Source organism: Actinomyces sp. 432 (genome assembly GCF_009930875.1).
In the GTDB taxonomy this organism is placed as follows: Bacteria; Actinomycetota; Actinomycetes; order Actinomycetales; family Actinomycetaceae; genus Actinomyces.
Map to the genome: position 1 here is coordinate 115343 of NZ_CP025249.1, position 57671 is coordinate 173013.

General features: G+C 68.7%; 50 protein-coding genes, 1 tRNA gene, 3 pseudogenes and 1 riboswitch (1 of these 55 cut by a window edge). Of the genes and pseudogenes, 32 read left to right on the top strand and 22 right to left on the bottom strand.

Features of this window, described 5'->3' with window-relative positions:
- Window positions 1-149 precede the first annotated feature (149 nt).
- Complete coding sequence (locus CWT12_RS00500; protein WP_202616229.1) at window positions 150-1286, bottom strand: YwiC-like family protein; 1137 nt, start codon at window positions 1284-1286, stop codon at window positions 150-152.
- Between the two features lie 621 nt (window positions 1287-1907).
- Here CWT12_RS00500 and CWT12_RS13595 point away from each other — a divergent pair.
- On the top strand, window positions 1908-2453 hold the full coding sequence (locus CWT12_RS13595) for a hypothetical protein (RefSeq protein WP_237564222.1): 546 nt from the start codon (window positions 1908-1910) through the stop codon (window positions 2451-2453).
- Between the two features lie 80 nt (window positions 2454-2533).
- Here the strand turns inward: CWT12_RS13595 and pgm are convergent, their stop codons facing one another.
- Window positions 2534-4213, bottom strand: coding sequence for a phosphoglucomutase (alpha-D-glucose-1,6-bisphosphate-dependent) (gene pgm, locus CWT12_RS00510; RefSeq protein WP_161923273.1), 1680 nt, complete (start codon window positions 4211-4213; stop codon window positions 2534-2536).
- 213 nt (window positions 4214-4426) lie between these two features.
- Here pgm and CWT12_RS00515 point away from each other — a divergent pair, with 213 nt between their 5' ends.
- Window positions 4427-4834 (top strand): Rid family detoxifying hydrolase, encoded by a 408-nt coding sequence (locus tag CWT12_RS00515; RefSeq protein ID WP_161923274.1) that lies wholly within the window; start codon window positions 4427-4429, stop codon window positions 4832-4834.
- Window positions 4835-4919: 85 nt separating this feature from the next.
- Window positions 4920-6362 (top strand): ATP-binding protein, encoded by a 1443-nt coding sequence (locus CWT12_RS00520; protein WP_161925209.1) that lies wholly within the window; start codon window positions 4920-4922, stop codon window positions 6360-6362.
- A gap of 130 nt (window positions 6363-6492) precedes the next feature.
- Here CWT12_RS00520 and CWT12_RS00525 read toward each other — a convergent pair whose 3' ends face one another.
- Window positions 6493-7719: a Gfo/Idh/MocA family protein gene (locus CWT12_RS00525; RefSeq protein WP_202616230.1), complete on the bottom strand. Its 1227-nt coding sequence runs from the start codon at window positions 7717-7719 to the stop codon at window positions 6493-6495.
- A gap of 282 nt (window positions 7720-8001) precedes the next feature.
- Between CWT12_RS00525 and CWT12_RS00530 the strand changes: the two genes are divergently transcribed.
- The 5 genes from CWT12_RS00530 to CWT12_RS00550 all read left to right on the top strand — a co-directional run bounded on the left by CWT12_RS00530 (window position 8002) and on the right by CWT12_RS00550 (window position 14106).
- Window positions 8002-8784: an ATP-binding protein gene (locus CWT12_RS00530; protein ID WP_161923275.1), complete on the top strand. Its 783-nt coding sequence runs from the start codon at window positions 8002-8004 to the stop codon at window positions 8782-8784.
- Window positions 8777-9022: a MarR family transcriptional regulator gene (locus CWT12_RS00535; protein WP_161923276.1), complete on the top strand. Its 246-nt coding sequence runs from the start codon at window positions 8777-8779 to the stop codon at window positions 9020-9022. Before CWT12_RS00530 ends, CWT12_RS00535 begins: the two co-directional genes overlap by 8 nt.
- A 659-nt stretch (window positions 9023-9681) precedes the next feature.
- The gene (locus CWT12_RS00540) at window positions 9682-11328 is read left to right on the top strand and encodes a DUF5129 domain-containing protein (protein WP_161923277.1); all 1647 of its coding nucleotides are present in this window, start codon (window positions 9682-9684) and stop codon (window positions 11326-11328) included.
- Window positions 11329-11369: 41 nt separating this feature from the next.
- On the top strand, window positions 11370-13082 hold the full coding sequence (locus CWT12_RS00545) for a DUF5129 domain-containing protein (RefSeq protein ID WP_161923278.1): 1713 nt from the start codon (window positions 11370-11372) through the stop codon (window positions 13080-13082).
- A 151-nt stretch (window positions 13083-13233) separates the two neighbouring features.
- Window positions 13234-14106: a DUF5926 family protein gene (locus tag CWT12_RS00550; RefSeq protein ID WP_161923279.1), complete on the top strand. Its 873-nt coding sequence runs from the start codon at window positions 13234-13236 to the stop codon at window positions 14104-14106.
- A gap of 145 nt (window positions 14107-14251) precedes the next feature.
- Here CWT12_RS00550 and CWT12_RS00555 read toward each other — a convergent pair whose 3' ends face one another.
- From CWT12_RS00555 to CWT12_RS00565, 3 genes are all read right to left on the bottom strand, one after another.
- Window positions 14252-15235, bottom strand: coding sequence for a fructosamine kinase family protein (locus CWT12_RS00555; protein WP_237564223.1), 984 nt, complete (start codon window positions 15233-15235; stop codon window positions 14252-14254).
- 26 nt (window positions 15236-15261) lie between these two features.
- Window positions 15262-16173, bottom strand: a complete 912-nt coding sequence (locus CWT12_RS00560; protein WP_161923280.1) for a fructose bisphosphate aldolase — start codon at window positions 16171-16173, stop codon at window positions 15262-15264.
- Window positions 16174-16328: 155 nt separating this feature from the next.
- Complete coding sequence (locus CWT12_RS00565; protein WP_161923281.1) at window positions 16329-17063, bottom strand: hypothetical protein; 735 nt, start codon at window positions 17061-17063, stop codon at window positions 16329-16331.
- A 178-nt stretch (window positions 17064-17241) separates the two neighbouring features.
- Between CWT12_RS00565 and CWT12_RS00570 the strand changes: the two genes are divergently transcribed.
- Together CWT12_RS00570 and CWT12_RS14595 are read left to right on the top strand one after the other, a co-directional pair.
- Entirely contained in the window at window positions 17242-17733 is a 492-nt protein-coding gene (locus CWT12_RS00570; protein WP_161923282.1) for a very short patch repair endonuclease, read from the top strand.
- A 466-nt stretch (window positions 17734-18199) separates the two neighbouring features.
- Complete coding sequence (locus CWT12_RS14595; protein WP_442862566.1) at window positions 18200-18862, top strand: HNH endonuclease; 663 nt, start codon at window positions 18200-18202, stop codon at window positions 18860-18862.
- A gap of 3 nt (window positions 18863-18865) precedes the next feature.
- Here the strand turns inward: CWT12_RS14595 and CWT12_RS00580 are convergent, their stop codons facing one another.
- The 4 genes and pseudogenes from CWT12_RS00580 to CWT12_RS00590 all read right to left on the bottom strand — a co-directional run.
- The gene (locus CWT12_RS00580; protein WP_237564224.1) at window positions 18866-19837 is read right to left on the bottom strand and encodes a DNA cytosine methyltransferase; all 972 of its coding nucleotides are present in this window, start codon (window positions 19835-19837) and stop codon (window positions 18866-18868) included.
- A gap of 511 nt (window positions 19838-20348) precedes the next feature.
- Window positions 20349-21794: an MFS transporter gene (locus tag CWT12_RS00585; protein ID WP_161923285.1), complete on the bottom strand. Its 1446-nt coding sequence runs from the start codon at window positions 21792-21794 to the stop codon at window positions 20349-20351.
- Window positions 21794-22558, bottom strand: a complete 765-nt coding sequence (locus CWT12_RS14470; RefSeq protein WP_337247933.1) for a hypothetical protein — start codon at window positions 22556-22558, stop codon at window positions 21794-21796. The genes CWT12_RS00585 and CWT12_RS14470 overlap by 1 nt, the downstream gene beginning before the upstream one ends.
- Window positions 22559-22887: 329 nt before the next feature.
- Window positions 22888-25047 (bottom strand): annotated as a pseudogene (locus CWT12_RS00590) (glycoside hydrolase family 2 TIM barrel-domain containing protein); the annotation flags it as partial.
- A 300-nt stretch (window positions 25048-25347) separates the two neighbouring features.
- Between CWT12_RS00590 and CWT12_RS00595 the strand changes: the two are divergent.
- The 4 genes from CWT12_RS00595 to CWT12_RS00610 all read left to right on the top strand — a co-directional run bounded on the left by CWT12_RS00595 (window position 25348) and on the right by CWT12_RS00610 (window position 30783).
- Entirely contained in the window at window positions 25348-26370 is a 1023-nt protein-coding gene (locus CWT12_RS00595) for a LacI family DNA-binding transcriptional regulator (protein ID WP_161923286.1), read from the top strand.
- Between the two features lie 762 nt (window positions 26371-27132).
- Window positions 27133-28563 (top strand): LssY C-terminal domain-containing protein, encoded by a 1431-nt coding sequence (locus CWT12_RS00600; protein WP_161923287.1) that lies wholly within the window; start codon window positions 27133-27135, stop codon window positions 28561-28563.
- A 408-nt stretch (window positions 28564-28971) separates the two neighbouring features.
- Window positions 28972-29751 (top strand): hypothetical protein, encoded by a 780-nt coding sequence (locus CWT12_RS00605; protein WP_237564225.1) that lies wholly within the window; start codon window positions 28972-28974, stop codon window positions 29749-29751.
- A 483-nt stretch (window positions 29752-30234) separates the two neighbouring features.
- Window positions 30235-30783, top strand: a complete 549-nt coding sequence (locus tag CWT12_RS00610) for a low molecular weight protein-tyrosine-phosphatase (protein ID WP_161925213.1) — start codon at window positions 30235-30237, stop codon at window positions 30781-30783.
- Window positions 30784-30902: 119 nt separating this feature from the next.
- Here CWT12_RS00610 and CWT12_RS13305 read toward each other — a convergent pair.
- A pseudogene (locus CWT12_RS13305) lies at window positions 30903-32108 on the bottom strand (alpha/beta hydrolase).
- 179 nt (window positions 32109-32287) lie between these two features.
- Window positions 32288-32378: riboswitch (SAM riboswitch) on the top strand.
- Window positions 32379-32458: 80 nt separating this feature from the next.
- Between CWT12_RS13305 and CWT12_RS14475 the strand changes: the two are divergent.
- The 4 genes and pseudogenes from CWT12_RS14475 to CWT12_RS00635 form a co-directional block, all read left to right on the top strand.
- Window positions 32459-32907, top strand: a pseudogene (locus tag CWT12_RS14475) (ATP-binding cassette domain-containing protein); the annotation flags it as partial.
- 3 nt (window positions 32908-32910) lie between these two features.
- Complete coding sequence (locus CWT12_RS14480) at window positions 32911-33447, top strand: hypothetical protein (RefSeq protein WP_337247914.1); 537 nt, start codon at window positions 32911-32913, stop codon at window positions 33445-33447.
- A 2-nt stretch (window positions 33448-33449) separates the two neighbouring features.
- Window positions 33450-34172, top strand: coding sequence for a methionine ABC transporter permease (locus tag CWT12_RS00630; RefSeq protein ID WP_237564343.1), 723 nt, complete (start codon window positions 33450-33452; stop codon window positions 34170-34172).
- Between the two features lie 140 nt (window positions 34173-34312).
- Entirely contained in the window at window positions 34313-35164 is an 852-nt protein-coding gene (locus CWT12_RS00635) for a MetQ/NlpA family ABC transporter substrate-binding protein (protein WP_161923289.1), read from the top strand.
- Between the two features lie 465 nt (window positions 35165-35629).
- Here the strand turns inward: CWT12_RS00635 and CWT12_RS00640 are convergent, their stop codons facing one another.
- The 3 genes from CWT12_RS00640 to betT all read right to left on the bottom strand — a co-directional run bounded on the left by CWT12_RS00640 (window position 35630) and on the right by betT (window position 39949).
- Complete coding sequence (locus tag CWT12_RS00640; protein ID WP_161923290.1) at window positions 35630-36997, bottom strand: hypothetical protein; 1368 nt, start codon at window positions 36995-36997, stop codon at window positions 35630-35632.
- Window positions 36998-37097: 100 nt separating this feature from the next.
- Window positions 37098-37736 (bottom strand): uracil phosphoribosyltransferase, encoded by a 639-nt coding sequence (gene upp, locus CWT12_RS00645; RefSeq protein ID WP_147681642.1) that lies wholly within the window; start codon window positions 37734-37736, stop codon window positions 37098-37100.
- An 83-nt stretch (window positions 37737-37819) separates the two neighbouring features.
- Window positions 37820-39949, bottom strand: coding sequence for a choline BCCT transporter BetT (gene betT / locus CWT12_RS00650; RefSeq protein WP_272927758.1), 2130 nt, complete (start codon window positions 39947-39949; stop codon window positions 37820-37822).
- A 381-nt stretch (window positions 39950-40330) separates the two neighbouring features.
- On the opposite strand from betT, the gene CWT12_RS00655 reads away from it, so the two are divergent.
- The 3 genes from CWT12_RS00655 to CWT12_RS00665 all read left to right on the top strand — a co-directional run bounded on the left by CWT12_RS00655 (window position 40331) and on the right by CWT12_RS00665 (window position 41592).
- Window positions 40331-40768 (top strand): nucleoside deaminase, encoded by a 438-nt coding sequence (locus CWT12_RS00655; RefSeq protein ID WP_161925215.1) that lies wholly within the window; start codon window positions 40331-40333, stop codon window positions 40766-40768.
- 103 nt (window positions 40769-40871) lie between these two features.
- Window positions 40872-40960, top strand: a tRNA-Ser gene (locus tag CWT12_RS00660).
- 212 nt (window positions 40961-41172) lie between these two features.
- Entirely contained in the window at window positions 41173-41592 is a 420-nt protein-coding gene (locus tag CWT12_RS00665) for a nuclear transport factor 2 family protein (protein WP_161923291.1), read from the top strand.
- Between the two features lie 156 nt (window positions 41593-41748).
- Here CWT12_RS00665 and CWT12_RS13600 read toward each other — a convergent pair whose 3' ends face one another.
- Window positions 41749-43239, bottom strand: a complete 1491-nt coding sequence (locus tag CWT12_RS13600; protein ID WP_237564226.1) for an ATP-dependent helicase C-terminal domain-containing protein — start codon at window positions 43237-43239, stop codon at window positions 41749-41751.
- Window positions 43240-43283: 44 nt separating this feature from the next.
- On the bottom strand, window positions 43284-44636 hold the full coding sequence (locus tag CWT12_RS13605) for a helicase-related protein (RefSeq protein WP_237564227.1): 1353 nt from the start codon (window positions 44634-44636) through the stop codon (window positions 43284-43286).
- Window positions 44637-45089: 453 nt separating this feature from the next.
- Here CWT12_RS13605 and CWT12_RS00675 point away from each other — a divergent pair, with 453 nt between their 5' ends.
- From CWT12_RS00675 to CWT12_RS00705, 7 genes are all read left to right on the top strand, one after another.
- Window positions 45090-45512, top strand: coding sequence for a hypothetical protein (locus tag CWT12_RS00675; protein WP_161923292.1), 423 nt, complete (start codon window positions 45090-45092; stop codon window positions 45510-45512).
- Window positions 45513-45652: 140 nt separating this feature from the next.
- Window positions 45653-45841 (top strand): helix-turn-helix transcriptional regulator, encoded by a 189-nt coding sequence (locus CWT12_RS00680; protein WP_161923293.1) that lies wholly within the window; start codon window positions 45653-45655, stop codon window positions 45839-45841.
- Window positions 45834-46385: a hypothetical protein gene (locus CWT12_RS00685; RefSeq protein ID WP_161923294.1), complete on the top strand. Its 552-nt coding sequence runs from the start codon at window positions 45834-45836 to the stop codon at window positions 46383-46385. The genes CWT12_RS00680 and CWT12_RS00685 overlap by 8 nt, the downstream gene beginning before the upstream one ends.
- Window positions 46386-46672: 287 nt before the next feature.
- Window positions 46673-47269 (top strand): transposase, encoded by a 597-nt coding sequence (locus CWT12_RS00690; protein WP_161923295.1) that lies wholly within the window; start codon window positions 46673-46675, stop codon window positions 47267-47269.
- A gap of 805 nt (window positions 47270-48074) precedes the next feature.
- The gene (locus CWT12_RS00695; protein WP_161923296.1) at window positions 48075-48899 is read left to right on the top strand and encodes a phosphorylase family protein; all 825 of its coding nucleotides are present in this window, start codon (window positions 48075-48077) and stop codon (window positions 48897-48899) included.
- A 75-nt stretch (window positions 48900-48974) separates the two neighbouring features.
- On the top strand, window positions 48975-49706 hold the full coding sequence (locus CWT12_RS00700) for a glutamine amidotransferase (RefSeq protein ID WP_161923297.1): 732 nt from the start codon (window positions 48975-48977) through the stop codon (window positions 49704-49706).
- A gap of 169 nt (window positions 49707-49875) precedes the next feature.
- Window positions 49876-50562 (top strand): NAD(P)H-binding protein, encoded by a 687-nt coding sequence (locus CWT12_RS00705; protein ID WP_161923298.1) that lies wholly within the window; start codon window positions 49876-49878, stop codon window positions 50560-50562.
- Window positions 50563-50675: 113 nt separating this feature from the next.
- Here the strand turns inward: CWT12_RS00705 and CWT12_RS00710 are convergent, their stop codons facing one another.
- The 6 genes from CWT12_RS00710 to CWT12_RS00735 form a co-directional block, all read right to left on the bottom strand.
- Window positions 50676-51464 carry a Sir2 family NAD-dependent protein deacetylase gene (locus CWT12_RS00710; RefSeq protein WP_161925216.1) on the bottom strand — a complete coding sequence of 263 codons (789 nt, stop codon included), beginning with the start codon at window positions 51462-51464 and terminating at the stop codon, window positions 50676-50678.
- Between the two features lie 69 nt (window positions 51465-51533).
- Window positions 51534-52274, bottom strand: coding sequence for a glutamine amidotransferase (locus CWT12_RS00715; RefSeq protein ID WP_161923299.1), 741 nt, complete (start codon window positions 52272-52274; stop codon window positions 51534-51536).
- Window positions 52275-52403: 129 nt separating this feature from the next.
- Complete coding sequence (locus CWT12_RS00720) at window positions 52404-52751, bottom strand: DUF4190 domain-containing protein (RefSeq protein WP_161923300.1); 348 nt, start codon at window positions 52749-52751, stop codon at window positions 52404-52406.
- Between the two features lie 78 nt (window positions 52752-52829).
- Window positions 52830-53492 carry a LytR C-terminal domain-containing protein gene (locus tag CWT12_RS00725; protein ID WP_161923301.1) on the bottom strand — a complete coding sequence of 221 codons (663 nt, stop codon included), beginning with the start codon at window positions 53490-53492 and terminating at the stop codon, window positions 52830-52832.
- A gap of 92 nt (window positions 53493-53584) precedes the next feature.
- Window positions 53585-54088, bottom strand: a complete 504-nt coding sequence (locus tag CWT12_RS00730) for a hypothetical protein (RefSeq protein ID WP_161923302.1) — start codon at window positions 54086-54088, stop codon at window positions 53585-53587.
- A gap of 71 nt (window positions 54089-54159) precedes the next feature.
- Window positions 54160-55275: a DUF6177 family protein gene (locus tag CWT12_RS00735; RefSeq protein ID WP_161923303.1), complete on the bottom strand. Its 1116-nt coding sequence runs from the start codon at window positions 55273-55275 to the stop codon at window positions 54160-54162.
- A gap of 246 nt (window positions 55276-55521) precedes the next feature.
- On the opposite strand from CWT12_RS00735, the gene CWT12_RS00740 reads away from it, so the two are divergent.
- The 4 genes from CWT12_RS00740 to CWT12_RS00755 all read left to right on the top strand — a co-directional run.
- On the top strand, window positions 55522-55857 hold the full coding sequence (locus CWT12_RS00740) for a hypothetical protein (RefSeq protein ID WP_161923304.1): 336 nt from the start codon (window positions 55522-55524) through the stop codon (window positions 55855-55857).
- Between the two features lie 99 nt (window positions 55858-55956).
- The gene (locus tag CWT12_RS00745) at window positions 55957-56268 is read left to right on the top strand and encodes a pore-forming ESAT-6 family protein (RefSeq protein ID WP_108965449.1); all 312 of its coding nucleotides are present in this window, start codon (window positions 55957-55959) and stop codon (window positions 56266-56268) included.
- A 5-nt stretch (window positions 56269-56273) separates the two neighbouring features.
- Complete coding sequence (locus CWT12_RS00750) at window positions 56274-56645, top strand: DUF6507 family protein (RefSeq protein WP_161923305.1); 372 nt, start codon at window positions 56274-56276, stop codon at window positions 56643-56645.
- 27 nt (window positions 56646-56672) lie between these two features.
- Window positions 56673-57671: the 5' portion of a DNA/RNA non-specific endonuclease gene (locus CWT12_RS00755; protein ID WP_161923306.1), read on the top strand. It continues 1428 nt past the right edge of the window; the window shows 999 of its 2427 coding nt (coding positions 1-999); it begins with the start codon at window positions 56673-56675; its stop codon lies beyond the right edge, outside the window.

A 57671-nucleotide genomic window follows, 5' to 3' on the forward strand; every position in this document is an offset into this window, starting at 1 on the left:
TCCGGCCGTCCGTGGGGATGGCGGTGTTATGGGTCCTAACGGCCCGTATAGTGCAGGCCGCTCCGGCCATTTGTGGGGATGGCTGGAGTCGGGCAGCACCACCACGTCCTGCTCCAGGTTGCCCCTGCCGTCTGCGGGGATGGCGCCCTTCAGTGAATGGCGATAGTCAGCAGGAACAACAGGCAGAAAACGATCTCGGTGATGCCCATGACCCGGGGACGCAGCGGGGCTCGGCGGGCACGCACCAGATGCCACTGCCATAGCGGCACGACCAGGGAGCGCACAGCGAACACCAGCCACAGTGCGGCATGCGCCCACGGCAGCCAGCCGCCACTGGCGAGCCACACCGTGCCGGCGGCGACGAGTGCGTGCCACGCGACCGTGCCCGCCAGTAGCGGCCGGTTGAAGCGCTCGCGGATCATCGACTTGATGTAAGGCACCGTCCCGCAGAAGTAGGCCGCTGTCAGTGCGGTCACCAGCCACATCCATGCCCATCCCGTCAGCTCGCCGTTGGGGGAGGCTCCGGGCAGGCTGGTGGCGTCGGGTCCCGTGCCTAGGAATCCTCCGCGTCCGCCGACTCCGAGCGAGTAGGTGACTGCCGCGATGAGGGAGGCGGCGATCGTGGTAGCCAGTCCCGAGAGGAGTGAACGCTCTCGGCCGCGCCAGGACTCCCGTAGGGCGACTGCGCACAACGGCGCCAACGGCACCGCCCACTGCAACAGGTATGGGGCCACGGATAACGTCACAATGCCAAGCAGAGCGGTCCAGCTGGTGTAAACCGCCAGCGGAGGCAGCGCCAGTGCGCGCCGACGCGGGGAGCGGGCGCGGGCCCACTGTGACCAGGCCCAGTAGGTCAGGTAGGCGCCCAGCCAGGCGGGGATGAACAACAGGTTCACCCAGCTGAACCCGCCCACGACCCAGCCCATGATCGGAGGCAGCAGCAGCATGTAGTGCGCGCCGTGCTGGTTCGGCATCCAGGTACGGCGGCCGGTTTGTGCGCTCGTGCGTGCCGAGGCTGGAGAGCCCGTCCTGGGCGCGCCGGGCCGTGGGGATGCGGCGCCGCTGCGCCCGGCCCGGGTGGACGCTGGGCGCACCGGCTCTCCCGTCGCCAGCAGGAGGTCGTCCTCGGGGCCGGGGCGCGACTGCTGATGCGGAATAGGGCCGCGCGGCCCGCGCCCGCCCGCCGGTGCCGAGCCGACTGCGGCGGAGTCCGTGTCCGCGCCTGGCAGCCCGGAGACGTACTCGATGTGGCGGTCGGAGGGGCCTGAGGGGCGCTGCTGAGTCACGCAGGCAAGCCTAATTGGCCCGGATCTGTCATGGAATGCACCACTTTCGGGTGTGGTGCGTCCTGGGGGTCACGGCGATCGGCGTGATTCTGCGCCTGGGTTCCAGGCTTGTGGGCCGGGGACAGCGTACGCAACGTGAATGTGGTGCATCCAGTGACACCGGGGCCGGTATCTGCGGATGGGGCGGGTTGGCAGGAGCGTCTGACGGGCGGGCGGCTGCTCCGAAGACGGGCCAGGCGGTGCAGGTTTTCCACAGACCACGTCTGTCTGTTGAGTGTTGACGATTATGTTTGACAGTATTTGATTGTGGATTGTGTTGATAGGGAATCTCGTCTCGTGGCTGACCTCAGTCGCTGCGGTGCCGCGCGGCGCGCAAGTGTGTGCCGTGACCGCTCCGACTGGCGCGCCCTCGCGAGGCTGGTTGAGGGAGGCAAGGTCGTTTCCTATCCCCAGGGGGTAGTCGCGTTGCCGTCGACCGATCGGGCGACGGTCGTGGCCAGGCGCGTCGGTGGCTTGCTGACTTGCGGGCACGCGCTTGCGCACTACGGAATTCCCCTGCGCCGAGAGCCAACTGTTGTTCACGTCGCTGTTCGGCGTGGGCGCAGCCATACCCCGTCGGGAGTGGGGCGGGTTGTTGTTCACCGGATTGAGGGGCTGGCGCCGCAGGACCCGCTGAAGCCGCCGGTCGCCGATCCGGAGTCCGTCCTGCTGACGGTGATGCGCTGCGCTGACGAGCTCGATGCGCTGATCGCACTGGATGCCGCTCTGCGAATCGGGCTGGTTGACAAGACCATGCTTTTGACCAGGTTGATGGGCCCGCGTAATGGTCGCCTGAGATCCCTGCTGGGGCGGGCTGATCCTCGGGCTCGTTCCCTCTTGGAGACGATTGCTCGGTACGACCTGCAGGAGGCCGGGCAGGAACCAGAAGTAGCCGCCGATCTCGGCTTCGAGGTGGATCTACTCATGGGGCGCCTGGTCATTGAAACAGACGGGTACGCCTACCACGGCGACCGGGACTCCTGGGAGAACGATCGTCGACGCGACCAGTCGTTGCTGCGGCGGGGTTATGTGCCGCTCAGGCTGACCAGTGCTCAGGTGCTCTCGCGGCAGACCGTACAACTCGTCGAGCCGGTGGCCCGTCGTTTGGGCTGTTGGCGCGAGAACTGAACACGGGGTCCGGCGATGGGACGTCCCATCGCCGGACCCCGGCTGTGTTGTGGCGTGGTGCTGTGCCTACCGCGCGGCGGTCAGCCGCCGAGGGCGGCGGAGACCACCTGCTTGGCCTCCTCCTGGACCTGCGCCAGGTGGTCGGCGCCCTTGAAGGACTCGGCGTAGATCTTGTACACGTCCTCGGTGCCCGAGGGGCGCGCGGCGAACCAGGCGTTGGCGGTAGTGACCTTGAGCCCGCCGATGGGGGCGTCGTTGCCGGGGGCGCGCACCAGGCGGTCGGTGATCGGCTCCCCGGCCAGCTCGGTGGCGGTGACGTCCTGCGGCGACAGCGCGGCCAGCTTGGCCTTCTCCTCCTTGGTGGCGGCGGCGTCGATGCGGGCGTAGGCGGAGGCGCCGAAGCGCTCCACCTGCTCCTCGTGCAGCTGGGAGGGGGTCTTGCCGGTGACGGCGATGATCTCACTGGCCAGCAGGGCCAGGATGATGCCGTCCTTGTCCGTGCTCCACACGGTGCCGTCCTTGCGCAGGAAGGAGGCGCCGGCGCTCTCCTCGCCGCCGAAGCCGACGGAGCCGTCCAGCAGGCCGGGCACGAAGTGCTTGAAGCCGACCGGCACCTCCACCAGCTTGCGGCCCATGGCGGCCACGACTCGGTCGATGAGGCTGGAGGACACCAGTGTCTTGCCGACGGCGGCGTCCACGGGCCAACCGGGCCGGTGCGTGAACAGGTACTCGATGGCAACGGCCAGGTAGTGGTTGGGGTTCATCAGCCCGTCGGGGGTGACGATGCCGTGGCGGTCGGAGTCGGCGTCGTTACCGGTGGCGACGTCGTAGGGGGTGTTGCCGTCGGCGTCGGGGGTCATGGCGTTGCGCAGTGAAGCCATGGCGTTGGGGGAGGAGCAGTCCATGCGGATCTTGCCGTCCCAGTCCAGGGTCATGAAGGACCAGGCAGGGTCGACCTTCGGGTTGACCACGGTCAGGTCCAGCCCGTAGCGCTCGCCGATGGCGCCCCAGTAGTCCACCGAGGCGCCGCCCAGGGGGTCGGCCCCGATGCGCACGCCGGCGTCGCGGATGGCATCCATATCGATGACGTTCTCGAGGTCGGCCACGTAGGTCTCGAGGTAGTCGTGCTTGACGACGTAGTTGCCGTCCAGGGCCTCGGCGATCGGCACGCGCGGCACATCGCGCCAGCCGTCGGCCAGGAGCTCATTGGCGCGCGCGGCGATCCAGCTGGTGGCGTCGGAGTCGGCGGGGCCGCCGTGGGGCGGGTTGTACTTGAAGCCGCCGTCGCGGGGCGGGTTGTGCGAGGGGGTGACGACGATGCCGTCGGCCAGGCCGGGGCCGGTGGTGCGCACGCCGGACTCGGTGCCGGCGCCGTTTGCCAGCAGGATCGAGTGCGAGACGGCGGGGGTGGGCGTGTAGGAGCCGCGGGCGTCGATCGCGGTGGTGACGCCGGCGCCCGAGAGCACCTCGATGGCGGTGCGCCAGGCCGGCTCGGACAGGGCGTGGGTGTCGCGGCCGATGTAGAGCACGCCGTCGGTTCCCTGGGAACGCCGGTACTCGACGATTGCCGCCGTGGTGGCGACGATGTGAGCCTCGTTGAAAGCGGTGTCCAGGGAGGAGCCGCGGTGGCCGGAGGTGCCGAAGACGACCTTCTGGGCCGGGATCGCGGGGTCGGGGACAAGTTCGTAGTAGGCGTTGACGACCTCATCGACGTCAATGAGGTCCTCTGGTTGGGCGGGAAGTCCTGCGCGTTCGTGCATGGGTGCAGTGTGTCACGGACCACGGGGCATGTCCCGGGAATCCCGGAAGTCGGACGTATTGGTCTTGCTGGAGCGGGCAGGGCGGCGGTCCGTGGGGCGGCGCGGGCCCGCCCGGGGCGACCGGCCGCGGCGCGTCATTGGTGCCGGTCTCGGCGTGTTACTGGTGCCGGTCTCGCGGGATGGCGGGCTGTGGCGCGCGGCTAGGATGCCGACATGTCGACCGCTGTACAGACCGCCATTGCCACTACCAGCGCCCCGGCCGCCGTCGGACCCTACTCCCAGGCCGTGTCCACCGGCGCGGGCAGCGGCGCCACCGTCTACATCTCCGGGCAGGTGCCGCTCGACCCGGCCACCGGCAAGCTGGTCGACGGCGGCATCGTGGCCCAGGCCGAGCGGGTGCTGACCAACATCGGCGCAATCCTTCAGGCCGCCGGCCTGGGGTACGAGCACGTCGTCAAGACCACGGTGCTGCTGGCGGACATCGCCGACTTCGCCGCCGTCAACGAGGTCTATGCGCGCTTCTTCACCGGCGCGGTGCTGCCCGCCCGGGCGGCCTTCCAGGTGGCGGCGCTGCCGCTGGGCGCGGGCGTGGAGATCGAGGCCGTCGCGGTGCGCCCCTGAGGGGCGCCGCCGACGCAGCCGCGGCGCCCGCTACTGACAAGCTACTGACAACTACTGTTAATTTCTTTACAGTAGGTCTGTGAAGATGGCTGCGAGAGAGCCGACAGGCAAGATCGACATCGATGCGCTGGCGGTGGCAGAACCGCGGCAGCGCGGGGTGCTGCTCGCTGGTGCGCCGGAGACCCAATGGTTTGAACGCAAGTCGGTGCGCGTCGACGCCAAGCGGCTCGCTGCCGCGCTGATCGGCATGGCCAATGCCGAAGGCGGCATGGTGGCTGTGGGGGTCAGCGAGGGGCGGATTGAAGGTATTGACGGCGAGACCCGCAAGGTCAACCGACTGCGCCGGGTCCCGGTTGATCTCATCGATCCGCCACTCGTGCTCAGGGTGGAGGAGATGCCGGTCGAACGCTCCGACCACACGCAGGACCATGTCCTGGTGTTTCTGGTGGAGCCGAGTCGTCACGCCCATCAACGCACCGACGAGGAGGCCTTCATTCGGGCGGGTGACTCGACCATCACGCTGAGTCGGACAGCCTGGCAGGAACTCGTCTACGACCGTGAGGCCGATGCCTATGAGGCGCAGCCGGCTCCAGTCGGCCTCGAAGGTGTGGACTCGGCTCGTGTAGACGCACTTCGGAAGGTCATTGGCGCGGAAGGGGATGACCTGCACGTACTGCGCGCACGCTCTCTAGTAACTCCCGATGATCGATTGACGGTTGCCGGACTGCTCCTGGTGGGGGTGCACCCGCAGCGTTTCCTCCCGCAGGCACTCGTGCGCGTGCTGCGATACCAGGCCGATGAGACCGGTGTGGGATCACGCCAGACGATGGTTGCCGATGGTGATCGCCGCCTGGAGGGCACGATCCCGGAGATGATTGAAGCCGCCTTCTCCTTGGTCGAGGAGTGGGCTCCACGCCGTCGTGCACTCGGCGTAGATGGCAAATTCGGTCCGGTGGATGTCATTCCTCGCGAGGCGTGGATGGAGGCGATCGTCAACGCAGTCATCCACCGCTCGTACTCGATGGCTGGTGACCACATCCGGGTCTCGATCTTCCCACATCGTATTGAGGTCTCCTCGCCGGGCCGTTTCCCCGGACTGGTCGACCCGTCCCGACCGCTTGAGATCGCCAGATATGCGCGTAACCCGCGTATCGCGCGCGTCTGCTCGGACCTGGGATTCGCTCAGGAACTGGGTGAGGGGATTCGTCGCATGGTGGGGCAGATGCGCCAGGCAGGTCTCGGCGATCCGGTGTACCGGCAGACGTCGACGAGCGTAATAGTGAGTCTGGATGCCGCCTCGCGAATATCGACGACGGTTGCCGACCGGCTTGGCCGGCCCGCGCTCGATGCCATGGCGTTGCTGCGCAGCACCGGGCCGCTCGGTACTGCGGACATTGCTGACGCGATGGGTGTCACCCGCCAAACGGCGTTGAAGCGCCTCAAGGCTCTGGAGGCCGAGGGATTGGTGATGCGCACCGGTAGGTCGCCGCGAGACCCGCGATCTACGTGGGTCATCCCCGGGGCCTGACCAGCAGGTACGTACGGCCGAAGATGTGGATTCCGCAGGTACCCGCTACTGACAAGCTACTGACAACTACTGTTAATTTTTTAACAGTAGTTGTCAGTAGTTGGCGGTCCTGGTCGGTGGACGCCGGCCCTTAGGCCCAGTCCTCGACGTCGGTGGTCACGTCCCGGCCGGAGGCGGCGGCCTGATCGATGGCGCAGGAGAGCAGGTGGTCCTGGCAGGCCTGCGCCAGCGGGTAGGGGGCCGGGCCCTCCTCCCGCACCCAGAGGCCGGTGTCCTGAAGGATGGTGGCGACGGCGAGGTCGTCCTCGCTCATGCGCGTGCCGACCCACGGGTTGCGGTAGAGCACTCGCCCGTCCAGGCTGGCGTGGATCAGGTCGTTGCCCTCGAGGTTCAGGTCGCGCCCGGTGCGCCGGTACTCGATCCGGCTGGTCACCGCCCCGGCGTCGGGCACCCAGCGGGTGACGGCGTCGTCGACGATCTCCCCCAGGGTGCCGCGCACCAGCACGCGGCGGGACAGCAGTGGGTTGTGCCACTGATTAGAGGTGAACTCGTAGACGCCGGTGCGGCCGGAGTCGAAGGCGAGAGTGGCGAGCACCGTCTGGCCGGACTCAACCGCCGGCACGGCGCTCCAGCCGTCGCGGCCGAGCGGCTGGAGGAGCGGTACCGGGAAGCTGCGGGCGGTGACGGTGACGGGGCCGGCGAGCGGGGCGGCGTCGTCGGCGAGGAAGTGCCGCAGCAGGGAGACGGCGTGGTAGCCGTGCGTGGAGGAGACCTGCGCCCAGGCGGGCGTGCCGATGGCGCCGGCGCGGATGGCCGCGAGGCGGGCGGCGTGACCGGGCATGCGCGTGTACTGCTCGGCGACCTGTACCAGGCTGGAGGCGCCGACGTCGTGCCACAGGGAGCGCAGCGAGTCGGGGTCGGGTGCGGGCGGAGTCTCCGCCAGGACGGGGGTGCGGCGGTCCACCAGTTCACGGATGAGGTCCGGCATGGCGGCCCAGCTCGCCGACGGCACGACCAGCTCGGGGGAGCGGGCTCGCAGGCCGTCGAGGGAGTCGGTGGTGGCGACGCCGAACTCCTCGGCCAGGGCCGCGCGAGCCTCGCCGCGGCGCGCCAGGACGCCCACGCACTCCAGCCGCCCGGGGGCCATGGTGGCCAGGCGCAGGAAGAAGCGGGCGCGCCAGCCCGCGCCGACGACGCCGAAGCGCACCGGCCCGCCCGACGGCGGGGCCGGGCTCTGGTCGGGCATGGGGGCGCTGTAGGGGCGGGTCGTCGCGGGCGCGGAGGGGTGGCGCGGGTGGGCGGGCGTACGTGCGGCCGGGACGGGGGCATGGTCGGTGGTGTGGGCGTCGCTGCTCACGGCGGTCTCCTCGGGCTGCAGACTTCATCGTCGAGACGGCAACGACGCTATACCCCGGGCGAGGCGGAGGCAACGGTGCGGCGGTAGGCCTGTGTGTACCCCGTAAGTGCGGTGGCAGTTACCGCGTCGGCGATTCGCCAACACGCCTGGAACCCGTTCGCTGCGCGGGTGCATGACCCACTGCTCTCAGCGACGACTTCACTCAGGTCACTGACGTGCTCACTCTAGAAAAAAAGACTCTCACTGTAGAAAGTGAGGCTCTCACTGACGTGCACTGAGGTCGTGACTGACGAGGAACTTGAGAAACACGTCGTCGCACAGGGCCTGGAACGGGGAAGCTATAAGCGAGTCGGCGACGCGGACAAGCGCCTGACCACGTACGAGGTACACCTCCTGAGGACTCGGAATGTCAACGATCATGCCGATCGCCAGCCTGTTGGCGGGCGGACCTTCGCAGATCTCGATCCGGACCTGGTGAGCCGCACGGTGGAAAGGGTGCGGGCAAGCGGCTCGCGTGCACTCACAGGGCTTGCCCCGGATGATCACGTATCCGCACTGCAGAGGCTTAACGCTCTTACGGTCGACGGCACTCCCACCCTGGCCGGCTATCTGGCTCTCGGTACTTACCCACAACAGGAGTATCCCCAGCTGACCATCGATGTAACCGTTCATCCTGGTACCGCCAAGTCTCAGGACCCCACCGTCAGATTCCTAGACCGCCGTAACTGTGATGGTCCACTGCCGCAGGCAATTGACGATGCCGTACACACCGTCATGCGCAACCTACGCACGCGTCGAATCGTTGAAGGTACCCGTGGCACCGACATTCCCGAGATTCCGGAGGACGTCCTGCGGGAGGCAATTGCCAACGCGGTCATGCACCGCGACTACTCCCACTTCGTTACAGGGCAGCAGGTTGCTGTCAATGTGTATGCCGATCGCGTCGAGGTCATCAACCCTGGCGGCTTCTGGGGTGATCGCACCAAGGAAAACGTCACCGATGGACACTCTGCGTCACGTTCTCGCGAGTCTTGTCGCCGACGGTCTCCTGGTGGGTATGAATGACGGCCCCTATGCGCTCGCCGATCAGACAAGGAGCGTTGAGGCGACGGGAGCTGAGTGGGAGATCCTTGCCGTCCTGAGTGCGGACGAAGCTCTTTCCGTTCGGGATGTAGCAAAGGCTACGGGTAAGACGCTAACTGCGCTTCGGCCGGTGTTGCGGGAACTTGTCGAGCGTGGCTTGGTGGTCGCGACGGCGCCGCCTACGAGCCGCCGCCGTAAGTACCTGCTCGCAGGCATGTGACAGTCGCCCAAAGTGTGAGCTGGCCGGCGGGGCCGGGTTGTCTCTCCCGGTCCCGCCGGCCCGTGGCGTCGAGGGGAGCCTCCCCGGGGTTCCCACATCCCGGGGGCTCGCGCCTCCTTCGCCGGAGCGGAACGGCGCGGGCTCCCATGTACCCGGCCTGTCCTCGGTGGTGGGTCGGTCATCGGGCTCCCCAACCCTCGCGACCCGCACCGTCCGGCGGCAGAACTCATATAACTCTCTCGACCTGAACGGTCACCCCCGGCGGACCTTGGAAAATACGGGGAAGTTGTGTCCGCCCGGGCCGCCCCCGGTGTATGCCCGGTGTATGCCCCGTGGGCCGCGCCCGGTGTATGCCCCGTGGGCCGCCCCGGTGCAGGGCCCGTCGGCCTCCTCGGCGCTGGGCGGGTGTACTGCGAACATTTGCCCTCTGCTACGACGTTTTGCACCCTGGTGTATGGCAAATACCTGCACACCAGGGTGCAAAAGTTCGTAGTAGGCGCTAGGCCTGTCCGCCCGCCGCCTGGCGCCACCTCCCGCCGCCCGCCGCCACCTCCCGCCGCCCGCCGCCACCTCCCGCCGCCCGGCGCGCGGGCAGCGCTCCCCATGTCCCGGCCGTGCCGGTACCGTTACTGTTCTGCAAGAATGCTCCGGAGGTGCACGTGTCCGACCTGATCATCCGCTGGGGTGGCCTGCGCGCCGTTGCCGCCCTCACCGTCAAGTCTCTGCTCATCGTCGTGCTCGGCGTATTCGTGCCGCTGTACGTATTGGACCCTTTCGGCGCCACGTACGCCCCGGCGGTCGAGATCCACGATGAGGCCGACGCGCTCAACGATGACGCGCTCCGCCCCGCCCTGGAGGACATCGGCTTCCGCCGCGACATCCGCCTGGCCGTCTTCACCACCAACGACGTCGACCGCTACGCCGAGTCAGACACCGTCTTCAACGACGCCGTCCTCGACTACGCACTAGAGCACGAGCCGTCGTGGATCTCCACCGCAGACCCCGACGTCTGGGCCGACGGGCTCGTGATTCTCGCCGTCTCGCCCCGGGGCCGCTGGGTCGGTTGTTACTTCGGCGAGGACGTCAAGGTCGACCTGCGCACTCAGCAGAATATCCAGGACGCCGCGAAGGGCTCCTTCCGCATGGCGCGCTGGGAAGCAGGCCTGGAGGCCATGGCACAGCGCACCGCCGACTCGCTCGGCAGGCCGATCGCGTCCACGGAGATGGCGTTGTACGTAGCGTTCATGAGCCTGGCCGCCGCCCTTACGCTGTTGGCGTGGATGTTCTGGTCCCGCCATGAGGCGCGCGACGCCTACAGGCAGGCCCGCCGCCACTTCACGCGGATCACCACCGACTATGACGCCACCCAGATCCGCGCCGGCACCATCCCCGCTGACGACGCCCACGGCGCTCAGGTGCTGGCCCGCTTTGCCTGGTTCGAGGAGCGCTATGCGGGGCTAGTGCGCATGTTCCGCGACTTCGGCTCCCCCCGCGGCGCCCAGTGGTTTATGGGCGGTCGTCGGCGGCATGCCCAGAAGCTGGCCGACAGCGCCACGGAGCTGGACAAGGTCGACGACGTCATCGCCGCCGCATCCGCCTTCCTCACCTTCGGCCCCGGCTGGGACAAGGCTTGGGAGAATGAGAAGGGGCCGGTGCGTGAAGACCTCGCCTCCTACGCAGAACTATGCACCTACGTTGCCGAAAGCACCCGGCTGGCAAACGTGAGCTTCGACGTCGAATCCGACCGCGCCTGGATCCGGAGTCGTGAAGACCGGCTCGCGGCGATGACCTTCGACCTGGTACTGCGCAGGCTCACGCCGTCGGCTGCCCTGAGCGAACTGGACACGATTGCCGCGGATGTGCATCACCGCTGCGAGACCCTAGCCCGGCGTGCCCTGGCGGCGGACACCTCGAGCCTGGGCCGAGAAAGGCTCAGCCGCTACGAAGACGATCGCCGGTCGGGCGTCCACCGCAGCGGCGAGTCCGACTACCAGGGCTGGTGGTCCGCTTCCCTCAGCGGCCGCGTTTACTACAACCCGGCCACCACGATCCGCATCAACTCCAAATCGGTGGGCCTGCGTGCGCCGGGCCTGTCCGCCTCCGGCGTCGGCCCGGTGCCGCGGTTCTCCCGTCCGGTTGCCAACCTGGTGACCGGTTACAGCAGGGCGTCCACCTACACACCCCCTTTCGCGAGCGGGGATGGCTCCTTGGGGTTCTCCGGGTCCGGCTCCTCAAGCCACTTCAGCGGCGGCGGTGGTCACAGTGGCGGCGGCTTCCACGGCTCCGGCTCCTCCTCCCGCTTCTGAGCGAGACCAGCAGTGTGCAGTCAGCAAGACCAGGGGTGCCCGTGTCCAATCTGATCGTCCGCTGGGGCGGCCTGCGCGCCGTCATTTCGCTCGCCGTCAAGTTCTTGATCGTCGTGGCGCTTGGCCTGGTGATCCCGCTGTACCTCGCAGCTCCCTTCGGCGCCACCCACACCCCGGCGGTCGAGATCCACGATGAGGCCGAGATTGTTGACGACGACGCCCTCCGCTCTGCCTTGGAGGGCGTCGGCTTCCGCCGCGACATCCGCCTGGCCATCCTCACCATGGACGACGTCGACACCGAGACCGTCCTCAACAACACCGTGGTCAACAACACTGCCTTCAACGACGCCGTCCTCGCCTACGCCCTAGAGCACGAGCCGTCGTGGATCTCCACCGCGGACCCCGACTACTGGGCCGACGGACTGGTGATCCTCGCAGTGTCCCAGCGGGGCAGGTGGGTCGGCTGCTACTTCGGCGAGGACGTCAAGGTCGGTAAGTACACCGAGGGGAAGATCCAGGACGCCGCCAAGGACTCCTTCCGCACGTCGCAGTGGGGGGCGGGCCTGGAGGCCATGGCCCAGCGCACCGCCGAATCGCTCGGTAAGCCCATCACCTCGGCACGGGTGGCGGTACTCGTGACCTGCCTGAGCATTGCCGCCGCCATCGCCCTGCTGGGGTTGATCTTCCTCTTCCGCCACGTGGCGCGCGACTGCCTGCAGCAGGCCCGGCGGCGCTTCGCCGAGGTAACCGCGGACTACGACGCCACCCAGATCCGGGCAGGCAGCGTCCCCGCCGATAACGCATACGGCGCCCAGGTGCTCGCCCGCTTCGCCTGGTTCGAGGAACGGTACGCGCAGTTGGTGCGTCTGTTCCGCGAGTTCGGCGAGCCCCGTGGCGCCCAGTGGTTCGCCCTGGGCTGCTTAGGGGATGCTGCGGAGTTGGACGACAGGGCTGAGGAACTGGACCGGCTCGACGACTTCATCGCCGCGGCCTCCACCTTCCTCACCCTGGGCCCCGGCTGGGAGGAGGTGTGGGAGAACGAGCAGGGGCCGGTGCGCGAGGACATCGGGTCATATGCCGCTCTGTGCGCCTCCGTCGCCTTCAGTACGTTGCAGGCCAAGGTGAGTTTCGACGTCGCGCCGGACCGTGACCTGGTCCGGGAACGGCGCGACCGGCTGGCGGCCATGACGCGCGAGCTCGCCTCCGGTGCCCTGACGCCGACGGCGGCCCTGGACGAGCTCGACGCGATGGTTGTGGACGTCCACCAACGTTGCGACGACCTGGCTCGGCGGGCGCTGGCGGCGGACACCTCCAGCACGGGTCGCAAGCGGCTGGCCCGCTACGAGAAGGACTACGCGCAGGGCAAGTACGCCGGCGAGGGCGCCGACTATCAGGGCTGGTGGTCCACCTCGGCGCGCAGCGAGCGCCACCACTACGACCTGGCCGCGACCATCCGCATCAACTCCAAGTCGGTGGGCCTGGACGCCCCGGGCCTGTATGACGCGGTTGTGCGCCGGCCGGGTGCCCATGACGTGGGGGCGTACGGCGCGAACTGGCCGTACTCGGAGTCGGGTGCCTCCGGCGTCGGCGCGGTGCCGCTGTTCTCCCGGCCCGTCGACGGCCTGGTTACCGGTTACAGCAATATCGTGTCCCCCTCCTCCGGCTCCTCTTCCGGGTCCTCCTCCGGCGGGTCTGGCTCCTCGAGCGGATTCGGCGGCAGTTTCTCCGGTTCGGGCTCCAGCTCTCACTTCTGAGGCCGACGACGCCGCTGTGAGGCGGTCCGGGGGCGCACGTGGAGCCGGCCGCTTTGGTGCCGGCGCGTTGCCCGCTGCCGGCGGTTGTCGCGGCCCGCCGGGGTCGGTCGCCGACGCCGTGCGGCCGACCGCAGCCGGTAGGCTGGCGCGCATGTCGAAGAAGAACCGCCAGCGGCGTCGCGACGGCGACCGCAAGGCCGCCAAGAAGCAGCAGATCCCCTTCGTGGCCCGCCCCTTCGCCGGGCTGCCCGCCGAGCCGGACCTGGTGGCGATGATGCAGATCATTCCCGCCGCCTCCATGACGGTCCGCCTGGACGCCGACCACGGTGGCCAGGAGGTGCAGCTGGTAACCCTCCTGCCCGAGCTGGCCCGCTCCCTCAAGCGCGCCGACGGCGAGGTGCTCGTGGCCATGCAGACCACGGTCCGCTCCGGGGACGCCAGTCGTGACGTTGCCGCCGCCCTGCTGGAGGCCCTCGACCTCGAGCCCGGAACCGGCCTGTCGCCCAGTGGCCTGCCCGAGCCGGGCGAGCGCCTGCAGGACATCCTCGACCCCGGCTACACCCCCAGCATCGACGTGCGCGAGTCCTTCGACTTCTGGCTCACCGCCGAACAGGCCGAAGAGCCCGAGGCGCTCCGGATTGTGGAGGACGCCAAGGAGGGGATCGCTCCCACCGTGCCGGTGCCCGGCGTCGAGCACGCCTACTGGTGCCGCATGAACGGCAAGGAGTTCGTCCGCTGGGTGCGCGGCGAGGACGAGGACGCCTTCTTCAACGCCTTCGCCCGCATCCATGCCGCCCGGGAGTCCGACCTGGAGGAGGGCGCCCGCTTCCTCGGCGCCTTCCGCGCCTGCGGCCTGGCCATCCCCGTGTGGGAGCTCGTGCCCGGCACCGAGGCCGAGGAACTCACCGCGCCCATGCAGGCCATGGCGCAGCGGCTTGAGGCTGCCCTCGCCGATGACGCCCCGCTCGACGCCGAGGCCCGCCGCGCCAAGGCGGGCATCATCTCCCGCCAGGTGAACCTGTAGGGCGACGAGCAGCCGGCGTCCCGCCGCCCGGACACCCCGCGTGAAGGCCGACCGCGGCGGCCGACGCCGCTGACGCGCCTGCAGCGGCGCGCCCAGAGCCGCGGCGACCGCGGGTCGGCTTTCGCGGCGCTGCCCGGCGTCGGTCTCAGGCGTAGCGGCGGGCGACCGCCACCGCCTGGGGCCCGTAGCCGCCCCCGAACAGGAACACGTGGATCATCAGCAGGTGCAGCTGGTGCAGTCCCACGCGCTCGCGCCAGCCGTCCGCCAGCGGGGACGCCTCGTTGTAGCCCGCCACGATTCGCTCCAAATACGGCTGGCCGAACACGCCCAGCGCGGCCAAGTCCGTCTCCGCATGCGCGCCCTGGGCGAGCGGATCGATGAGCACCCCGACGACACCGTCGGCGCCCACGTCGCTGTGCCGCTTGCGGCCGGTGTGCGCGTCCGCCGAGACGGGACGCGCTTGCCGGGGTGTGGCGTGCCCGTGCTCGGCGCCGTCTCGCTGCGGCCCGCGCCCGGCGGCGGGCGGCGCCCAGGCGGCCACCTCCGCCGTCGGCACCCACAGGACATTGCCGGTCCACAGGTCCCCATGCGTGCGCGCCACGGCGACGGCGGCGCCCCGCGCGGCTGCGGCGCGGCGGGTGAGCTCGGGCTGGTCGGAGTCGAAGTCGCCGTCGGCCAGGCGCTCGCAGACACGCTCCAGGAGGGCGGCGTCGGCGGCGGAAAGCGTGCCCGCATCCCGACCCGGGCGGATATAGGGGGCGATGCGGTCCGCTGCGTAGAACTCGCCCCAGCGGCGCGGTGTGCTTGACTCGACCGTGTGCGGACGCAGACGGATGTTGCTGCGCCCCATCTGGGTGCGCCCGTCCCAGCCGGGCGGGGCGCAACCGAAGGCCGGCGCCCCAGCGGCGTGGGTGACGGCCAGTGCCCGCCCGAAGGCCTCGGCCGCAGTCGGCGTGACATGGGAGTCGGTGAGCCGCGGCTCCTCCAGCCAGCCGTCGCCGGCGCGCGCGGGGACCACGCACGCGCCGCCGTCGGCCATCGCCTGGGCGAGCCAGGCCAGCCCCTGCGCCTCCAGGCGCGTGGCGCCGGGCAGATCGTCCTGCTTGCGGAATACGGGTCTGCTACTCACCGGCCCAGCATTCCATGCGGCTGTGCTCAGGTGGTTGAGGCGCGGTAGACCTCTGCGATCGAGGCCTCCAGGGCGGCGTCGAACTCCGCCTGCGTCTGCGAGGCGTCCAGGCCCTCCAGCAGGGCGCGGGAGAAGCTGGCGATCAGGCCACGGTTGCGGGCCAGGCGGCGGTTCGCCTCGGCACGCGTGTAGCCGCCGGAAAGCGCGGCCACGCGGGCGACGCGCGGGTGGTGCATGATGCCGTGGTAGAAGTCCGTGACCGACGGGATGGTCAGCTTCAGCACTACGTCCCGGCCCTCGCGCAGATCGTCCAGGTGGGCGCTGAGCGAGGCGAGCAGGAGCAGCTCGATGCCGGTCTTGTCCGGAGCGTTGATGTCCACCTCCGGCTCGATGATAGGGGTGAGTCCGGCGTCGAGGATCTGGTTGGCGATCTCGAACTGCTGGTCGACTACGGCGGCCACGCCCTGGGTGTCGGCGTGCAGGATGACCGAGCGCATCTTGGTTCCGAAGGCGTGCTTGTCCACGGCCTTGGCCAGGGTCTCGTCCAGGCGCGGGATCGGCTTCATGACACGGGCACCGTGGGACTCAGCCTCCAGGCCCTTGTCCACCTTCAGGAAGGGGACGATGCCCTTGACGTCCCACAGGTAGTCGGCGGTGGGGCGGCCCTCGACCTCGGAATCCAGGGTGCGTTCGAACAGGATGGTGGCGAGGACCCGCTCGGAGGTGAAGGCGGGGCTGGTCATGACGCGGGTGCGCATGGTGTGGACCAGCTCGAACATCTCCTCCTCGCTGTTCCAGGAATCGGGCTCGATGCCGTATGCCTTCAGGGCGCGCGGGGTGGAGCCGCCGGACTGGTCTAGGGCGGCGATGAAGCCGGCGCCGTGCCGGATCCGTTCCATTTGTTGGTTGCGTCGTTCAGTGCTCGACTGGGTGGGCATGGCTGGCCTCCTGGCTGGGTGGTGCGGGTGCTCGGGACGACGTTGTCGCGGCGTTGGCGGCTGTGCCAGCTCGGGCATGAACAATTGTATGCGCGAACGGTTCTCATATAAAGAGCGGGCGGGCGCAGCGTTGGTGCCGACGGCGTCGGCACCGCTCAGGCGGCGGCCTGGGCTGAGCGGACACCCGTGACGGGCAGCGCCTCGGCGGCGAAGACCTCCCCGGGCGGCCCAAGCACGCCGTCACGGCCACAGATGCCCAACGTGAACCAAATGGTCTCCACCCCATCGGCCAGTCTGTGGCCGCAGTCCTGCATCTGCTCGCCGCGCGAGCTGCGCACCGAGCTTCGCCACGCCAGGTACTCGGCCGGCTCGCCGTTCGGGCCACCCAGGATATTGAGCTCGTACTCGGGCTGTTCCTGCCGCACGGCGTCGGCGACGTCAGCCCAGGTGTCGGCGTCTGGCCGTGCCTGAGCCGGGCCGCCCGTCGCGCAATCCCAATACGCGTCTAGAGCCGCGACGAGCCGCGGTATGGCCGGATCGGTGTTGATCCGGCTGAGCCAGCGCCTCGCCTCGGGTGCGGGCTCGGAGTGAGCCAGGCTGAGGAAGTCGAATACCGCGTCATGCATCGACAGCAGGTCGGTGCAGGGGCCGGGTGCGTGACCCGTACGCGCTGTCCACTGCCCTTGGGTGTTCAGTGCTTGCAGTCCCAGCGCCAGTTCGTACAAACGGCCGAGTCCCACGGCGAGGGTGGTGGTCACCGAGTCGCGATTCGGTTCCGACAGGCCCCCTTCGCGCAGTACACGCACCCCGGTAGTTAGTAAATCGCGTGCTGTCGCGGATCTAAAGCGGAGCTCGAGGTCTTGCTGGGGCGACAGCGTCGGAGCGGTCATGACGTGAATGTTATGTTCTCGATGCGGGATCGTGGTGAGGCGCGCCGTGGGTGTTGCCGTGGCAAAGTGCCGGGGAACGGCGCGCGGCCTGCCCGGGCGCTAGGCGTTGATGCCCAGGGGCATGGCGGGGGCTACCATGGTGATCAGGCCGACCTGGTCGTGTCGGGAGGAAATCGGTATGGCGGAGGCCAGCAGGGTTGATGTGAGCGGTGCCGGCGGACGGGCTGTTCCCGACGCGTTGCACGTGCCGGAGCCGGACCGCGAACGGCCCACAAGCAGCGCGGTGAGTGCGCGTTACGCTGCGCTGCCCAGCCGCGACACCGCGCCGGAGATAGCGCTGCGCCGCGCGTTGTGGCGAGCCGGATTCAGGTACAGGGTGCAGTATGTAGTTCCGGGGCTGCCGCGGAGGAAGGTGGATATCGCCTTCACCAGGCGAAAGGTGGCGGTCCAGGTTGACGGTTGCTTCTGGCACGGCTGCCCGGAGCACTGCGTCCCGCCGACGAGGAATCCGGAGTGGTGGAAGTGGAAGATCGCCCGCAACCAGGCGCGGGACAGGGATACGGACGAGAAGCTCAGGGTGCTGGGATGGGTCGTCGTGCGCGTGTGGGAGCACGAACCGGTCGACAGTGCGTTCGCACAGGTAGTCGCGCAGCTGGCCGGCCCTGCGTAGGGAGACGGTTCAATTAGGGCGAGGTAGTTAGGCGCCTCGTGCTTGAGGATGCGATGCCGATGCACCGGCTGCGAGGGCGGCCGACCCACAGCGTCTCGCGCTCGAGGATGCGGCCGCTCGGAACTACCACGCGGTGGCCGTCCATGGGCGCCGGAGGTCGCGCGCGGTTGCGGGAGACGTGATCCTCGGGCGCGGGCGCTGTCCTCGGATCGACCAGAGCGGACCGCCAGCCGCACCCCCAACACGAAGAGCCGGTAATTACTTCGGTCCGGGTGGCGAAAGGGGAAGAAGCGCTTACGGGTCCCGTGCACCTGCTGCGGCGGCGTCCCGAGGCGGTAGGATGCTCCGTGTGACCGACGATGGAGCACTTGCCTATCCCCCTGACGCTTATGCCAACGACGGCGTGCTGTGGTGGGAACAGCATGATCAGAAGGTCGTTCCTGGGAGCAAAGGGGCCCTGCCGCGTATGGCGGCATGGCTCCGCTGGAATGTTAAGCCCGGGCAGCGCTTTAGTACGCGGGAGTTACGCAGCGTCCTAGGAATTGACCAGGAGCACTTCCAGCGCAGGCAGAGAGAGCTGCGCGAATACGGATGGAGGTACCTGTCGGCCAAGGAGGACCCGTCACTCGGTGAGCAGTGCGAGCTCCTCGAATACGGATGGTGGCCGGGCGAGGGGCCGCGGCCACGTAGGCAGGCCATATCCGCCAAAGTGAGGCGCCAAGTATTCGAACGTGACGGGGGCAGGTGTGTTATATGCGGTCGCGCGGCTGGTGAGTACTACGAGGACGGGTCTAGGGTCGTTCTTACGGCGGGGCACGTAGTAGCGAACGCTCATGGCGGGTCTGCGAGCCTTGACAATCTCCGGACTGAGTGCCGCAAGTGCAATGAGTCTGCGCGCGCCGATACGGGGACCGCGGCAGACCCAAAAGCGATCGTTGAAGCCGTTCGCAGCCTCAAGCGGGCTGACCAGCGCGTGCTTCTGGAATGGATAAGGCGAGGGCAGCGGAGCAGGTCAAACCTTGATCACGTATACGACCGGGTTAGATTGAGTGGGCCTGCGGCAAAGAAAGCAGTGGTGGAGTACCTGCAGGAGCTCGAGAAGCGCGAAGGTGGACGAGAGGCGCGCTGACACCTACCGGGCGCGAGTAGTCGCGTCGGTGGCCGAGAACGCGTTAAAGATGCTGGTGCCGATCGCGCGCGCGACCGGCGGCGGAAACGCGTTGCCGATTTGTCGGCACGCGTTGGTCTTTCTCCCGGTAATCTCCCAGGAGTCGGGGAAGCCCTGGATGCGTGCCATCATTTGGGGAGTGAGGCGAGGGGATCCCTCAAAGTCTGGGCCGGGGGGCTCGTCCGCAATGGTGTTACCTGTTACCCCCATTGCTGCCCATGCCTTGCGCGCGCGTGTTGGTCCAAGGTCTGGGCCGCCGTGCTTCTTTGAGCCACCTACTAGCGTCGGAGCTATTCCGTTGGCTGATGCCGCCCATGCCTCTGCGCCGCGCCATCCGCGCGAGCCCATAAGGTCAACGAGTGTCTCTCCGACCGTTTTTGCGCTCTCTGGGTGCTTGGCCGGCCAGGAAAAATTCTCCCAGTCGTGGTCCTTCAGGGCTACGAGCACGGCGCGCGGCCTAAGCTGGGGCACTCCGTAGTCGGAGGCATTCAGCAGACGCCACTCGCCCACAAAACCCATTGTTGCGAGTCGGGCCAGTATGTGTTCCCGATATGCGCTGAACTTTGGGTCGAGTAGTCCCCGGACGTTCTCGATCATTACCCCTCTTGGGTGAATCTCCTGGACGATGTCGATAGCGCGATCGAACAGGTTGCGCTCGTCCGCGGCGCCAAGTTGCCGACCTGCGACTGAGAACGGCGGGCAGGGCACGCCTCCCGCAAATAGGTCAACCTGGTGCAGGTCCGCGGGTGGCGTCCATGTGTTGAGGTCGTCCTGGATGATGTTCCACTTGGAGCGATTGTGGCGAAGAGTTTTGCAAGCCCAGTCCTCGAGCTCGACCAGGGCTAGGTGCTCGAAGCCTGCCTGCTCGAGGCCGAGTGCCTGGCCGCCCGCACCAGCGCACACCTCGAGCGAGGTGTAGGTGGGACGCTTGTTCAACGCTGTGGCTCCCTGAGCTTGAGAAGTATGTGTCCGCCCGGTTCGAACAACGTGCTTCCCAGTTGTGTTCCCGTGAGAGGTCTTGCGGGATGTTGGGGCTGCGTGCACAGGGGAGTCGAGCGGGAGTGTCGGCGGTGCCGGGGGCGCGATTGCCGCGTAGGTCGTCATGGATGGCTCCTTGTCGTGTCCCGGTGGCTGGCTTGATCATCTGAAGTGTCTCTCGGAAGTCTGACACGAATTCGGGCGAAGCAGGTCTCTAGGACGGGCGACGTCTTCGCCACCCCAATGCCGTGCGGGATCGTGGCGAGGCGCGCTGGGGATCCCGCCTGACTGTGGAAGTAGGGCATTGTGCCGGGACGCCCGAACGTTCCACGACCCCCGTGTGCGTTCCACGACCCCGGGGTGGTCGTGGAACGTACCCCAAGGTCGTGCAGTGTCACCGAGGTCGTGGAATGCGGCCCGGGCGGCGGGCGGACACGCCTGGTGCCCGCCCGCCGACGGCGGCTGCCGACTAGTGCTCCGCCGACTGAACCGGCGCCAGCTTCTCGAGCTCGTGGCGCGCGCGCAACCGGTCGTTGGACCGCTCCACATCCAGGCGCGAGAGCAGGAACAGGATGATGCCGTTCACGATCGCCGGGATCCACAGGTACATGAAGTACAGCATGCTGATGGCCGACTCCGGCTGCACCGGCGCGTTGGCCACGTAACCGCTCATGGCCAGCAGCCAGCCCGCCAGCGCCGTGCCCAGGCCGCCCCCGATCTTCACGCCCAGCGACGTGCAGGAGAACATGAGCCCGTCGATGCGCTTGCCCGAGCGCAGGAAGGTGTTCTCGGAGGCCTCCGCAATCAGCGCGTTGACGGTCCCCTGCAGGGGGCTCATACCGATGGAGGCGACCCCGGAGAACACCAGCATCAGCGGCAGGCTGCCCGCGTAGGCGGCAGCCACCACCCCGAGCCTGCCGGCGACGGCGATGATGTACCCGACGATGTTCACCCGGTACATGCCGCCCACCCGGGAGACCACCCAGGGAGTGGCCAGCAGGCCGGCGATCAGAGGGATATTGATCGCCCAGGCGAACACGCCCAGGAGGTTGGCGTCCCCCAGGATGTACGTCATGAAGTAGATGCCCATGTTCAGCGTCGCGGTGAAGATCTGGGTCATCAGGAAGACCACCAGGATGATCAGGTAGTACTTGTTCTCCAGCAGCAGCTTGAAGGACTCCTTGAACGGCAGCTTCTCGTCGGCCCCGCCGGACGCCGCAGCGTCTGCGGCCGCGGCGCGCTGCGCGTCCTCGGCGGGCATGTCCGAGCGGTCGGCAAGCTCCTCGGGGGACAGCTCCCGCACGGACAGCACCGACAGCGTGTTCACTGCCAAGCCGATAAGCGCGTAGATGATGGCAATGCTGCGCCAGCCCTCGGCGCCGCCGCCCAGCAGCTCCACACCCTTGACCGTGAAGGTCTGGATCAGCAGGCTGGTGCCGAAGGCGAACATGAAGCGGATCGATCCCATCTGCACCCGCTCGGCGCTGTTCTTGGTGATCAGGGCCGTCAGCGAGGAGTAGGCGATGTTGTTGGCCGTGTAGAACACCGAGTTCAGCAGCGTGTAGGCGATGAAGAACCAGGCGTACTTGGCGGTCTCACCCAGGCTGGGCGGGATGGCGAAGACGGCGATGATCATCAGCGCACAGCCGAAGAAGGCCCACAGCATCCAGGGGCGGGCCTTGCCCATCCGGGTGCGGGTGCGGTCCAGCAGGGTGCCGAAGAGGATGTCGGAGAACCCGTCGAAGAACTTCGACAGCATCATGAGCGTGCCGATCACTCCGGGGTTCAGGCCGGCGGTGTCGGTCAGGTAGATCATGACGAACGCGGACAGGAGCGCGTACACCACGTTCCCGGCTACGTCACCAGATCCGTAGCCGACCTTGTTGTACCACTTGAGGTACTTCTTCTCTTGCATCAGTTGACCTCACTGTGAGTCGTACCCGCGAGCGCCGGTTCGCCACGGGTAATGGATGGAAGGAGGAAGAGGTGAATGTCCAGGTCCGCCAGGCGCTGCGGGTCCACCCGGTAGGCCTGCCCCAGGGCGGGTCCGCAGGAGGCGGAGCCGATGCCCGCCATGGCCCGGTCCAGGCACAGCACGGTGGTCTCGCTCGCCCGCAGCTCCACATCGTGGCGGGCGCGGGTGAGCTCCTCCTGGGTGTACCGGGAGGCGTTGAAGGACAGCGGTCCGAGCCCGGCCGCGGTCAGGGAGGCGACGTCGTCGCTGACGGTCACGTAGTCGCAGTCCGCGTGGCTGCCGCCCTCCTGCGGGCGCAGGTAGGGCACGTGCAGGGCGTCGACGTCGGTCTGGAAGGCACCGTGGTAGCTGGCGCGGTGCTTGTCCACGTAGCTCTCGTGCGGGCCGAGCCCGTGGTAGGAGACGGACGTCATGGACGGTGGCAGGAACAGGCGCAGGCCCAGGCGCGGCAGCGGTGGGAATGCCGGGTCGAGCGCGATCCGCGCCTCCAGCTCGATCAGTCCCGTGGGGCTGATGATCCACTTGCCTGCGGCGCGCAGCACCGGCTGTACCGCGGGCGCGCCGACCGACAGCTCCACCAGCAGGACGACGTCGTCGCCCCGCGCCTCGGCCTCCACCCGGTAGGCCCGGGTGGAGGTGCGGTGGTACTGGGCGGTCTCCCACTGCTTGCGTACCTCGGCGTCGTTGTCGGTGGGGCGCGCCAGGTGTTGATCTCCATGGGGCGGGCGAGCAGGTCGCGGCCGCCCACCACCAGCCGGCTGGGCAGGCCGGTGCGGGTGTCGAACTCGTAGTTGAAGGACTCCCCGGCCACCACCAGTGCGGTCGCGTTGGCGGTGCTGACAGTGGGGGCCGGTGCCTTCGCGGGGGCCGACGAGCTCGGCGCGGTGCCCGCCTTCGCCGTCGGGCGCGGACCGGCCATAGCCGACAGCGCCGTCAGTGTCTCCAACACGTGGTGATGGGGCGCCGGATTAGCCAGGGGGACCTCGTCGAAGCCCAGCTCGTGCCCGCGCTCCAGCAGCGGTACCGCGGCCCTGAGCCGGTAGGACACCAGCAGGTGGCAGCGGCCGGACTCGGGCATGCTTGCGCAGCAGGGGATGGTGGCGGTGGTGTGCGGCGGCACCGACTCCGGCAGCGGCAGCTCTCCGGAGTCGACGACGACGCCGTCGCGGCGCACCTCGTAGCGGACCTCCAGGTAGTCGGCCAAGTCGGTGGCGTCCAGGTCGTTGCGCAGCGTGAGTGTGCCGGCGTCGGCGTCGAAGGCGACCACGCGCGCGGGCCGCTGCACGTTCTTCAGCTCCAGCAGCCCGGTGTGGGGCACGCGGTCGGGGGAGACCAGCCCGTCCACGCAGAAGTTGCCGTCGTGCAGGGTCTCGCCGCTGTCGCCCCCATAGAGGTAGACGGGGCGCCCGTCGACGCTCCCGGCGCGGATGGCGTGGTCGCACCACTCCCACACGAAGCCGCCGCACATGCGCGGCTCGGCGAGGATCAGCTCCCAGTACTCCTCTAGGTCGCCTGGACTGTTGCCCATGGAGTGGCAGTACTCCACCAGTAGGAAGGGCCTGTCCGGATCAGACTCCAGGTAGGCGTGCACCTCGTCCAGGCCCGGGTACATGCGCCCGTACAGGTCGATGCCGGAGTAGTCGTAGGTGCGCTTGGAATCGCGGTAGAAGGCGCTCTCGTAGTGGGTGACCCGGGTGGGGTCGGCGGCCTTGATCCAGGCCAGCGCCGCCTCGAAGGTGCACCCGTAGGCGCACTCATTGCCGGCCGACCAGGAGATCACGCAGGGCCGGTTCTTCTCCCGCTCCACCATGGCGCGCACCCGGTCCAGGGTGGGCTCGATCCACTCGGGGTTGTCAGCGATGGGCTCGTTCCAGTGCTCCACCTGGCTCTCCCAGGAGGAGTCGGCCAGCACCCGCACCTGGGTGCCGTGGGACTCCACGTCCGCCTCTGACATGACGAAGAATCCGTAGGCGTCACACAGCTGGTAGAAGCGGGGGTCATTGGGGTAGTGGGCGGTGCGCACTGCGTTGATGTTGTGCTGCTTCATCAGCTTCAGGTCGCGCAGCATGTGCTCGACGCCGACCACCGGCCCGGTCACCGGGTCCGACTCGTGGCGGTTCACCCCGCGCAGGGTCGCGGGGACGCCGTTGACGTACAGGACGCCGCCTGCGGTGGTGACCTCGCGCAGGCCCACCTGCTCGGTGATGGCCTCACCGGGTGCGGTCAGGTGCAGCGTGTACAGGTACGGGTCCTCCGCGCACCAGGGGTGCGGGTCGGTCACGTGCAGCACGGCGGCGTGGGTGAAGGGGGCGGGGCCGGTGTCGGTTGGCCGGTGTCCCTCAGCCCGTGCAGTCCGCTCAGTGCCGTCGCTTCCGGACTCCGGCACCGGCTCGCCGGCGAGGGGCGCCAGCTCGCCGGCGGCGACGACGGCGCCCGCGGCGTCGCGCAGCTCCAGGCGGGTGGTGACGCTCCCTCCGCTGAAGGCTCCGCGGACGGTGACGGTGGCTCCGCCGTCGTCCAGGGTGGTGGTGACGGCGTAGTCGCGCAGGTGGGCGGCCGGCCGGTCCAGCAGGTAGACGTCGCGGAAGATGCCGGAGGTGCGGAACTTGTCCTGGTCCTCCAGGTAGGTGCCGTCGCACCACTTGAGTACGAGCACCGCCAGGCGGTTGGGGCCGGGGAGCAGGTAGCCGGTGACGTCGAACTCGGTGGTGGCGTGGGCCACCTGGCTGTAGCCGAGGTAGCGGCCGTTGAGCCATACGTAGAAGCAGGAGTCGACGCCCTCGAACACCAGGTGGGTGAGCGGGGCCTCGGCCGGTGCGGTGTGCTCGAAGTCCAGCAGGTAGGTGCCGCAGGGGTTGTCCCGTGGGACGAAGGGCGGGTCCAGGGGGATGGGGTAGCGATAGTTCGTGTACTGGTGGTGGTCGTAGCCCAGGTGCTGCCAGCTGGAGGGGACCGGGATGTGGTCCAGGTCCGCGGCGGGGGCCTCGCCCGCCCAGAACTCCTCGGGGACGGCGTAGGGGCCCGGGTAGTAGGCGAAGGCCCATTCACCACTGAGCAGGTGGAAGCGGTCGGATGACTCCCGCTGCCAGGGCGCTGCGTGCGTGGGTGCGCAGGCGGGAATGTAGTAGGCGCGCTGGGGGAGGGCGCCCTCGTGCAGGACGGTGAGGTTCTCGTGGTGCCCGGGAAGGATCATCGCTGACTCTCCTGTGTGCGGCGGCGGGCCGGGCGGCCCGCCTGGTTTGTTGCCCGACGGCGCTGGTGGACGTCGGTGGGGGCGGGGCGCCACGGTGATGGGCGGCCATGCCCTAGCGGCCCGCGTATGTCGACGTTAACATAAGCAGGCGCGGGTTAGGAATACCCGATATCGTAGGTAGTCAGTGTGATCTGACGAATATGTGCGGGAGGATGTGCATTGGCGGTGGCGACGTTATCATTAATCTGTGGGTGGGGTGGGCTCGCGCTTGTGCCCGGGCGGGCTGCTAGGCTCACGAAAATGGACGGGAAGCGACGTGTCAGGGGCGCGCCGTCGGTAGCCGACGTTGCCCGCCTGGCCGGCGTGTCCTCGCAGACCGTCTCGCGCGTTTCAGCCGGCGCGGCCAATGTGCGTCCGGCCACCCGGGACAAGGTCCTGCATGCGATGCAGCAGCTCGGCTACACCCCCAACCGTGCCGCTCAGGCGCTGCGTAGTGGCTCGTTCAAGGCCATCGGCGTGCTCACCCAGCAGATCCTGCGCACCGGCGAGGCGCAGACTACCGACGGCGTGCTGCAGGCCGCCTGGGAGGCCGGGTACACGGTGTCGATGGTGCAGGTGGACCGCCCCCAGTCGGAGGACATGGGCGCGGCGGTGCACCGCTTGGCCGCGCAGGCGGTTGACGGGCTCGTCGTCGTCCAGGCCGGGCGGGCTGGGCGCGAGCACCTGGCGCTGCCGGCCGGCATGCCGGTGGCCGTGTCGGACTCGGCGCTCGTGGGCTACTACCCCTCGGCGTCCGCCGACCAGGTAGGGGGCGTGCGCGCCGCGGTGGGGCACCTGCTCCAGCTGGGGCACCGCACCGTTCACCACATCACCGGGCCGGCCGACTCCCAGTCCGCCCTGATCCGCTCCGCCGCCTGGTCGGCATGCCTGGAGGAGGCCGGGCGGGAGGTGCCCGAGGCCGTGCCTGGTGACTGGCACGCCGCCGCCGGCTATGCCGCCGGGCGGAGACTGGCCGCCGACCCGGAGGTCACGGCGGTCTTCTGCGCCAATGACGAGGTTGCCATCGGACTGGTGCGCGCCCTGCACGAGGAGGGGCGGCGCGTGCCCGAGGACGTGTCCGTGGTCGGCTTTGACGGGCTGGAGCTGGGTGAGTACTGCTTCCCGCCGCTGACGACGATCCGCCAGGACTTCCACCGCGCCGGCGTGGAGATGGTCAACCTGGTCCTGGAGCAGGTCGCCTCCGGGGTGCAGGACGGGACGCGGCGCATCATCATCCCCACCGAGCTGGTGGTGCGTGCCTCCACCGCCCCGCCCGCCCGCTGACCCGCCCCTCGCCGAGGTCGGTTGATATAACCGCCGAGGTCGGTCTTTGTTGCGGCGTCGGCGACGGGGGCGACCTCAATCCCCAGCTGTCGATCGACTTCTTCGGCGGGCATGGAAGAGGTGTTCCCGGACCGGTGTGCGGCTGCGCGATCGGAGATGTGATGCTCCCACGCCGGTGAGGCGAGATCGTGTTCGGGCACCTCGCGTGCATGTCGCCCGGGCCTCTGCGCGTATTACAGGCAAGATAGGGATTATGCGGGTATCGGACCGGGGTGGCGGCCGTTGGCGGTGCATGCCGGTGGCATCGGTGATTCTCAGTGTTTCCGGTGCCGTGCCCGGGCGCGCATGTAGCGCTGCGCGGGGCGGCCCCGGCGTTCGTCTGCGTGCTCCGGGCGACGATTCGTCACTTGGCACCAACGCTTCGGCATTTCCGACGACGGTACGTACCTCTGGGTGCCGAACCGTCACGAGAGGGTACGAATCGTCGATCACAACATACGAACCGTCGCGTCAGATCTACCGCGCACACTAAAGCGCCACCAACTCAACCATCTCGGAATGTCATAAGTGCCGGCCATGGTGTGTCACCCCACCCGGCGGATGAACCGCCGCACTCTCAAACCGGAAGCGCTGCATATCTATATTGCAGGTAACATTGCGGGTAACGTACCCAACAAACACAACGTATACAACGTATGCGCGGCGGGTATCGCGGTATTGAGTCGACTTGTCTGATGTCATAGGTCGTGTACCGTGCGGGCGATGACCAGTGAACAGGATGCCCGCGTGATACCGGCCCGGGTCGCCCGCAGCGGCGACGCCGCGCCCAGGGCGCGCACCCGCCCGCGTCCGGACTCTCCGCCGGTCTACTCAGCCGGGTCGGACAAGGTACTGGCCGCGGGCGCCCGCGAATGGGGCCTCGACGACGTCCTGGACGCCGTCTTCTTCGCCGTCGCCGCGCTGGCCACGCTCTGGCTGGCTTGGCTGCTGCTCGGCTCGGGCACCCGCCTGAGCCCGGGGGCGATCGTCAACATTCTGCTGTTCTGGGCGGTGCTGTCCTACCTGGCTCTGCCCCGCCTGCATCAGATCCTCACCTGGCTGTACGTGCCCGACTACTTCATCGGCCGGACCCGCACCGCTGACGGCCTTCTGGGCGACCCGGTCAACCTCGCCGTGCTCGGTGACGAGGAGGACATCCACGCTGCGATGACGAAGGCAGGCTGGGTGCGCGCCGACCCCATCACGCTGCGATCGTCCTGGGGGATCGTCGTCTCCTCGCTGCTGCGCCGCTCCTACCCGGCGGCCCCGGTCTCCGACCTGCTGCTGTTTGGGCGCAAGCAGGACTTCGCATATCAGAAGGAGGTGGAGGGCAATCCCGCCCAGCGACACCATATCCGCTTCTGGCGCGTGCCCGAGGGATGGGTGATGCCGGGCGGCCGCCGGGTGGATTGGCTGGCCGGCGCGACCTACGACCGCTCCGTGGGGCTGTCCACCCTCACCCTCCAGGTGACGCACAAGATCGATGCCGATATCGACGTCGAACGCGACTACGTGGTCGACGACGTCCGCTGGGCGAATGATGCGGCATTGCTGGAGATATGGCCGGACTTCTTCACTGCCTACCACCACCGCAACGGCGGCGGCGACCGGATCGTCACCGACGGCGACCTGTATGTGCTGGATCTGGATCGTCTGGTTCCCGACTCCGGCGGCGAATTGCAGCAGGCCCGCAGGGCGGAGGCCGAGGTGCGCCGTCGACGCCCGGCGGAGCTGATCGTGGCCATGGGGCTGGTGGTGGCGGTTCTTACCGCTAATGCGCTGAGGCTGTTCGGCGGCGGGACCATTGATGAACTCGTTCGTGAGGTGGACGGTGCCGGCGCCGCCGACGGTCACCGGATCGTCATGACGACGGCGACGGTGACCACCGCCGTCGTCACGCTCGCGATTCTGGGTCTGGCGGTCGCGGTCTGGTTCGGGCATCCCCGCGCCAGGATCGCCCTGATGGTGGTGCTGAGTCTGAACATCGGCTCGGTGATGACCGCGATCTCCGCCGTCGGGGTCAGGCAGGCCGGATGGGGGCTGATCGCCGCCGCGGCGCTGGGAGTGCTGGCGCTGCTGGCGATGACGGCCAGGCCGGTTCCCCGCTGGGAGAGGGCACGTAAGGCCGAGCGGCTGCGGGCACGGGCCGAGTAAGCCGTGAGTGATCTGTGAGGCTCCGGCCGTCTCACATGGTCATGTGCTCGTCGAGCAGGCGGCGTGCAGGTAACAGCCCACGACGAAGGATATGGACGGCAACGCACTCGCGGAGGACCTGAGGGCTTGGATGACCTGCACGAGCCGCGCGGTGAAGCGCTCCGTGCAGGCAGTTCTGCCGAACGCGCAGGGGCCGCGTCGTGACAGCGCCTTTTCGACGTCGGCGCCTTAGGCTGGCCCCATGAGCGAGTACTTCGGGGGCAAGCGGGGCCAGGCCGCACCAGGGGACTCCCGGAGAGCGGACGGTCTGAGCCCTGGACGCCCTTCCCGGGGCGCCGACCGGATTCCGTTTCCAGCGCTGACATTCCAGGCCGGTCCCGGCCCCGAGAACGCTCGCGCGGCCGTCATGTGGCGCCGCCGACGCCCGAGCACGTGCGCTTCGGGCTGCCGTTCAACGACATCCTGCCCCTGTGGCACGACGGCACCGACATCACCTGGCACCGCCCGCTCGACGAGGTTGACTTCGCCTCGATCCTCGGCCTGGGCTACGTGCAGACCGAACCCGGCCCCACCGCGACGCCCAAGGGCTGGCAGGAACTCGTCGAGACCGCCACCCTGCTGCCACCCGCTTCCGACTCCGACGACGGCCCCGTGCTGCGGCTGCGCGCGGTCACACCGTCGGGCCGTCGCGCGATCAACGACCCGGGCGACGGCGCCCCCATCCGCCTGTCTCCGGCGCTGTCGGCCCAGGAGGCCATGGGCGTGGCAAGCGGCTTGGACCGCACCAGCTTTGCCGTCCACATCGCTCGTCTCATGCTGCGGGCGGCGCGCGACGGCGCCATCCTGCTGTTCACGCTGCGCGCCCCCCGCGACCCCGAGGCGCACCACCTGTTGTCCGTGCCCAGCGAGGTGGACGCGCGCCAGGTCATGCACTTCCACCTGGGTACCTTGCTGGACATGGACGACGGCGCCTGGGCGCACGCCAAGCGGTCCGACAACATGACCCTGCTGGACCTGGACATCCCCTACCAGAGCCTGTTGTCCAACAACGGTCAAGGAGGCCAGGGACTTGAACTCGAGCGCCTGACCGACATGGCAAGCCCGGTAGTGGAGTGCCTGCTGCGCCCGGGCTTTCCCTTCGCACTGGGGTTCTCCGTGATCATGCCGACGGGGACATACTCGCCGTGACCGGCACCGATCTGCTGGCCGACGGCGGCTCCGGCCGCCCGCTGGTGCCGGACCTGGATGAGCTGCGTGCGGGTGTGGAGGCCATGCTGCCGGCGCTGTTCGACTGAGGTTGCCCGGGAGGGCGTTGAGGGAGAGGGCGCTTCGGGAGGGCGTTTAGAACGCCGGTTCGCGGTCTGCTACGCCGGTTCGGGGTTTACTACGCCACTTAGGTGTTTGCTGAAGGCTTCTGAGGTATTCAGCAGGCCGTTAACTGGCGTTGTTAACGGCGAAGTGGCGTAGTAAAGGCGCGGCGGGGCGATGGGTGCTCGCGGTCGTCTGCGGCGGTGGCGTCGGCTTGAAACCCCGCTTAGACTCCGCCACCCTCCTGCCATGACCTCACGCCCACACGGCTCCACCGATCCCGCCAACCCAGATGCGGCGGCCCACGCCGCAGTCCCCGACCTGCCCGCGCCGCGGGATCCGGCGGCGCCCTACGGCGTCGTCATGGTGTGCACCGGCAATATCTGCCGCTCCGCCATGGCTGAGGTCGTGCTCATCGACCGCCTCACCGCGGCCGGCATTCCCGCCGACGGTCCCGGCGGCGTCGTCGTCACCTCTGCGGGCGTATCCGACGAGGAGTCCGGCAACCCCATGGACCCCCGCGCCCGGCAAGTCCTGGCCGAGGGCGGCTACGGCGTCGGTGCCGACCCGACTGCGCGGGCTACCGCCGCGGCAATCGCCGACCACGCCGCCCACCGCATCAGCGACGTCGAACTACGCCGCGCCGACCTGGTACTCGCCATGACCGCCGCGCACCACCGTGCCCTGATGCGTCGGGGCGAGCGGCTCGGCGTCGACCCCGCACGCATCCGCATGTTCCGCGAGTACGACCCGACGGCGGCCGGCGCGCTTGGCGCACCCGGACGCGCGGCGAACCTGGATGTGCCCGACCCCTGGTACGGCACCATGGCAGACTTCATCGACACCCTCGACGTCGTAGAACGCGTCAGCGACGCCCTCGCCCCCGCGCTCACGGAGCTGGTGGCCGGCTGACGGTCGTTGCCGCCGTGGGCGCGGCGCGCCCCCGCGCTCGCGGAACCGGTGGGAGCCTCCGGCACACGGTGAGCGGCGCCGCTAAGTCCGGTCCGGACGCCCAGTCGGCATCCCAGTCTTCAACCCAGCCGCTCGGTCAGCCAACCGGTGAGCGTGCCCAGGTACTCCTCACGTACCGGCGAGGGCGACAGCACCAGGTCGTGCACGCCGCCGGGGATCTGCACCACGGTGACGTCCTCGCCCAGGAAACGGGAGCGCTCCACGATCTGCTCCACCGACAGCACCGTGTCGCAGCGAAGCGCCTCCTGTCGCGAAATTCCCGGCCCGCCCGACGCCGTCGAGCAGCACACCAGCACGGGCACGCCGATGCCGAGCCCGTGGTGTACCTCCCGCTGCAGTCGGCGAATGCCCGCCAGGAAGCCGGCCCGCACGGGGAACGACGGCGAGGGCTTCAACGTCAGGTCCCAATCCCACTCACCGCCCCAGCGGCGGTGCAGGGTCCGGGCGTAAATGTCCACCTCAATCGGGCCGGGATCGGTATTCGCGGGGATCGAGGCGGCGGCGTCGGCATCCTCCTGCGCACCCGTGGCGGGGTCCTGGCCGGGTGTGGCGGCGGGAGCCGCGGCAGCCTGCTCAAGCTTCGTGTTCTCACTGGGGTTGTCGATGATCCGGTCCGGATCGCGCCGGGAGAGCAGGTCAATAAAGGCAGAGCCATAGGATCGCACCAGGCCGGAGGAGTTCAGCTGCAACCAGGGGGAGTTCAGCGTGACCGCCTCGACCGAGCCAGGATGGTCCCGGCCCAGATGGCTGCCTGCAGCCCGCCGGTGGAATGGCCGTTGAGCACCACCGTGGAGTGCCCGTGCTCGCTGCGGATAATGCGCAGCGCCTCAGCGATCTCCTCGTCATGCACCCGCAGGTCGCGCACGTCGTGCGGGGACCAGTAACCCACTCCGGCCCGACCACAGGCGCGCAGCTCCAGCGCATAGAACTCATAGCCGGCGGCCAGGAAGGCGTCGGCCAGCCAGGTCTGGAAGAAGTAGTCGTTGCGTCCGTGCAGGTACAGCACGGCCCGCTCGTGGCGGGGGTGCCTGGCTGCCCCGCCGATCCCGGAGCGGGCGCCGCGCCCCGTTGGTGCACGAGCACGGCGTGGTCCGCACCCGGAGCGGCCGGGGACTCAGCCACCGGAATGGTGCGGGCAACCCAGGGCTCCCCAGGATGTCGGTTGACAGCTTCGGCGCAGGCCCGGCCGGCGCAGCGCTGGGGGAGGAGGCGCGGCCGGTCGGCTCCGGCCGCGGGGCAGGGGTCGTCGCGTTCGTGGGTGCCATGGCTGCATCCTGTCACGGACGGCCTCATAGCGGTCGGTCGCTACCGGTGGCTAGTGCCGGCCGATGCGCAACTTCTACCGACCTCGGCGGTTATATCTACCGATCTCGGCGAAGTGATGCGTGCATCGTTTTGCGCGCCCCGCTTGCCTCGGGTGCCACCCGCCGCCTAACGTTGGCGCAGACCATCCAGAGCAACCGAGAGACCTGGCTCATCGACGTTGCAGCAACCCCCGTTCACGGTGAGGGTGCTACCGCCAGGACCGATGGAGGACTACGTGACGCAACCACCTGCATCCGATACACCCGGCACGCGGGTGCTGGACCGGGACGGCGCCGCAGTAGCTGAGCCCATGATCTCCCTGCGTGACGTCCACAAGGTGTACAAGCTCCCGGGCGGGAAGACTGTACGCGCCCTGGACGGTGTCACCCTGGACGTGCAGGCCGGCTCCATTCACGGCATCGTCGGCACCTCCGGCGCCGGTAAGTCAACCCTGGTGCGCTGCCTGACCAGCCTTGAGCGCCCCACCTTCGGGAGGTTCGCGTCGCGGGGAAGAACATGACCGACCTTTCCGCCCGCGACCTGCGCGAGGCCCGCCGCGCCATCGGCATGGTCTTCCAGCACGCCAACCTCCTGGACTCGCGCACCACCGCCCAGAACGTCGCCTACCCGCTCGCCCTGGCAGGCGTACCCAAGGGGCAGCGCCATGACACGGTCGTCCGGATGCTCGACCTGGTGGGCCTGGCAGACCGCGGCTCCTCCTACCCCTCCCAGCTCTCCGGCGGCCAGAAGCAGCGCGTCGGCATTGCCCGGGCGCTCGCGGACCAGCCCCCCGTCCTGTTGTGCGACGAACCCACCAGCGCCCTGGACCCGGAAACTACCCGCCAGATCCTCGGACTCATCCGGGACGTGCGCGACCGCCTGGGCGTCACGGTCGTCATCATCACCCACGAGATGAGCGTGGTGCGTCAGATCTGCGACTCCGTGAGCCTGCTTGAGGCGGGCCGCGTGGTCGAGTCCGGCCCGATTGAGGCGGTCGTCTCCGACGTCGATTCCCGCCTGTCCCACGAGCTGGTCCCCACCCCCGAGATCCCCGAGGGGAGCCTGCCCGACGGCGACGTCGTCATCGACGTCGCGCTCACCGCCCGCCCCGGCCAGCCGGCTGCCGCGCAGGTGCTAGCACTCGCCGCCGAGCGGGGCGCCGACGTCGCCGGCGGCCTGTTCGAGACCCTCGGGTCCGCGCAGGTCGGGCGCCTGGCCCTCACCGCCCGCGCCGAACAGGCGGCGGGCACGCTCACCGCCCTGCGCCAAGCGGGCGTCACCGCGGAGGTGCGCGCATGAACATGCTGGTCAATTCCGTTAATCCTGCTGGAATCCTCGCCCTGGCTGCCAGCGGCGATGACACCTGGTTCAACAACCCGGCGATTCAGCGCAAGCTCGCCCCGGCCACCCTGGAGACCTTCCAGATGCTCGGCGTGTCCGGGGTCCTGACGATTGTGCTCGGCATGCTGCTGGGCCTGGCGCTGGTCACCACCGGCAAGCGGGGGCAGCACGCCAACCGGGCCGTGTACGAGGTGCTGTCCCAGATCGTCAACATTGGGCGCTCCATGCCCTTCATCATCCTGATGGTGGCGCTCATTCCCTTCACGCGCGCGCTCGTGGGCACCTCACTGGGCTGGGGTGCGGCATGTGTGCCGCTGACTATCGGCGCGATCCCCTTCTACGCCCGCCTGGTGGAGACCGCGATCAACGACGTCGACCACGGCAAGGTTGAGGCGGCCCTGATGATGGGTGCGTCCGACCGCCAGATCACTTGGGGCGTGCTGGTCCGTGAGGCCCTGCCCACCCTCATCCAGTCCGCGACGGTCACCCTGATCACACTGCTCAGCTACACCGCCATGGCGGGGACCGTGGGCGGCGGCGGCCTGGGCGACCTGGCCATCCAGTACGGCTACCGGCAGAACGCCTCCGACGTCATGGTGATCGTCGTCGTCCTGATCGTGTTCGTGGTTGCTGTCATCCAGGTGTGTGGCGACATGCTCAGCCGGCTGGTCGACCACCGCTGAGCCTCGACCAGCCGGAGTCCCGGGGCGATGCCCCGACGGCTCGGCTCGTAAACCATGGTGCCGACGCCTCGCTGCGCACGTTCGCGCCAGTCATGGAAATACGCGCAGCCTTCACGACTTCAAGACAAGGAACCAAAGTCATGGGACTCACTATCTCCCGCCGCAGCGCCCTCGTGGGCGGCGTCGCGTCCGCTATTGCCCTGACCCTGGCCGCCTGCTCCGGCAACTCCAGCGGCGTTGACGGCATCAGCGTCGACGGCGACACGGCCACCATAAAAATCGGCGCGTCCTCCCAGCCCCACGCTCAGATCCTCCAGTGGGTGCAGGACAACCTTGCCGCCGACGCCGGGATCAGCCTCGACATCGTAGAGATCGAGGACTACAACATCCCCAATGCCTCGCTCAGCGACGGCTCTCTGGCGGCGAACTTCTTCCAGACCCCCAACTTCCTGGAGCAGCAGAACGAGGAGAAGGGCTACGACCTGGTGGCCATCGCTGACGTGCACATCGAGCCGATGGGTATCTACACCGACAAGGGCTACAGCTCCGTCGACGAGGCCGCCGAGGGCGGCACGATCGTGCTCAACAACGACCCCGCCAACACCGCCCGCGGCCTGAAGCTGCTGGAGTCCGCTGGCCTGATCACGCTCGACCCCGACGTCGAGCTCCACACCACCCTTGACGTCACCGAGAACCCGAAGAAGTTCGACCTGATCCCGGTCGACGGCGCCCAGACGCCCCTCTCGATGGCTGATTCAGAATTGGCCGTGATCAACGGCAACTACGCGCTCGGCGCAGGCCTGAACCCCAGCGAGGACGCTCTCGTCCTAGAGCCCAGTGGGGAGTCCCCCTACGCCAACCAGCTCGTGGTGCGCAGGGCCGACAAGGACAACGAGTACCTGCTCAAGCTCGCCGGACTGCTGAACACCGAGGAGCTGCGCACCTACATCGAGGAGACCTGGACCGACGAGTCCGTGGTCCCCGCCTTCTGAGGCGCATCCGCTACCCGCGGGCGCGGTGGGCTGACTGCGGCTGCTGTGCGGGTGGTGGCGCTCAGGCTGACAAGGTCGTGTTCGGTAGGCGTCGGCCTGCCGGGCACGACCTTGTCATCTCCGAGCATCCCGAACGTGGAGGGTATCGGTGAGGGCGGCTTGCCGAGCACAGGACGTATTCGGGCTTGTCCGTCGGGTTGCGGGTGTGGGCTCGGCCGACTCCCGGCCTCGTGCTTGGACTTGGGCCTGGGCGGGGACGATACCGTTGACATGGTGCCTACATGCGTTGGCTCCGAGTAGGCCGCGTACCTTAACCGCATGGCCACGAGGTTGGCCGTGCCCCTGCCCGATCCAGTGTCTGACGGGGTGCTGCCCGGGGCGTCGCCCTTACCGCGGCTCACCCGGAAGACTGGAGGACTCGGGTGGCAGGTAGCGATTCGCGCGGTGGCAGACGGGTGAGCTTGATCAGGAGGCGGGGCGGTAGCCGATCAGCGTGCCGGTGGCCGGGTCGTAGCCGATGGCGTAGTCCTCGGCTACGAGGTCGAAGAGGGCGCCCGAGCTCGTGTCCATCCCGGGGAAGGTGATCTCCTCTCCGGTGTCGGCGTTGTACATCAGGCGGAAGGTCAGAACATCCTGGGCGTCGGCGGCCCCGAGGCCGGCCGTCATTACGGTGCGGTCCTCAGAGATATGGATTGCTGACAGGCAGGAGAGGTCGTCGGTGAACTGCGTAACCTCAATCGTTCGTTTGTCAATGACCTCAACCGACTGGGCGCAGTTGTTGTCATCGCGGTTCACTATGCCGAGCAAGGTCTCGGTTGAGCCGTCGGCGAATCGGTCCTTAAGCTCAGCCTGCGAACGTGCCCTGTAGGTGTTGATAGCCGACTGGTTATTGGCCAGAGCCTCGCTGTCCGCATAGGAGTCGATTGGCTCGCCGCCTTCAGGGGGAAATGCGTAGACAGTGTTCCGGTTGCTGAAGTCGGTCAGATAAATCATCCAGCCATCGGTTGTCGCATAAGTGCCATACCCGGCGATGTTCTCCTCCGGGAGCGGGATGGTGAGGGGAACCCGCTCACCGGTGTCGATGTTATGTATGGTGCGGTTCCCGAGAATGCAGTACCGTTGCCCATCACGTACAAATACCGTTTGGTAGAAGTTCGACACGTACTGGAAGTAGCGCTCGGGGTACTCCATAGTTGCGGTCCACTGCGGTGTATCCGGCTGGTCCTCGCGATACGCGGTGCATTTGCCGCCGGAGGCGCAGGCCATGGCAACGTCCTCGGCGATCATCACGCCGTCGCTGGAGGACCAGGGAGCCTCTCGGGTCTCGCCGGTGTCCAGGTCATACAAGGTGGTGTCATGGATGAGAGTGTTCTTCCCCCACATGAGGTAGGCGGGCTTCATGGGGATGTCGAAGTCGTCGCCCGTGTCCCCCGCATCCGTGGAGGCATCGACCTGAGCCGACCAGGACTTGGCTGCGCCCGAGTCGGACAGCGCGTACGCCGTGAGCGTCGCATCCGCGGGATTGTCCCCGGTCTCAAGGGTGAGTAGATGACCCGGGACAGTTATGACCTGGGCGTTGGCGGCCACGGTGGTGGTCCAGGTCTGCTCAGCCCCGGCAGTCCACTCCGGGGACGGTGAGATGTAGGTGACCAGGTCGGTGGCGGCCGGTGTGGCGTAGTCCTTTCCACGCCCCAGCGCCAGGCCGCCCCCGAGCACGACGCCGAAGACCAGCAGCCCCGCCAGAATAGCGGTGCCGATAGCTCGCGGGCTGAGCCGGTCCTGGTCGGCGGGCGCAGGGCCAGACTGCCCGGGGAACGGCGTCGGGGAAGTCATGGTCTCGATGCTAAATGCTTCGGTTGCCGCACAGAAGCGGGCGGGCACGGGTAGAGGTGCCCACCGGCCCGACGGTGCCGTGCCTTTAAGGGTGCCGCCTTCAGTCCACGATGCCGTACAGGCGGTCGCCGGCGTCGCCCAGGCCGGGCACGATGTAGGCGTGCTCGTTGAGGCGGTCGTCACGGGCAGCGGTGACCACGGTTACATCGGCCCGGTCGCCGATGGCCGCCTCCAGGGTGGCGATGCCCTCCGGCGCGGCGATCAGGCAGATGGCGGTGACATTACGGGCGCCGCGCTCCAGCAGGTAGTTGATGGCGGCCACGAGGGTGTGGCCGGTGGCGAGCATGGGGTCGACGACGAAGCACTGCCGCCCGGACAGGTCGTCCGGCAGGCGGTTGGCGTAGGTCTCCACCTCCAGGGTGTCCTCATTGCGCTTCATACCCAGGAAGCCGACCTCGGCGGTGGGCAGCAGCCGGGTCATGCCCTCGAGCATGCCCAGCCCGGCGCGCAGGATCGGCACGACGATTGGTCGCGGCTCGGCCAGGTGCCGACCGGTCGTTTCCGCCACGGGCGTCTTGATGCGGATCTCCTCCGTGCGCACGTCGCGGGTGGCCTCGTAGGCGAGGAGAGTGACCAGCTCGTCAACGAGTTGGCGGAAGACGGCCGAGGGGGTCTTCTCATCGCGCAGGACAGAGAGCTTGTGGTCAATGAGCGGGTGATCGGCAACGTGCAGGCGCATGGGTCAAGCCTAGATGAATCGTCCCCCGGGGGAGGGGCGGTCGGCCGGGTCGGCGCGACGGCGCCTCCTGGAGGTGAGTCGGCTCAGACGGTCTCGGCGGCGCCCAGGTACTCCAGCCAGCGCTCGTAGTGGTCCAGGACGTCGTGGGCGACCTGCTCGCGCGACCAGTCCATCACGTCGTAGCCCTGACCGCCGCCGCGGGGGCGCACCTCCAGGCGGACGGTGAGGTCGTCGGCCTCGTGGACTACCACGCCGAAGGCCGGCACCGGCGCCTGCACCATGCGCACGGCGTAACGGAAGTGGGAGCCGGTGAGGCGCTCGCCCTGCGTCTCGGTCGCCTGCACCAGCGTGGGCGGGGGCGTGACCACGAGGGTGGCCGAACCGAGGAAGTTGCGTACGTCGTCGGGGTCCTGCGCCTCGGGGCCTGCGACGACGACCTCGGCCACCAAGTCCTCCTTGCGCAACTCGTCGGCGACCGCCTCCAGGGCTGGGACTACGCGGTTGGACATGGCGCGCTGGGCGCGGGCGGGGGAAACAATGTCGAAGGTGTGCGACAGCCGGTCGCGCCAGGGGATCCGGTTCATGCCGGCGGCGGTGCCCGTGGCCCCCAGCAGGCGGTTGCGGTTGGCGATGCCGCGGGCCTGCTCGCGGGTGGCCTCGGTGCGCATTGCCCGCCATAGCCCCGCCATGACGGCGATGATCACGAAGGAGAACGGCAGGGCCATCACGATCGTTGCCTGCTGGAGGATGGGGATGCCTCCGGCCACGAGCATGGCGATCGTGAGCACGCCGGTCAGGGCCGCCCAGAAGATGCGCAGCCAGGCGGGTGCGTCCTGCGGGTCACCGTGGTAGGTCGGCAGCGCGCGGCTGGACAGGTTGGCCATGACCAGGGCTCCGGAGTCGGCGCTGGTGACGTAGAACAGGATGCCGATGAACAGGGCCAGGGCGATCAGGAACTTCCCTCCGGGCAGGTAGCCGAGCAGCGTGTACAGCCCCTGCTCCGGCTGCTCCACCGTCAGCTCGGCGAACTCGAGGTTGCCCGAGCGGATCAGGTCCAGGGCGCTGTTGCCGAAGATCGACACCCACATGGTGACGTAGGAGAAGGGCAGCACCAGGGAGCCGACCACGAACTCGCGCACGGTACGGCCGCGCGAGATGCGCGCCAGGAACATGCCGACGAAGGCGGCCCAGGTGATCCACCAGGCCCAGAAGAACAGTGTCCAGCTGTTGAGCCACTCGGTGGGACGGTCATAGGCGTAGGTCTCCAGGGTCAGGCCTGGGAACTGGGTGACGAAGTCGCCGATATTGCCCACCAGGGCATCAATCAGGAAGGAGGTGTTCCCGGTCAGCAGCACCCATAGGGCCAGCCCGACGGCGAGCAGCACGTTGATGTTGGATAGCACGCGTACGCCCCGGTCGACGCCGGAAACGGCGGAAACGGTGGCCATGAGGACGCTCAGGGCGATCAGGCCGATCTGGGTGGCGGTCCCCTGCGGCAGGCCGAACAGGATGGTGAGGGCGACATTCAACTGGACGACGCCCACACCGAGCGAGGCGGAGATGCCAACGGCCCCGCCTACCAGGGCGGCGGCGTCGACGACGTCGCCGAGCCGACCGTCCACGCGTTCGCCGAGCAGCGGGCGCAGGGTGGAGCGAACCGCCAGCGGCTGGTGGCGGCGGTAGGCGAAGTAGCCAAGTGCCATGCCGAGGATCGAGTACAGGCCCCAGCCGCTGATGCCGTAGTGGAGCAGGGTCAACACGATGCCGTTGCGCGCCGCCTCCACGGTCTGGGCGTCACCGGTCGGCGGGCTCATGTACTGGGCCACCGGCTCGGCGACCGCATAGAACATGATTCCCGTACCCACGCCCGCGGCGAAGAGCATGGCGGCCCAGGAGAAGGTGGAGAAGTCCGGGGTGGAGTTGTCCGGGCCCAGGCGGATCTTCCCGAACTTCGACAGCGCCAGGACGATCACGAACAACAGCGCTGCCGTCACCAGCAGGATGTAGAAGGAGCCGAACCAGCGTCCGGCCCAGGAAACGGCAGCATTGAAGGCAGCTGAGACCGTCTCCGGGGCGATGATCGCGGCGCCGGCGATGGTGGCGATGATGGCTGCTGAGACGGCGAAGACCACCGTGTTGAGTCTGCGCTGCTCAGGGGCTGCGGATGCTAGTGGTGTTGGCTGATTGCTAGTCGTGCTAGGGGAATCAGACACGTGGCACTCCTTGATGCAGGGTATGCGTCACCATTGTGCTGTTGATGCACTGCTGGTGTGATCGGCGTGCACATGGCCTTCAACGCGTGACCATGAGGACGTTTACAAGATTGTGAATCTTTCAGGGTTTGTGCGCGTCCGCAAGTGAGGGCCCTGGGGCGGCTGCGTTGGGTGGACTTGACAGCCGCATGAGGTCAGCGATAAATGGGCGTCGGCGAGATTCTTCCCACATTTCCCTTCCGCGCCTCGCAAACTGCCCGATGATGCGGCCCCGTTGAGGCGCCGGATTGGGCTCTGACCCGATCGTGGGGCGGAAGTGGACTGTGGCAGGGTGGGGGCGTGACTCTTCCAGGTATCACCCAGCGGCGCTACCACGGCGCCATGCGTCGGGCGCTGGCGCTGGCGCGCGCGGCGGGCGAGTCCGGGGAGGTGCCCGTGGGTGCGGTGGTGCTGGCACCCGGTGGCGCAGTGCTCGCCGGGGCGGCCAATGCTCGTGAGGCGCAGAACGACCCGACGGCGCATGCCGAGATCCTTGCCCTGCGGGCGGCGGGGGCGGTGCTGGGCAGTTCTCACCTGGATGGCTGCACCCTGGTGGTCACGCTGGAGCCGTGCACCATGTGTGCAGGTGCTGCTCAGTTGGCCCGCTTGGAGCGGGTGGTGTTCGGCGCGTGGGAGCCGAAGACTGGTGCATGCGGCAGCATGCGGGATGTGCTGCGTGATTCGCGTGCCAATCACCAGGTGGAGGTGGTGGCCGGGCTGTGCGCGCAGGAGTCCGAGACGTTGCTGCAGGAGTTCTTTGCCTCACGGCGCCCCGGGTAGTGCAGCGGACGGTTCCGGTACTGGTCGGCCGGGGTGCCGTGAGCGACTTCGCAGGCCGCGTGGGTGCGCTTGGGGCGTGCGGGCATGTAGGCTCTCTTTCGAAGGTAGCGTGTCCGAGCGGCCGAAGGTGCAGATCTCGAAAGTCTGTGTGGTTCATAGCCACCCTGGGTTCGAATCCCAGCGCTACCGCCAAACCGATCCCCGGAATCCAGGCGAAAAGTCGGAGTCCGGGGATCTTTTCATGTAGCGCTTCCCCGCCGTGGGGACCCAGTGGGTACAGCGGAACGGGTACAGCGGAACAAGCATCGCCCCGGTGCTATGCGCCCGCCGACCGTTGTCGGCACAGCTTCGGGTTCCTGCCAGGGCCTGGTTCGGTGCCGCCGCGCAGCCATAAAGTCAGCGCCATGACTGCGACGAATCCGCCCGTGCACCCGGCCGACTCCGAAGACGCGTCGATCGAGCTTTACCGCCGGCTGTGCGACGCCATGGTTGCGGCGGACACGGCCGCCATCGACGCCCTGCTCACCGAGGACTGCGTGCTGACCCATATGACCGGCTACCCCCAGCCCAAGGTCGAGTGGCTGTCCGACATTCGCGAAGGCACTCTGGCCTACCACGCCTCGCAGTTCGTCTCCGCAGAGACCGGAACCTCCGACGGATTCCCCGTGGTCCGCGGCCGCTCCCGCACCGAGGCTACGGTTTGGGGCGTACACGGCACCTGGAACCTGCAGATCCTCGGATACGTGGTCCCGGATTCCGCTGCCGGCACCGCGCGCAACCCGACCGGGTGGCGCTTCCGCCGCCTGGACGCGAGCCGGTTCTAGACGGTGTCATGAAATGCACCGCTTTACGCCCAGCCGTTGCCGTATCTGCCGAGTCACTCGCGGGATCATGCGATTAGGCGTACCTGAAGAGGGTAGGCACTTGGAAAAGTGGTGCATCTGGTGACAAGGGCGAGCTCCTAAGGCGAAGGGACACCGCTAGCTAGGGCGTCTGCCGGTGCCGCGGGTGGCCGGCGCCGTCCACGGGTCCTCCGGCCAGGCATGCTTGGGGTAGCGCCCGCGCATCTCAGCGCGCACCTGCGGGTAACCATTCCGCCAGAACGAGCGCAGGTCATCGGTGATTGCCACCGGTCGCCGCGCCGGGGACAGCAAGTGGATCACCACGCCCACGCGCCCGTCCACGATCCGCGGTGTATCAGCCCAGCCGAAGCACTCCTGCACCCGCACCGCCAGCACCGGACGTTTCAACGCCTCGCCTCGCTCGTCCACATAGTCCACGCGCACCTGCGAGCCCGACGGCACCTGGAGCCGCTCCGGCACCAGCTCGTCCAGTCGCGCTGCCGCCGGCCAGGGCAGCAGGGCGCGCAGGCACTCCGTCATATCCAGTCGGCTCAGGTCGAAGCGCCCGCAGGACTTGTCCGCCAGCGCCTGCACGCCCGGAACCAGCCACTCGCGCGCCCGCGCCAGGAGTGCCGCGTCCCCCACCTCCGGCCAGGGTTCGCCCAGCTCCCGGTGCAGGAGCGCCAGCCGCGCCCGCAGCTTGGCGCCGCCGCGCCAGGGCAGCACGCCAAGTCCCTCGTCGCGGCACCGCTTGATGACGGCGTCCGCCACCTGCGCCGGTGTCGGTGCCCCGACGGAAACGGCGGTCAGCGAGATCGCACCCAGACGGCGCACCCGTTCCACCCGCAGCCGGTCCCCGTCCCAGCGGGTGTGCGCGTCCTCGGTCAGCCAGGCATCGGCCACCTCCAGCGCGAGCGTCTCATCAATCGGTGCAGCCGCGCGGATCGTCGCGTCTGCAGTTCCCGGGGTGCGGTCTACGTCGGCGACCGACAGCCACAGGGCGGAGGCCAGCGCAGAGCCAGGCGGTAGTCGCAGCCCGGTCCCGCCGACGCTGGCGTAGCTGGCCGGACGCCCCGCGGCGGGCACGGGCCCGCGCCGGCGGGCAATCCACTCCGGGTGCGCCAGCGCCGCAACCAGCCCGACGGCGTCAGCCGTCCCCGGGCCAATCAGTCCACTCATGCCGGTGGCAGCGTCGTTGGCCGGCTTCGTACCGGCCCCGCTGCGCTCTGCGCCAGGCTGGGCGGTGGCGGCTGCAAGCGCGGCGGTGGATTTCCCGGCCGAGTGCGTACGCGCAACCTGCTCCAGGCGTCGCGCCTCCTCCCTCCAGGCTCGCTCCTGCGGGCCACGGCGGACGCTGCGCGCCAGCGCGGTCAGGTCGGCTTGGGGTGCGCGCAGGTCGGCGGTCAGCAGCGCTGTAGCCTCGGCGGCGCGCCGCAGGCCGATCGCGCCGGTGGCCGCCAAAAGCGCCCGCGCCAACCGCACGTCCGCCGGGATGGCGGCCACGGCGCGGCCCAGCGCGGTCACGGCGTCGGCGTCAAGCAGGCCCAGGCGGCGCAGCGTGGCGGTGGCCGCCGCCAGTGCGGGGGCGGGCGGCGGGTCGATCCAGGCGAGCCCCTCCCCTCCGGGCACGCCCCAGGCGGCCAGCTCCAGGGCGGTACGGGTCAGGTCCGCGGTCAGGATCTCGGGGTCGGCGCGGCGGCGGCTCGCGCCCAGTCCACCTGTGTGCAGCAGCGGTAGACGGCGCCAGGCCCGGTGCGCGCTGCCCGCCCGGCCCGCTGGATCCCGGCCGCTCGGGACTCGCCAACGGTAACCAGGCCGGACATGCCGCGTGCCACGTCCAGGCGCGGCTCACGGGCGAGGGTGGCGTCCACGACGATGCGTACGCCCGGAACCGTCAGGGAGGACTCGGCCACGTTGGTGGATACGATCACCCGCCGTGCCCCGGCCACCGGCGCCAGCGCGGCGTCCTGGGCAGGGGCGGGCAGGCGCCCGTGCAGCGGCAGCACCCGAACGGTAGGTGCGTTACGACCGGCTGCGCTTACGGGCTGTGCCTCGTCGCCCCGGACGGCCTCGCGCAGCCGGGCGACGACGTCGTCGACCTCGCGGGCGCCGGGCAGGAAGACCAGCACATCCCCCTCCCGCTCCGCCAGCGCGCGCAGCACTGTGGCGGCCACGTGCGCGAGGAACTCTCGCGGCACCCCGCGCGGACCGAGGCGGGAGGTGCCCGACGGCGGCGGCGCCCAGAACTCCTCAAGCGGGTGCAGCACGCCGGGCACCTCAACCACCGGTGCCGGAGTGGCGGCGCCGCCTAGCAGTACGGGCAGGCGCGTCAGGTCGGCAGTGGCGGACATGGCGACCACCGTCAGGTCCTCGCGCAGGGCGGCGCGCGCATCCAGCAGCAGCGCCAGCAGCAGGTCCGACTCCAGGGAGCGCTCGTGCACCTCGTCCAGGATCACCGCGGACACGCCGGCCAGCTCCGGGTCGCCCTGCAGGCGGCGCAGCAGCAGTCCGGCGGTGACCACCTCAATGCGGGTGCGGGCCGAGGTGCGGCGCTCGCCGCGCACCGCGTAGCCGACCGTCTCACCGACATCCTCGCCCAGCAGGGAGGCCAGGCGGCGGGCGGCGGCCCGTGCGGCCACGCGTCGAGGTTGGGTGACGATGACGCGGTCGGGGCGATGCGCGTCGACCTGCCCGTCGGCGCCTACGACAGGGTGGGCGAGGGCGTCTGCTACCAGGGGCGGGACGAGCGTGGTCTTGCCGGTGCCGGGCGGAGCGGTGACCACGACGGCAGATGCGGGTTTGCTGGTGGTGGACGTGGATGTGGCGACGTCGGACGTGGATGTGGGGAGGGCGGTCCGCGGCGATAGCGGGGTGGTGGGTGTCGGCTGGTTCATGGCGGCGCCTGCTGCGGCGTCGTGGTCCGAGCCAGGCGTGAGCAGTGCGCGCAGTCGGGGTAGGGCGGCGACGACGGGCAGATCCGGCGGGTCGGCCAGGAGTCGGGCGACGGGGTCCGCGGTCTGCTTCACCCGCCCATCATGCCCGCATCCACGGCGCGCGCACCTACCGCGAGCGCATGACGCGGCTGTATGACGTGCGTTCACTGGGCGGCCGCCCCCATGTGGCGTGTGACGGCCGGAATCAGAGAGCGGCGCTCGCCGTCTACTACGCCGGTTGGGCGTTAACAACGCTACTTAACGGCCTGCTGTATACCTCCCAGCCCTTCAGCAGGCCGTTAACAGGCGTTGTTAACCCCGAAGTGGCGTTGCAGACGATGAGGTGGCGTATTAGGCGGCCCAGCTTCCGGGTGCGGGGATGCCAACAACCGACTCCGGCACGGCAGGTAAGCAAACTTGACACGGCTTCGGATGTAAAGCATGCTAGTCATGTCAAGGGTGCTGGACATTCAGTGCGCGGCCGTGCGGCCGTGACATCTGGTCCTCCTGCCTGAAACCTGAAAGTCGATCCGAAAGGACTCCTGCATGAACTGGTTCGCCTCGCAAACGATGAGGACCCGCCTGACTGTGATTGCCGCTGCGGTGTTGCTGGTAGGCGCCGTGATCGCCACGGTCCTGCCCGATCAGCGACGCTTCGTGCTCGAACTCGGACTCGGACTGACCATCGGCGGTGCGTTGGCGGGTGTGCTGTATGGGCTCACCCGACATTCAGTCCGACGCCGCCGCGAGACTGGGGCGGCGCCGGCGAGCTCGGCGGAGATGGCCGGCCTGTGGGCGCTCCTTTTGCAGCTCGGCCTGGGTGCCTCCCTCGCTGCCCAGCTGGTTGGCTCTACGAATGGAAGTCTCGTGCTCAGCGGCGCAGGCATCGCCGTTCTGCTTGTTAGCGTCGCCGGCAATGCGGTGGTCATCGCCGCCCGGAGACAGGTGAATGGGAAAGGGGAGGCGTGAGCCGTTCTCCCTGCGCTAGGGGTCAGCCGCCTGCGGCATCAGTCTGCGGTTCCGGATCGTGGCAGGCCCTGCCTCGCGCGCCAGGGCCTGCCGCCGGAGCCTTCGCTACTATCGTGCTGAAGCTACAGAGGAGTTCGACGATGGAGAACGACGTGCGCGCCCTGCGCGAGGCCAGGGGTCTCACCCAGGCCCAGCTGGGGGAAGTCGTCGGCGTGTCCCGCCAGTCCATCAACTCCATTGAGAAGGGCCGCTACGACCCGTCCCTGCCGCTGGCCATTGCCATCGCCCGTTACTTCGGCAAAGCAGTCGAGGAGATCTTCCATGCCTGACCTGCCCGACGGCTCCGGTACGCCCGCCGCCGACGCTCCCGGCAACCGTCATGCGCCGGAGCATGCGTCTGAACGTGGCAACTCGCGCATCCCCGCGGCGAGCAACCCGCAGGCGGCGGCGAAGGCGGCTCGGCGGCGCAAGACAAGGACTTTCACCGCAGTCCTCTCTATTGTCATGCTCATAGTCCTTACGGTCGCCTGGGTGTATGACCCCGCGCGCCGCGAGGCGGACTCCCTGAGTGGTTACGTCAGCGGTGTCGCGATGGGCATCTTCGCCCTCTGGCTGATCGGCAGGTGGGTGCGTCGGCGCGGTGGCAGCTCCTACTCGCGCGCGCTGGACGGCACCCAGGACGAGCGCGATGAGCAGATCTGGAAGTCCGCCTGGGCGATGACCGGGAAAGTGGCCTGGTACGTGGTCCTGGGGGCGGTGATCGTCGCGCTGCTCGGTGCGGAGATCGACCTGGGCACTGCCGCCGTCGGCGGCATGTGGATCAACATCGTGATTCTGTACGGCTCGCGCTTCTACTACGAGCGCACTATGTGAGCGGGTCCGCGCTGCGCGCACGTAGCGTGCCGCCGCGGCCATGCGGCCATGCGGCCATGCGGCCATGCAGCCATGCAGCCATGCAGCCATACGGCTGCGCTTGTGCGACGCGCCGAGCCGGTGCTGCCCGTACCCGGGTCTTCATCCGGGAGTAATCGGCGCTGATGTGTGTGTGGGATCGGGGTTTTTCGTTGAAATAGTGGGGGATGATCGGGGTTGATTGGGGATGGGGCATGATTCAGCATGCCCGCGTTAACAGGCCGCGTTGTGTGGTATGCGGCTGCGGGATGATTCGTAACGGTTCCACCACCGCCCGGCACCCGCGCTGGAGGTGCAAGGACTGTGGGGCCTGGACCAGCCGAAGCCGCCGCGATCAGGCACCCGCTCAGGACGGCACCACGCCCAGGCAGGTAGAAGACCTCACCACGTTCGTGGCGTGGGGGACCGGCACTCGCTCCCAGGCCGACGCCGCCGGCGGTAGCGACAGGGCGTTTGGCCGCCGGACGGCCTGGTGCTGGGACGTCCCCGTCCCCAAGCCGCCGGCTACCGGCCAGGTGCACTCCCAGGTCTTCATCGACGGGATGTGGCTGGCCCACAAATGGGTGCTCCTGGTAGCCCGCAGTCCCACACACGTGATCGGCTGGCAGTGGGCCGCGTCCGAGAGCGCTGCGGCCTACCAGGCGCTGCTAGCCGACCTGGCCCCGCCCGACCTGGCAACCACCGACGGGGCCGGCGGCGCCCTAAAGGCCATCGCCGCCACCTGGCCGGGCACCCCCATCCAGCGGTGCCTGATCCACGTACACCGCGACACGGTCCGAGACCTGACACTGCGCCCCAAGACCACCCCGGCAAGGCCCTACTACGCCACTCCCGCAAGCTGCTGAGCATCTCCACCACCGAGCAGGCCACCGGGTGGCTGGTAGCCCTGAGCGACCACACCACCCTGTACCGGTGCTGACTGAACCAGCGCACCACCGCCGAGCAGGGCCCCGAAACCGCCGCCCGCACCGGCCCCAGGCGGTGGTACAACACCCATCCCCAGAGGAAGGCCTCGGGACCCGCGAAGGCTGGGCCGGACGAACCAGCTAGAACACCGCGACACGCACCAACCGCACACACACTCGCGCCGACAACCCCGCAACTGCCACCACGCCACTAGATCCACCCCGGGACGGCGCCGGGACAAAGCCGGGACGAAGCACGGCACACGCATCCGGCGCCCGGACCGCTTACCCGCCCCGTGTCTTGCACGACCTCGGGCCGCGTTCCACGACCTTGGTGTACGTTGCACGACCACCCCGGGGTCGTGGAGGACGCACCAAGGTCGTGCAGTATCACCCAGGGTCGTGCAGTGTCGTGCAGTGTCATGCAAAGCCGCCCAGTCCCCGACGCCGGAGGCCACCACTAGCGCCAGTACGCACCCCGCAGGATGGGGCACCACACCCACCCCCGAAGAAGGCCTCAGGACCCGCAAAGGCCGGGCCGGACCAACCAGCTAGAACACACGACACGCCGGTCTAAAGCACCACGTTTGCGCCGATAACCCTCATCCGGGGGTCGGATCCCGCGCGTAGCCGTGGGGGCTGCGGGGGCCGGTGGGGTATTCATCCCGCGGACGGAGTCGAGCCCCGGGCCGGGCGGGTAGGCTCCTCAGGAAGACGAATGCACGACGCACAAGAGGGAGCACCCGTGGCCACACAGCCCGCAGCCGGAGTCTGGGACGAAGACCCCGACGGCGCCTCGATCGTCCTGGCCACTGGCCGGCAGCGTCACGACCTCATGGTCGTAGCCGAGCCCTGGCTGCTGGCCGAGCTGGACGAGGCCTGGGGACGTCCGGTCTCCCGTGTGCGCCTGTCCTTCCTGCCGGGCGTGTCGGCACCGGCAGGCCCCGGCCAGGAGGACGCCCTGTGCTCCTACGACCGTGATGGCCGCGGCGTGCTTGTGGCGCGCGGCCGCACCAGTCTCTTCGAGGGCAAGCCCGCCCGCCGCACCACGGCCCTGGCGCGCATCGCCCCCGGCGCAGGTGTGCGCGCGGCCCTGCTGGTCACCCGGGCGGTGGGACTGGGCGGCTGCGCCCCAGGGGACCTCCTTACGATCGGCGATCACCTGAGCCTGGCCGGCGTTCCACTGTTTCCCGCGACTGTCCCGCAGGAGGCCGCCTGGGATCAGGCTCTGGCCACTGAGCTCGCCGGCCTCGACGGCGTGCGCGACCCCGCCGTGGTTGCGCTTACCCCCGGCCCGGTGCGCCCAAGTCCAACGGAGGCTCGCGTGTTGGCGGCCCTGGGTGCGGACGCCGTCGTCACCGATACGGTCGCCGAGGCCATGGCCCTGGCCGCCCGCGGTGTGCGCGTGGCCGGGCTGGCGTATGTGGACGCGGTGGCCGACGGCGTCGGCGCTGATCGCTCCGCGGCGGGCCGCCGTGCCGCCGCCGCGCCGCCCCCGGCCGAGTTCCAGCAGGCGCCCGCGCCGGACGTGGTCCTGGCTGCGGCGGAGAAACTGCTCGCCGCCCTGTAGGGGGCGCCCCGCGGCAGTGGTGATACGTGAGACAAAGGGGTGAACAGAGCCTGGTGAGGAAATAGTCTCTGCCCTGTGAAACCCTTCCTCATGCTGGCCGCCCGCGCCGACGATGAGCCCGCCGACGCCGAATACGAGGCCTTCCTGCTGCGCACCGGACTCGACGAGTCCTCCCTGATCCGCCACCGCCTCGAGGCCGAACCCATGCCGGAGATCGACCTGGCTGACTGGTCCGGCATTATCGTCGGCGGCTCCCCCTTCAACGTCTCCACCCCGCAGGAGCGCAAGAGCCCGGTGCAGCTGCGCGTCGAGGCCGAGTTGGACGACCTGGTCACCCGCGTACTAGACGTAGACTTCCCCTTCCTGGGAGCCTGCTACGGGCTAGGCCTGCTTACCCGCCACGAGGGTGGCGTCGTGGACGGCACCTACAAGGAGGAGGTCTCCTACCCGCAGGTGGAACTGACCGAGGCCGGGCGCGAGGACCCGCTGCTTCAGGGGGTTCCGGCGGCCTTCCGTGCCTTCGTGGCCCACACCGATGCCGTCACCGTTCCGCCCGCCGATGGAGTCGTACTGGCCGGCTCGGCGTCCTGCCCCGTGCAGCTGCTGCGGATGCGCACCAACCTGTACGCCACCCAGTTCCACCCCGAGCTGGACGGCAACTACCTGGCTCACCGCCTGTCCTTCTACGCCGGCCACGGCTACTTCGACGACGACCACCTGTCCGAGGTTCAGGAGGACGTGCGCCGCCAGGACGTCTCCGACTCGTGGAAGGTGCTGTCCAACTTCGTGGCGCGCTATTCCCGCTGAGGGCACCGTTCGGCCGGGGCGTAACCGGCGCCGACGGGCGCGTACCGGCATGGACACGACTGTGGCACGGTGCCAGGATGAGTGAAGCCCGTGGACGGAGGTTCACGGAGCACCAATGTGCGAGGAGGGGCGCGTAGGTCGCGTCCCGCGCACGGAAGAAGGTTGAATCATGTCCCGCATCGTCATCGTCGGCGGCCATGGCAAGGTCGCCCTGCTGCTCGCCCCGCTCCTGGTTCAGCGCGGCGACGACGTCATCTCCCTCATCCGCGATCCCGCGCACGCGGACGACGTGTCCGCCACCGGCGCCACCCCGCTGGTCGTTTCTGTGGAGGACGCCAGCCAGCAGGAGCTTGCGGCGGCCTTCGCAGGGGCCGACGCCGTGGTCTGGTCCGCCGGCGCCGGCGGCAAGGGCGGCCCGCAGCGCACCGAGGCGTTGGACCGTGAGGCAGCTATCCGTTCCATGGAGGCCGCCCGGGACGCTTCGGTGTCTCGCTACGTGATGGTCTCCTTCGCGGGTTCCCACGGGCAGGAGCCGGTGCCGGTGGATCACCCGTTGCGCACCTACGCCATGGCGAAACTGGCAGCGGACCGCCACCTGGTCTCCTCCGACCTGGACTGGACCATCCTCGGCCCCGGCCTGCTCACGCTTGACGAGCCGACCGGACGCATCGACGTCGGCCGCTTTGACGGCGGGGAGCAGGCGCCGACCTCCCGGGCCAACGTGGCCGCCGTAGCCGCTGCGGTGCTCGCCGACTCCGCGAGCATCGGGAAGGTGATTCCCTTCCGCGACGGCGAAACGCCCATTGCCGAGGCGATCGCCGACGTCCCGGCCGAGTACGCCGACTTGGACAGCTGAGCCGGACTGAGAACGGCGGGCCGACTCCGCGCCGACCTCTGCCGCCCGCGTGCCTGTACACCAGGTCCGCGGGCGGCCTGCATGCAGGCGGATCCGTGGCCCGGGCGGCAGGCTCAGGCTATGAGCCGTTCGGCCAGTGGGGCGAGGAACTCGCTGGTGCCGCCCTCCACGCGAATCGCGGCCAACTCGTCCACGGCCGTCGGGCCGCGGTTGATTACTACTAGTTCGGCGCCGCCGGCCAGTGCCTGCCGCACGATCCACAGGCCCGTGAGCACCGCCAGGCTCGAGCCCGCCACCAGCACGACGTCGCAGTGCCGGGCCGCCTGCATAGCCTCATCCATGACGGCCGGCAGGCTCTCACCGAAGAAGACGATGTCCGGCTTGAGCAGGCCGCCGCACTGCTCGCAGCGGGCCGCCTTGAAGTCGCAGGCCTCGGCGGCGGCCCGGTCGGCCTCCGGGGTGATGGCCACGCGGGCCGGGTCGGTTTCACGCGGGTAGTCGGGGTTCAATGCGGTCAGGCGCGTGTCCAGCTCCGCGCGTGGGGTTATGCGCCCGCAGTCCAGGCATACGACCCGGTCGTAGGCGCCGTGCAGCTCCCACACGGCGCGCTGCCCGGCGCGGGAGTGGAGCCGGTCGACGTTCTGCGTGGCCGTTCCCGTCAGCAGTCCGGCCTCCTCCAGCCGGGCCAGTGCCACATGCCCCGGCGTCGGGACCAGCGGCTCCAGTAGCCGCCAGGTGGAGTGATTGCGGGCCCATACCCACCGGTACCACACCGGGTCGGTGACGAATTGCTGGAAGTCCACCGGCTCCACGGGGGTGGTGCCCATGCCCCGGTAGTCGGGGATGCCGGAGTCAGTGGAGATACCCGCGCCGGTGACGGCGAGGGTGCGGCGGTCGGCCATTACCTCGGCGACGGCTTCGACTGCTGACTGCGTCACGGGTGGTCACGACCGATCCCTGAGCTGGAGGGGCTACTCCTCGCGGCCGAAGTGGCTCACGAAGTTGCGGATGACCTGGCCGGCCACGTGCTCCTGCGAGCTGCGGGCCTCCGCCAGGATGTTGTCCACCAGTCCTGGGTCCCCGTAGCCGGCGTCGGAGTAGACCGAGACGCGCTGGGCGAAGCGCTCGGCGTCGAGCTCCGGATTGAACTGGGTGCCGTAGACGGCCTTACCGACCCGGATCATCTGCACCGGGCAGTCCGCAGAGCTGGCCAGCAGGGTGGCGTGCTCGGGCACCTCCACTGCGCCCTCGTGGTGGCCGACGAAGGCGCTGAAGGTCTGCGGCATCCCCGCCAGCAGCGGGTCCTGGCGGCCCGCGGCGGTCAGGTAGACGTCAGTAGTGCCGAGCTGCTCGCCGAACTCGCGGGAAGTGGCGGTGCCCAGGTAGCCGGCGAGCACCTCCAGGCCGAAGCCGGTGGCGAGCACGGGCACCCCCTCCCTCAGGGACACGGCCAGCAGCTCCCGCACCTGCTCCTCCACGCGCAGCTGGGTGCGCGTCTTGGCGGCCTCGGGGGTGGAGATGTCGTAGGGGCTGCCGCCGATGAAGACGCCGGAAACGTCCTCGGCTGAGAAAGAGCCGGAGTAGTCGACCTCCTCCAGGAGGATGTGCTGGAGGTATTCCGGCTGGAGGCCGCCCTGGGCGAGGAAGGAGTCGTATTCGCTCTGCGCGGCTTCAAGCTCGGGACGCGTCGAGACCATGATGAAGGGCTTCACGCGATTACCATACGGGTTTTCTTGCTCGTGGAGCGCGCCGCGCACGGGTGGGGCGGCCCACCCGGCGATGAGGGCGTACCGGCTCACTAGCGGGGCGGCTGTGGCTCACCGGCGCCAGGCGGCGTGGGGTCAGCTCATCTGGGTGATCAGCCACCACAGCCATAGCCAGCCGGCGGTGGTGGCTGCGCCGACGACGATTGCGAACCACGCCTGTCCGTGCCCGGTGTCGTAGCTGTCGCGTATGCGGCGCAGCGCAAAAATACCCAGGCCGAGGGCGAGTAGGCCCACGCCGGGGATGGGACTGAGGACGGCGCATACGAGGGCGGCGACCGCGGCAGGCTCGGTGCGCTGCCGGGGCGCCTGGTAGCCGGGGCCGGCGAAGATCTCCCGCGGATTGAGTTTCTCCGTTCCCGGGAAGACGAAGTCGGCTGGGACGATCCGGGCGGGGTCGACGACGTCGGGTTGCTCGGGGCTCATGACTTCATCGTGCCACGGATCGACCGGTCTGGGACTGCACGCGGATCAGCCCGCCAGGTGGGGTCGGGGAGCGAAGCGTCAATCGTCTGTGCCGACGGTGTTCTCGGTGCCTGCCCCGCTGCCCGCCTCGGCCGCCTCCGTGGAGGTGGTGGCGGTGACGCAGCCGGTGGGGGCGGAGACCACCTCCCCGGTCTTGAGCTGGCCGATCTCCTCCACGGAGAGGATGCCGGTGGAGTACTGCTCGCCCAGCACCACGGACACAGCGGGGTCGTCCGCGTCCTGTGTCTCATCAATCTGCACGACTACGGAGCCGGTGAAAGCGCGCGCGAGGGTGTAGGCATTGGTCAGGCCGGCGGGGGACGTGGTCAGCTGTACGTCGCCGCTGTAGTCTCCCTTGGGCCAGTCCGCCGTGTTGTTCACAGTCAGCCCGGCGTCACCGAGGGTGTCGGCCACGCCGCCGGCCAGGCCCATGGTGTTGGTGCCGTTGTAGACGTTGACGGGGATTGACGTGATCTCCACGGTGGTGGCGTCGGTGGGTGGGCAGGGCTGCACCAGGGGCGTGGTGTCCTCCTCCGCGGTTGAGAAGCCCGGATCGTAGATGGCAGGCAGTATGCCGCTCCAGACCATCAGGCCCACCACGGTCACTGCGGCCATGGCCGTCAGCACACCGCCGATCACGATTGTCTGCCGGCGCTTGAGGCGGCGCCGGTACTCGGCATAGGGATCGGCGGAAGTGCTCACGCCCTCAGGGTAGTGGACGGCTCGGGCTCGCGGGGCGTTGGCGGCGCAGCACCCTAGTGCGAACCTGTTCCGATACCGGTGCGCGATACGGGCTAGCCGCGGCCTGGTCCGCTGGTGGGCCAGTCAATGGCGGGCCAGTCAATGGTGGCGCGCCGCCACTGCTCCTGGGCGGCGCGAGTCGGCCTCCACCGCCCCTCCTCGGTCACGCGCCACCACCAGGGCTCCGGTACGGGCAGGACTGAGCCCTCGCTGACTGCTACACCGTGGAACATGATGCCGACGTCGATGGGCACCTGGGTGAACACGTCGCAGCGTTCCTCCCAGGGCACCAGGAACTGGTTGATGACGTACGGTGGCTCCCAGTCCCGCGGGAAGTCGACCTGGAATATGCGGGTGAGTTCGCGCGCGTCGGCAACCAGGCTCGGTCTCACGATCTCCAGGCTGGGGCGGAGGTCGGAGAAGTCCGTGAAGATGGCTACGGCGGCGTTGTCCGCGGTACGGGTGTAGGTGGCGGTGATGTCGCGGGCAAGCGCCAGGCTGACGACGTCCAGGACCTCAGGCACTTCCTGGGTGACTGCGGTGATAATGCGGGGCACTGCTGCTACTCCTTGAAGTCTGAGAAGTCCGAGTGGATGCGAGCTGACGTATATGGGGCGTATGGGGCGAGTCAGGTCTGCTGCGCGGCGGGGCCATGGTTGTTGGGCGTGCTGCCCTCCACCCCGAGGGCGCGCCTGACGTTCCCGGCGTCGCCGTCCAGGGTGTGCACCAGGTTCAGCAGCGGGCCCCAGTCGGCGTCGAAGTTGGATTCAAGGGGCACCAGCAGGCCGCGGCGGCGGCCGTAGCCGGCGGTCTGGCCGCCGTGGGCGGCGGCCACTCGCGCGGCGTCGACGCCGAGCTGTCGCATACCCGGGGCGCCGATGAGCACGGCTAGGGGCGTGGGCGGGCGCCTCACGGTCACTGGCAGGGAGGTATCGGCGCGGGCGTAGGTGCGCATGGCGAGCGCGAACTGCGGCTTAGCCTGCTCGGCCACTGCCCGGAACAGTGCCATGGCCCGGTCGCGGAATGCGGTGGGTGGTGTGGCCCCGGCAAGGTTCAGCTCCACGTACTCCTCCAGGCCGTTGTTGGTGCGGGAGGCGGTGAGGGTGCCAGTAAGGGTGCCGTTGTAGCCGTGGCCGGCCAGCACCAGGTGGACGGTGGGCATGTGCGCGCGGCAGAAGCCTGTTAGCGCGTCGCGGTCCCAGAATGCGCCGGCAGGCTCGTAGCCGCCCCAGGAAAGCTCGGCGTCGGGTAGCAGCTGCTCGGTGACCAGTTCCACGACGCCGCCTAGCCGGGTGCTGCGACGGGTGGGGTGATAGGCGGAGATTGACACGGTGAGGATGGGGCGGACGTCTCGCTGCACCATGTGCCGCGGGGATACCGTCAGCTGCTGCTGCTCCAGGACCTCGAGGGTCTGCCCGAGCTGCGGGATCAGGCGGCCGGAGCGCAGCTCACGGTAGGTGGGGCCCTCCTGGACGAGCACGATGGTGCCGGTTGCGTCGGTGAGGCGGTCGAAGGCGGGAGTGACGGTGCTGTTCTCGGGGACTACCAGGATGGTCCGTTGGGAGCTTCCGGCGGTGCGGTGCAGCAGGTCCGCCAGCGGCTCGGTCAGGGCGACGACGGGGCCGGGGAGCCTGGTTACCCTGGCGCGGTTGCCGATCTGGGCGTCGAGCATAGGGTGCGTCATCTTGAAGGTGGGCTGCTCGGCCCGGGGCCCGCCGGGCAGGGCGAATGTTCCATGAGGCATGGGTGGGCGTGGCTCCTTCCGGGGACGGGCGAAGAGGGATTGCGGTGGATGTCGCGGCGCGCCGCACCGGACTGAGTTCGCATGGGTTGTGCGCACCGACTCGCGGCAGACGTTACTCTTGCGTGACTGCTGACGGAGTGCAATGCTACGCGACGTAGCCGCCCCGGCGGCCCCGCAGTCCCGATTCGGTACTTGTATCGGGCTGTATTACACCTGCAATTGATTCCTTCCTGAGGGGCACAACACATGAAGTTCGACATGGGCGCGTCCACGCTGACGACGCTGACCAAGCAGACCTCCTCCTCCAATGAGGACCTGGGCGCGCTGGTCAAGGAGCTGGTCGCTGCGGCGGAGCCGCTGGAGGGCCGCTTCAACGGCAGCGGGCGGGCCGCCTTCGACGGATTCAAGGCCCGCACGGATGAGGTCTCGGCAGAGCTGAACGCCTCCTTGGCGGCTGTTCTGGGTGGTATCAGCGGCATGGACATCGCATTCACGCAGGGTGAGCAGGAGATGGTGGATACCACCCGTGCTGCCGAGGGCTCGGTGAGCTTCGACTCCGCGCGCTTCGGATCTGCTCGCTGAGTCGGCTTGGAACGACCTGCCGGTAGGCGTCGGAGAGGCCGACGTTGATCAAGAAGACTTCCACGATTGAGTAAGTTGTGTCCTCAAGGAGGGACGAGTATGGCCAACCAGATTGACAAGCGCTCCTACGACGTCGGCGCCTCACAGGAGGTGCAGGCGAACTTTGAGCGGGTCGCCTCGCGGCTCGAGAGCCTGATCAACCAGCGTGACAGCGACGTCAAGACCGCCATGGCCCAGTACCAGGCCGATGGCGTCTCGGATGAGTACCAGGCCAAGGAGCTGCGCTGGAAGAATGCAGCGGGCGAGGTGCGGGGGATCATTGCCACGCTGCGGCAGTCGATGCAGACCACGGATGAGGGCGCTCAGTCCACGCTGCAGCGCGCCCGCCAGGCCGTGGATGAGATCGGCTGACGGCGGTGTCGGCCTGGGACATCGATCCTGACGGCGTGGCGCAGGTGCTGTCTGATGAGCAGGCGCTGGTGGACTCCACCCCGGGTCAGGAGGGCGATTTCACCACCTCCCTGAACGGCGTCAGCGATGAGTTGGGAAACGTGGTCACGCCGTGCGCCGAGGCCAGCGGCATGGGTACGGACTCCAATGGGGAGGAACTCATGCAGTCAGCGCTCGTGGCTAAAGCGGTCATCGATTGGATCGATACGCACAAGCCGGACTTCGAGTCCGTCACCACGACGATCAGTAACGTGTTGAACAACGCCGTTAAGGCGGTCAACGCCTACCAGCAGCACGATGAGGCGTCCGCGCTGGAGTTCCAGCGCCAGGCCCATTGATATCCCCCGACGTAGTGAGTTGACCCTATGGCTACCCCCTTTGATGAGACGAAGATCCCCGCTGTGGACTTCGACGTCGACTCGCTGAGCACTGCGGCGACGAACCTGAAGACGAAGGCAGGTGACCTGCGTACCTCCGGCTCGGACATCAAGACCAAGTGGGCGGGCATCCAGAACGTGTACAAGGCACCCGAGCAGGAGACCTTGTATGCCGCCATGGATCCGGTGGCGACGGACACCGACACGCTGGCCTCCGCCCTGGAGAGCATGGCCGGATATCTGTCCACCTTTGCGGAGTCGATGTCCGGCATCAAGTCGCGGGCACAGACCTTGAAAGCGGCTGCGGCCGCCTTCAAGGCGAAGATCAAGGACAACCCGGAGTGGGACCATGATCAGGACCTGGTAGATGAGAACAACGGCCTGGTCATCACTGCCAACGGCATCCAGGTGGACATGTGGGATGCTGAACGGACCTGCGCCAACAACATCCGCGCCCTGGACGGCCTGGAGGGCTATCACGCCAACCCCACGGGTGACGACGACGAGCTCGGCTACGGCTACTCGGAGATCCCCGATGACGCCGAGGGCCAGGCTTGGGGCAGCCCGGTGGACCGGCAGGACGCCTGCCCGAAGAAGGCTGCGGTGTCCACCAAGCGTTTCCTGTGGGACGGGCTTGTGTGTGAGGGCCTGGGCGGCATGGTCAACGGCGTGCTGAATCTGGGCGGGGCTGAGTTCGAGGGCAGTGACGGCTTCACCCACGACGGCGAGCGTTTTGCCGCCACATGGCGGGGCATGAGCATGCTGCTCGGCTTCACCTGGAATGAGGACGGCAGTTATGCGGGCTGGCATCCCTCGCCTACGGCAACGGGCGCTTGGAAGGAGACTGCAAAAGGCTTCGTCTGCTGGGACGTGTGGGAGGATGACCCGGCCCGCGCAGCGGGCGGATTAGTGTTCAATGTCCTCTCCCTCGCACTTCCAGGTGCAGGCATCGCCACCAAGGTCACCTCCGGCGCCTCGAAGACAGGT

Excerpts from the sequence above, each read along its gene's own strand:
- pgm (WP_161923273.1), bottom strand. The coding sequence starts at position 4,213 with ATGCACGAACGCGCAGGACTTCCCGCCCAACCAGAGGACCTCATTGAC.
- CWT12_RS00515 (WP_161923274.1), top strand. The coding sequence starts at position 4,427 with ATGTCGACCGCTGTACAGACCGCCATTGCCACTACCAGCGCCCCGGCC.
- CWT12_RS00520 (WP_161925209.1), top strand. The coding sequence starts at position 4,920 with ATGGCTGCGAGAGAGCCGACAGGCAAGATCGACATCGATGCGCTGGCG.
- CWT12_RS00535 (WP_161923276.1), top strand. The coding sequence starts at position 8,777 with ATGAATGACGGCCCCTATGCGCTCGCCGATCAGACAAGGAGCGTTGAG.
- CWT12_RS00550 (WP_161923279.1), top strand. The coding sequence starts at position 13,234 with ATGTCGAAGAAGAACCGCCAGCGGCGTCGCGACGGCGACCGCAAGGCC.
- CWT12_RS00560 (WP_161923280.1), bottom strand. The coding sequence starts at position 16,173 with ATGCCCACCCAGTCGAGCACTGAACGACGCAACCAACAAATGGAACGG.
- CWT12_RS00565 (WP_161923281.1), bottom strand. The coding sequence starts at position 17,063 with ATGACCGCTCCGACGCTGTCGCCCCAGCAAGACCTCGAGCTCCGCTTT.
- CWT12_RS00570 (WP_161923282.1), top strand. The coding sequence starts at position 17,242 with ATGGCGGAGGCCAGCAGGGTTGATGTGAGCGGTGCCGGCGGACGGGCT.
- CWT12_RS14595 (WP_442862566.1), top strand. The coding sequence starts at position 18,200 with ATGGCGGCATGGCTCCGCTGGAATGTTAAGCCCGGGCAGCGCTTTAGT.
- CWT12_RS00585 (WP_161923285.1), bottom strand. The coding sequence starts at position 21,794 with ATGCAAGAGAAGAAGTACCTCAAGTGGTACAACAAGGTCGGCTACGGA.
- CWT12_RS00595 (WP_161923286.1), top strand. The coding sequence starts at position 25,348 with ATGGACGGGAAGCGACGTGTCAGGGGCGCGCCGTCGGTAGCCGACGTT.
- CWT12_RS00600 (WP_161923287.1), top strand. The coding sequence starts at position 27,133 with ATGACCAGTGAACAGGATGCCCGCGTGATACCGGCCCGGGTCGCCCGC.
- CWT12_RS00610 (WP_161925213.1), top strand. The coding sequence starts at position 30,235 with ATGGTGTGCACCGGCAATATCTGCCGCTCCGCCATGGCTGAGGTCGTG.
- CWT12_RS00630 (WP_237564343.1), top strand. The coding sequence starts at position 33,450 with ATGCTGGTCAATTCCGTTAATCCTGCTGGAATCCTCGCCCTGGCTGCC.
- CWT12_RS00635 (WP_161923289.1), top strand. The coding sequence starts at position 34,313 with ATGGGACTCACTATCTCCCGCCGCAGCGCCCTCGTGGGCGGCGTCGCG.
- CWT12_RS00640 (WP_161923290.1), bottom strand. The coding sequence starts at position 36,997 with ATGACTTCCCCGACGCCGTTCCCCGGGCAGTCTGGCCCTGCGCCCGCC.
- upp (WP_147681642.1), bottom strand. The coding sequence starts at position 37,736 with ATGCGCCTGCACGTTGCCGATCACCCGCTCATTGACCACAAGCTCTCT.
- CWT12_RS00655 (WP_161925215.1), top strand. The coding sequence starts at position 40,331 with ATGCGTCGGGCGCTGGCGCTGGCGCGCGCGGCGGGCGAGTCCGGGGAG.
- CWT12_RS00665 (WP_161923291.1), top strand. The coding sequence starts at position 41,173 with ATGACTGCGACGAATCCGCCCGTGCACCCGGCCGACTCCGAAGACGCG.
- CWT12_RS00675 (WP_161923292.1), top strand. The coding sequence starts at position 45,090 with ATGAACTGGTTCGCCTCGCAAACGATGAGGACCCGCCTGACTGTGATT.
- CWT12_RS00680 (WP_161923293.1), top strand. The coding sequence starts at position 45,653 with ATGGAGAACGACGTGCGCGCCCTGCGCGAGGCCAGGGGTCTCACCCAG.
- CWT12_RS00685 (WP_161923294.1), top strand. The coding sequence starts at position 45,834 with ATGCCTGACCTGCCCGACGGCTCCGGTACGCCCGCCGCCGACGCTCCC.
- CWT12_RS00690 (WP_161923295.1), top strand. The coding sequence starts at position 46,673 with ATGATTCGTAACGGTTCCACCACCGCCCGGCACCCGCGCTGGAGGTGC.
- CWT12_RS00705 (WP_161923298.1), top strand. The coding sequence starts at position 49,876 with ATGTCCCGCATCGTCATCGTCGGCGGCCATGGCAAGGTCGCCCTGCTG.
- CWT12_RS00710 (WP_161925216.1), bottom strand. The coding sequence starts at position 51,464 with ATGGCCGACCGCCGCACCCTCGCCGTCACCGGCGCGGGTATCTCCACT.
- CWT12_RS00720 (WP_161923300.1), bottom strand. The coding sequence starts at position 52,751 with ATGAGCCCCGAGCAACCCGACGTCGTCGACCCCGCCCGGATCGTCCCA.
- CWT12_RS00735 (WP_161923303.1), bottom strand. The coding sequence starts at position 55,275 with ATGCCTCATGGAACATTCGCCCTGCCCGGCGGGCCCCGGGCCGAGCAG.
- CWT12_RS00740 (WP_161923304.1), top strand. The coding sequence starts at position 55,522 with ATGAAGTTCGACATGGGCGCGTCCACGCTGACGACGCTGACCAAGCAG.
- CWT12_RS00745 (WP_108965449.1), top strand. The coding sequence starts at position 55,957 with ATGGCCAACCAGATTGACAAGCGCTCCTACGACGTCGGCGCCTCACAG.